The organism is Streptosporangium sp. NPDC048886 (assembly GCF_055586905.1).
The window spans coordinates 1-56,044 of sequence record NZ_JBVJHH010000016.1; the positions used below are offsets into that span (position 1 = coordinate 1).

Below are 56,044 nucleotides of genomic sequence, written 5' to 3' on the forward strand. Positions count from 1 at the left end.
GGGCGACGTCATCCGCCGCAAGGCCGGGCTGCCGCCGGCGACCTACTTCTCGGCCGGCAAGATCCAGTGGATCCTGGAGAACGTCGAAGGGGTGCGCCGGGCCGCCGAGGACGGCGAGGCGATCTTCGGCAACACCGACACCTGGCTGCTGTGGAACTTCACCGGGGGGACCGACGGCGGCGTGCACGTCACCGACCCGACCAACGCCAGCCGCACCATGCTGATGAACCTGGAGACCCTCGACTGGGACGAGGAACTGCTGTCCTTCTTCGGCATCCCGCGCCGGATGCTGCCCACCATCAGGCCCTCCTCCAACCCGGATCTGTACGGCGTCACCCGGCGCTACGGGCCGTTGAAGGGCGAGGTGCCCCTGTCGGGCGACCTCGGCGACCAGCAGGCGGCGACCGTGGGGCAGGTCTGCTTCGAGGTGGGCGAGGCCAAGAACACCTACGGCACCGGTAACTTCCTGCTGCTGAACACCGGTCACGAGCTGGTGCGGTCGAAGAACGGCCTGCTGACCACGGTCTGCTACCAGTTCGGCGCCGACCGGCCGGTGTACGCGCTGGAGGGGTCGATCGCGGTGACCGGCTCGGCGGTGCAGTGGCTCCGTGACCAGCTCGGCATCATCTCCGGCGCGGCCGAGAGCGAGGCGCTGGCCCGGCAGGTCGACGACAACGGCGGGGTGTATTTCGTGCCGGCCTTCTCGGGGCTGTTCGCTCCCTACTGGCGTTCGGACGCGCGGGGCGCGATCGTCGGGCTGTCGCGTTTCAACACCAACGCCCACATCGCGCGGGCCACCCTGGAGGCGATCTGCTACCAGACCCGCGACGTCGTCGAGGCTATGTACAGCGACTCGGGAGTCGTCCTCGACGTGCTCCGCGTGGACGGCGGCGTCACCGCCAACCGGCTGTGCATGCAGCTCCAGGCCGACGTCCTCGGGGTGCCGGTGTCCAAGCCGGTCGTGGCCGAGACGACCGCGCTCGGCGCCGCCTACGCGGCCGGCCTGGCGCTGGGCTTCTGGCGGTCGACCGACGCGCTCAAGCAGAACTGGAACGAGGCCGAGCGCTGGCAGCCCCAGTGGAGCGACGAAGAGCGTGAGCGGGGCTACGCCGGCTGGAAGAAGGCCGTGGAACGCACACTGAACTGGGTCGAGGTCGACTGACCGGCCGCCGCGGCCGGGCCCCGCCTCTCCGCGAGACCACGCTCGCCCCTGAAGGACGAGACCACGCTCGGCCCTGAAGGAGAGGAAGCCCTACCGTGAAATCTGCAGCATTGGGACCGCAATACCGGGCGACGGCGCTGCGGGAGATGAGCGAGAACCACTACGACGTGCTGGTCGTCGGCGGTGGAGTCGTCGGCGCGGGGGCCGCGCTCGACGCGGTGTCCCGCGGTCTGTCGGTCGCGCTGGTCGAGGCCCGTGACTGGGCGGCCGGCAGTTCGAGCCGGTCCAGCAAGCTGATCCACGGCGGCCTGCGCTACCTCGAGCAGCTCGACTTCCGGCTCGTCCGGGAGGCGCTCAAGGAGCGTCACCTGCTGCTGACCCGGCTGGCGCCCCATCTCGTCCACCCCGTCCCGTTCCTCTTCCCGCTCACCCACCGGATCTGGGAGCGCTTCTACATCGGCGCGGGCATGACCCTGTACGACCTTCTGGGCGGGCTGCGGCCGGTCGTCCCGCGGCACCGGAACCTGAGCCGCCGCCGCGCCCTTGAGGAGGCTCCCGGGCTGAGCCCCGACGCCCTCGTCGGCGCCCTCCGGTATCACGACGCGCAGACCGACGACGCGCGCATGACGCTGACGCTGGTGCGGACGGCCGCGAGCTACGGCGCCACCGTCGTGAGCAGGGCACGCGCGACCGGCCTGCTCCGCGAGGGCGCCCGGGTCGTGGGAGCGCGCGTGGCGGACCTCGAAAGCGGCCAGGAGGTCACCGTCCGCGCGCGTCAGGTGATCAGCGCCACCGGAGTCTGGACGGACGAGACCTTCGCGATGGCGGGCGTCCGGGGGAGCCACACCATGAGGCCGTCGAAGGGCGTGCACCTCGTCGTGCCGCGTGACCGGATCGGGCTCCGCAGCGCCATGATCCTGCGGACCGAGAAGAGTGTGCTCTTCGTGCTCCCGTGGGGACGGCACTGGATCATCGGGACCACCGACACGCAGTGGAACCTCGACAAGGACCGCCCGGTGGCCAGCCGCGCCGACATCGACTACCTGCTCGACCACGTCAACGCGGTGCTGCGCCGGCCGCTGACCCACGACGACGTCGAAGGCGTCTACGCCGGGCTCCGCCCGCTGCTCGCCGGCGACTCGGCGGACACCGCGAAGCTCTCGCGCGAGCACCTGGTCACGGCCCCCCTCCCGGGCCTGGTGGTCGTCGCCGGCGGCAAGTACACCACCTACCGCGTGATGGCCAAGGACGCCGTCGACATGGCCGCGCGAGAGCTCGGCACCGCCGTACCGGAGTCGGTCACCCACCGGGTCCCGCTCCTCGGGGCGGCCGGGTACGAGGCGCTGTGGAACGGGCGGCACGGCCTGGCCGGGCGCTCGCGGCTGAGCGTCGCCTCGGTGGAACGGCTCCTGCGCCGCTACGGGTCGGAGGTCGAGGAACTGCTGGACCTGGTCGCCGCCGACCCCGCACTGGGGCGGCCGCTCCACGGGGCGCCGGACTACCTGGGGGCCGAGGCCGTCTACGCGGCCTCGCACGAGCAGGCGCTGCACCTGGAGGACGTGCTGACCCGCCGTACCCACGTCTTCATGGAGGAGCGGGACCGCGGCCTCGCCGCCGCGGCAGAGGTGGCCGCCCTCATCGCCCCGGTCCTCGGCTGGGACGACGACACGGTGCGGCGTGAGACGGAGCGGTACCGGCTGTACGTCCAGGCGGAGCTCGCCGCGGAGCGGCGGCCGGACGACGCGGCGGCGGCGGAGGCCCTGCGCGCCGTCCCGGAACCGTCCGTCTGAGCCGACGGGACCCGGACGGCCGCTGTCATGATCGGTTCCTGCGGGCACCACCCCGGCCGGGCACCCGTAAGGTGGGGTCCCAATTGCCGGGCTCGGAATCGATGGCGGGAATCGTGGGTGATTGGGAACGGCCGCCGGCCATGCTCGCCGGCCGGTACCGGCTGGAGGAGCTGATCGGCCGGGGCGAGACGGGCGAGGTGTGGCGCGGTCATGATCTGCGGCCGGGCTGGCCGGTGGCGGTCAAGATCCTGTCGCCGCGGGTGGCCGACATCTCGATGCGCGAGCGGTTCGCCCGGGAGGCGCGGACCGCCGCCCGGGTCGTCCACCCCAACGTGGTGACGGTGTTCGACGTGGGCGAGCACGAGGGCCGGCCGTTCCTGGTGATGGAGCTGCTGACCGGCCGCGATCTCGCCACCGAGCTGGCCGAGAACGGGCCGCTGAGCGTCCCGGCGATGTGCCGCCTGGCGGGGCAGGCGGCGCTCGGGCTGGACGCCGCGCATCGGGCCGGAGTCGTGCACCGCGATGTCACGCCGGCCAACCTGCACCAGAGCGCGGACGGCGTGCTCAAGGTGGTCGACTTCGGGACGGCCCGGGTCGCGACCGAGGCCGCGGTACGGCTGACCTCCGGGAGGAGCGGCATCGGCACGGCCGCCTACCTGTCGCCCGAGCAGGTTCTCGGCGGGGCCGGGAACGCGGCCTCCGACCTCTACGCGCTCGGCTGCGTCTGTTACGAGCTGCTGTGCGGGCGTCCCCCGTTCACCGGGCCGGCGACGGAGCTGGCCGCCCAGCACGTCCACGACCGTCCGGACCCGCCCAGCCGGTACCGCCCGGACGTCCCGGCGGAGCTGGAGAGGCTGGTGCTGGCCCTGCTGGAGAAGGACCCGGCCGCCCGGCCCGCCAGCGGCGAGGTCGTCCGCCGGGTGCTGGCCGACGTCGCCCGCCACGCGGCGCACCGTGCCCATGACACCGCGGCGCACCGCGTCCATGAGGGCGCGGTGTCCCGGGGCTCCGGCGCCGAGGCGCCCCGGGCCCACGACACGGTGCGGTCCCGGGGCCATGAGGCCGCACCGCCCAGGGCTCCCGGCGCCGAGGCGCCCCGGGCCCACGAGACCGCGGTGTTCCCCGTACCGGACCTCGGCCCGGTGGCGGAGCCCGGTGCTCCGGGGGAGCCTCGGGTGGCGGAACCCGCGCCGGGCCGCCTGCGGAGGTGGCACGCGGGGGCCGCGCTGGGCGTGGTCGCCGTGCTCGTGGCCGGGGCCCTGTGGACGTCGGCCCCGTCGGCCCCGTCGGATCCGGTGAGCTCGGTCACCACCGCCGCGGCCCCGTCCGGAACGCCGTCCGTGCCGCGGTCACCGTCGCCGACCGCCTCGCCGAGCGCGTCCCCGGCCCCCAGCCGGACCCGGCCGTCGCCGCGATCGGCGGCGGAGGAGTGGCGGGCGCGGCTGCTGGCCTTCGGCCGTGCCGTCACCGACCAGGAACGGCGCGGAGGCATCGATCCCAAGCTGGCCCGCAAGGTCCGGGAGAAGATCGCCAAGATCGCCCGGAAGATCCAGGAGGGCAAGAGCGGGGACGTCCGCCACGAGCTGCGTGGGATCGGCCGTGACCTGGTCAAGGCGCGGCGGGAGGGCGGGCTCGCCTCCGAAGGGCCGCTCATCGCCTTCCTGCGCGAGTCCGGGGTCAACCTCACGTCGCGCGGCCGCGACTCCGACGATGACGACGACTGACCCGCCGCCCGCCGGGTCCCCGCCCCCGCCCCCGCCCCCGCCCTCGCCGGAGCGGGGGCGGGGGACCCGGCGGGCATCGGGGGACCCGCGTCAGGGGGCCGCATCGAGAGGCCCGCGTCAGGGGGCCTGCCCGGCATCCGGCAGGGTGGCGCTGAGCAGGCGCGCCCGGGCCAGCACCTCCTCCGCCTCCGCGTGGTTGCCGAGATCCTCCAGGAGCCGACCGAGGTCGGTCAGTGAGCCGGCGAGGGAGCGACGGTGCAGGGCCGGCTCCCGTGTGGCGAGCCCGCGGTCGATCTCGACGGCGCGGCGGCGGTGGTCGAGCGCCTCGTCGGCGCGGCCCGCCTGGCGCAGGTAGCCGGCCAGCTCGCCGAGCGCCCAGGAGAGCAGGGGCAGCTGCTCGGGCTCGTCCTCGACGACGGCGGTGAGGAGATCCACGGCCTTCTGCTGGACCGCGACGGCCTCGTCCGGGCGGAGCAGGTCGTCCAGGCAGGCGGCCATGAGGCAGAGCGCGCGGGCGTAGGGGGACGCCGAGGCGTCCGGCTGCCGCATCGACGTGATCTCCCACAGCGTGACCGCCCGGATCAGGTGCTCCAGGGCCGCCTCCGGCTGCCGGGCGCCGACCAGCTGCTCGCCGAGGGCGGTGAAGGCGTCGACCGGGTTGTCCGCCGCCGCGAGCAACCTGTCGGTCACCGTCTCGGTGTCGCGGCGCAGGCAGCTCAGGACGAGGAGCTGCCTGCGCAACGTCACCGCGAGCTTGGCGCCGTGGCCGAGATCTTCCCAGATGGAGGCCGCCCGTTCGAGCAGGGGCAGAGCCTTCTCGTGGTTCTCCCGGTCGCAGTGCCGTACGGCGAGGCTGTCAAGCTCGTCGGCCAGTTTGCCCAGGTATGAGCCCGGGTCGAGGGACGCGAGGTCCTCGTAGAGGTCCACAGCCCGGGCTGTCGCCCGGACGGCGCGCCCGTGGTGCCCGGCGTCCGCCGCCCGGGCGCCCAGGTGGGACAGGGCCTCCGCCATTCCCGCCCGCCGGCCGGCCGTTCCCATCGGATGCTCGGCCGCCTCCGTCCGGTGCTCCGCCGTTCCCGCCCGCCGGCCGGCCGTTCCCGCCGGGTGCCCGGCCGTCCTCGCCAGGTGGTCCGTCTCGGCGGGGGAGGCCCCGCCGTACAGGTCGGCCGCCAGCTGCGCCGCGTCCACCGCCTCCTCGGGGCGGCCGAGCAGGGCCAGGTAGACGCTCTGCGCGACCCACGCGTCGGCCAGGCCGGATCGGGAGCGGTCCGGGGCGCGCCAGGCCAGCTCCCCGTACAGCGTGAGCGCCCGCTCCAGGCAGGCCGCCGCCCGCTCCGGCCGCCCCAGCCGCTCGTGGTAGCGGCCCAGGTTGTGCAGTGCCTGGGCGAGGTCGTGGCCGTGGTCGCCGTTACCGTCGCCGTGCAGACGCTCCAGCAGGCTCACGGTGCGCTCGCCCGAGGTGGCCGCCTGCTCGAACTGCCCGCACTCCTCCCGCAGGAGGCTCAGACAGCCCAGGGCGGCGGCCAGCCCGGCCGCCCAGCCGGGGTCGTTGTCGTAGAGGCGCTGGAGGAGCTCCACCGACTCGCGCACCGCCTCCGCTGCCTCCGCGGCCCGGCCGGCGCCCCGGAGGCTGATGCCGAGGTTGTGCAGGGCGGTCGCCAGCCGCGCGGGGTCGCCGATCTCCCGCAGCAGCGCGGTGGCCGCGGCGGCGGCCTCGACCGCCTCCGCGCTCCGGCCCACCGCGGTCAGGACGACGCCCAGCCGTTCCTGGACGTCGGCTCGGGACTCCTCGCCGCCCGGGCACTCCCCGTAGAGCGCCGCGGACTCCTCCAGCGCGGAGACCGCGGCCCCGTGCTGCCCGCTCTCTTCGAGGTCCCAGCCGAGGCGGTCGAGGGCGCGGGCCAGCTCCGGGGTCCAGCCGGAGTCGCCGTCGCGGGCCTCCCGGCACAGCGCGACGGCCTGGCGCATCGCGCCGGCGGCGTCGCCGAGCCGGCCGAGCTCACGGTGGACGTGCCGCAGGTTGTGCAGCGAGCGCAGCAGCTCCGGGCGGTAGCCGGCCGGGTCGGCGCCCGCGAGCGCCCGGTACATCCCGGTGGAGGTCAGGACGGCCTCCAGCGCGCTCGCGGGCTCACCCAGCCGCAGGTCGATCCCGGCCATGCCGTCCAGGGCCAGGGCGTGCCGGAAACGCAGGTCCGGACCGTCCTGGCCGAGCCCGGCGTACGCCCGGACGGTCTCGACGGCCACCTGCCTCGCCTCGTCCCACAGCTCGCTCGCGGTCAGCTCCTCCCGGAGCTCCTGCAGGGCCGCGGCCACGGCGAGGCGGTGCCGGGGCGGCAGCCGGCGGGCCCGCTCCAGCGCCCGCCTCGCGGTGCCGAGGGCGGCCTCGCGGTCGCCCTCCTCCCGTTGCAGGCCGAGCAGGTGGTTGAGGTCGGCGAGCTGTTCGTAGTCCGTCTCCCAGCCGTCGTCGGCCCGCCCCGCGTGGACCCCGTCCTCGGCCGGGTTCATCGATGTCTCCCTCACCGCTCCACCTTCGCGGCTGCCGCTTGTCCTTCGCTTGAAAGCCGGTGAACGCCGGCCGCGGAGAGGGAGACGGTTCAGCGGGTCGAGCCGGCGCGGGAGGGGCTCCGCGCGGCGGCCGGCCTGACCGCCGCGCGCCGTCCGGGCCGCCGCCCTGCGATGTATGGCACCCCTTTCCCGGGTACCTCTGACGCATGACCTCACCCACGAAGGACCCGCTGGCGGGTCTCGACCCCTTTGACATCTTCGACACCGAGGCGGCCCGCCTGGACCGCCACTTCTCCCGGCTCGACGACGAGGGCTGGGAGCGCCCCTCGCGGTGCGCGGGCTGGTCGGTCCGCGACGTCCTGGGCCATCTGGCCGGCGAGGAGCTGTACAACCACGCCTGCCTGGACGGCGACGTCCAGGGCTTCACCGCGATGCTCGGACGCGAGGGCGTCACCGGTGGCTTCAACGGCTTCAACGACTGGTGCGTACGGCGCAGCCGCGGCATGCCGGTGGAGGAGGTGCTGGAGGAGTGGCGGCGGGCGAACGGCGAGACGCGCGGGCGCATGCGCGCGCTCGGCCGCGACGCGGAGCTGCAGACCCTGGCCGGCCCGTATCCGGTGGGCCTGCAGACCTTCCACTACGACTCCGAGTACGCCACCCACGCCGACGACGTGGGCGCTCCCGTGCCGGACGACGAGGCCGGCGAGCGGGCCCGGTGGCGGGCCGAGGTGGCCGCCGCCGTGCTGGCGGAGCAGGGATCGCAGGCGCAGGTCGAGCTGACCGCCGAGCGGATCTGGGTGCACGCCGCCGGTGCGAGCGCGCAGCTGTCCGTCCCCGAGTTCGTCGAGGCGACGGTGGGCCGGCTGCCGGACGGCCACCCGCTCGACCGCAGGCTCAGGGCGGCCCTGCGCTGCCTGGCCTGATCACTCACGGGTCCGGGCCGGTCCCGCCCCCGCCCTCCGTCCCCGCCGGACGTCCCCGGGGCCCCGCCCCGCCGGACGTCCCCGGCCGCCCCTCCGGCCCCACCGGACGTCCCCGGTGATCCCCGGACCCGCCGGACGCCCCGGGTGACCTTGCCGAAAGTCAATGCCGATCGGTGACGATCGGCGACTGCCCGCCTGACCTCCCGGTTCCTACAGTCGTTCGCGACCTGCAGGGACGACGTGGAGGAAATGTGAGCGATCAGATCGAGGACGTGCCCGACGTCAGCGCCGAGCTGTACCGCGAGATAACCGAGTTCGCGCAGAGCACCCCGCCCTGGTTCCAGACGCTGGCCGAGATCGGCACGGAGGCCGTGCTGCTGCTGTTCGCGGCGCTCTTCCTCGCCGCCTGGTGGCGGGCCCGCAGCCAGGACACCCGGACGATGACGCTGGCCCTGCTCGCCCCCGTCGCGATGGTGGCGGCCTACGTGATCAGCGAACTGTCCAAGGGCCTGATGGAGGAGGACCGGCCCTGCCGGGTCCTGCGCGGCGTCTCCGCCATCGCCGAGTGTCCTCCGTACGGGGACTGGTCCTTCCCCAGCAACCACGCGACGCTCGTGGCCGCCGCGGCGGCCGCCCTGACCGTCGCCTGGCGGCGGACCGCCCCCTACGTGCTGGTCCTCGCCGTGCTGGGAGCCTTCTCCCGGGTCTTCGTCGGCGTGCACTATCCGCACGACGTCATCGCGGGCTCCCTGCTCGGCGCGGTGGTGGCGCCGCCGCTGATGCTGGCCCTGACACCCCTGCTCACCCCGCTGGTGGCGCGCCTGCGCGAGGGAGGCCCGCTGCGCCCGGCGCTCACCGCGGCGGCGGCCGCCGACCGCGCCGGGCACGCCCGGAGGGGCTAGCCGCGCTCGACCAGATCGGCCTCGTGGGCGATGACGGCGGCCTGCACCCGGTTGCGCACGCCGAGCCGGCCCAGGATCGTGCTGACGTAGGTCTTCACGCTGCCCTCGACCAGGTGCAGGCGCCGGGCGATCTCCGCGTTGGACATGCCCGCGCCGACCAGGCCCAGGACCTCACGCTCACGCCTGGTGAGGACCTCGATCCGCTCGCGGGCGGCGTTCGCGCGCGCCATGCGCCCGCCGGCCAGCTCGCCGATCACCCGTGCGGCCACCTTGGGCGACAGGTAGGCGCCGCCCTCGGCCGCCGCCCGCACCCCCAGCAGGAACTCCCGGGGGTCTCCGGTCTTGAGCAGGAACCCCGCGGCGCCGTCGGCGAGCGCCCGCGCGATGTAGGAGTCCTTGCCGAAGGTGGTCATGATCAGGACCGCCGTCCCGGGCACCGCCCGGCGGATCTCGGCGGTCGCGGCCAGCCCGTCGAGCTCCGGCATGCGGATGTCGACCAGGGCGACGTCCGGCCGGTGCGCGCGGACCAGTTCGACCAGCGCCCGCCCGTCCCCGGCCTCGGCGACCACCTCGATCTCGGGGTCGGCCGACAGGATCATCCGCACCCCCGCGCGGATCAAGGTCTCGTCGTCGGCCAGCACCACTCGGATCAATGTCTTCCCTCCTGCCGGGTGGTCGCCCGCCGGGCCGGGGCGGCGGGCAGGAAGTCCTTGCCCGCCAGCCGGCCGTCCTTGAAGCACAGCCGGTAGAGCTCCCCCCGGTCCCCGCCGAACGGGTTGCGGTGCGCGCCGTAGTGGAGGCACTCGGCCCCGTCGGGCACCGGCGGTCCCGGCCGCCCCACGGCGTCGGCCCGGGTCCGGGCCGGCAGCACCGCCTCCACCTCGCTCCGATTCTGCCCCACCCACAGCCGGTCGAAGTCGGTGGGCGGCAGGGCGGAGGTGACGGTGTCGTAAGTCATGAACCCGCCCACGCCCACCGCCGCGCCCGCGCAGGTCGCCACGGCCGCGCCGATCGCCAGGGTGCGGGCGCGGCGCACCCGCCGCCGCGCCTGTTGCAGGCGGACGGCGGACGGCGACGGGATCCGGCTCTCCCCGGCCGGGCCCGGCACGTGCGGCAGCCGTGCCGTCACCTCGAAACCGTCGCCGCACCGGCCCGCCCGGAGGGACCCGCCGCACAGGCGGACCCGCTCGGCCAGGCCGATCAGCCCGTGGCCCCCTCCCGCGATCAGGCCCTCCCGGCCCTGGTCGCCCCTGCGGCCGGACACCGGGCCCGCGGGCGGCGCGCCGTTGGTCACGGTCACCACGGTCTCGTCCGCCAGCTGGTCGAGCCTGACCGTCACCGGTGCCCCCGCGGCGTGCTTGACCGCGTTCGTCAGCGCCTCCTGCACCACGCGGTAGACGGCGCGCTCCACCATCGGGGTGGGCCACCCGCCCTCCCGCGCGCCGTGCGCCTCGACCGGGACGCCGGAGGCGGCGGCCCGCCGCACCAGCTCCGCGACGCTCTCCCCGGGCAGGTCCGGCGCGGCCGGGGCGGTGTCGTCGCGGAGCACCTCGATGATCTCCTGGAGGCGCTCGGAGGCGGCGGTGACCGCCCTGCGGGCCTCGCCGGCCGCGTCGCGATGGCGGGCGTCGAGGTCCGGCGCGACTTCGAGCCCGCCGATCCGCAGCGCGATCAGGCTCAGCTCGTGCCCGAGCAGGTCGTGCATGTCCCCGGCGATGCGCGTGCGCTCGCGCAGCCGGGCCTGTTCGGCCACGATCCGCTGGGCGCGTTCCAGCTGCTCGGCGCGTTCCCAGCCCGAGCGGGCCAGCTCCAGATGATGGTGCCTGCCCCGCCCGGTCAGCCAGGGGACGGCCCCGAACAGGGCGACCCCCACGACCGCGACGAACCCGACCGCGGAGCCGCCGGTCAGGACGGATGCGAGGACCGCCGTCACGGCGGCCGTCCCGGCCAGCCCGAGCAGCCCGGGCCGCGTCCGTGCCGTCCGTACGCCCGCCAGATAGCTCATGACGACCATCGCCGGGAAGAAGGGGACGACGCCCACCGCCGTTTCGCCGCGGGACAGCAGTGAGATCTCCCACAGCGCCGCGGTGAGGAGCATCGACGCCGGTGGGAAGGGCCGGCCGAGCGCCACCGCCGCGCCCGTGAGGACCAGCCCCGCCGTCACCTCCCACCACGCGTAGGCGTCCTCGGCGGAGGTGAATCCCGCCCACAGCACGGGCAGGCACACAGCCGCCCACAGCAGGGTCTCCGTGAGCACGTGATACCGGCTGATCCGGTCAGCCGCCGACTTCCTCATCCGGTTGACGCTACCCAGTCGCCAGGGGGGCTCCACCGCCGGAAGTCAGACAGGGCGCCGGCGGCCGGTCCCTCCCCCAGCGGTCCGTGGGGTCGGTCCTCACCGGTCTGTAGGGTCGGTCCCACCGGCGCGGGGAACCCGCATCCGGCCCCGTTCGTCACTTCTCATGCGGTCTCCCGCGGCTCCTCGACGATGAAAGGCCTCACCCCGTGCGTAGCTCGTTCTTCGGAAACCTGGACCAGGGCCAGGTCCCCGGCCACTTCGCCCTGCAGAACTCCAAGATGCTGCGGGTGCAGCTCAACGGGGAGGTGCTGGCGCGGCAGGGGTCGATGGTCGCCTTCCAGGGGCAGATGGACTTCGACTACGAGGGGTCCGGCGGGGTCGGGCGGTTCCTGAAGAAGATGGTCACCGGTGAGGGCGCGCCGCTGATGCGGGTCCGCGGGCAGGGCACGCTCTTCGTGGCCAACAACGCCGACGACGTGCACCTGTTCTATCTGGAGAACGAGGCCATCACCGTCAACGGGACCAACCTGCTGGCCTTCGACCCGCAGCTCGCCTGGGACATCCAGCGGCTGCAGGGCGCCGGCATCGCCACCGGCGGCCTGTTCAACACCACGGTCCAGGGCACCGGCTGGGTGGCGGTCACCGCGCACGGCGCGCCGGTGCTGCTCGACACCTCCTACGCGCCGACCTTCGCCGACAGCCAGTCCGCGGTCTGCTGGAGCGCCGGGCTGCGGGTGGGCGTCAACCGCACCCTCAAGGCGGGGGCGCTCATCGGGCGGGGGAGCGGCGAGGCCGCGCAGCTCGCCTTCCAGGGGCAGGGCTTCGTCCTGGTCCAGGCCAGCGAGGGCCCGATCGTCCCGCAGTCCAACGGCTGACCGGCGCGGCGGGGCGCCTCCTCCCTTTTGGAGAGCTTTGCCGGCACGAGCTATAAGGCGCCCCGCGGCGGATAGGGACTCCCTGTGTGTCGATGATCGCGTCTCCCCGGTCGCCGGACGGTCCGCACCGCCCCGGCCGAGGGGCCTTTTCGAGGACGGGGCAACCCCATGACTGAGAGCGACCCGGAGAGCACCTCCCCCGAACCCCCGGCCCAGGTGCCGGACGACCGGGAGGACGCCGCCGGCATCGGAGCCCCCACCGGCATAGATCCCGGCGGTCCCACGCCGCAGATCCCCGACGACCGCAAGGGCGCCGCCGGATCCGAGGCGTGGCGTCCCGAGGGCCAGGGCGACGACGGAGGGTGACCGCCGCTCCGGCGGGCCCGGCCGGTCACGCGGACGGCCCGCCGTATCCGGGGAGTCCGGGTACGGCGGGTCCGTCCGCGCGCGGTGCCGGCCCACCGGCGGGGCGGTGCCGGGCCGCGGCCGGTCCGGGTCAGCCCTCGACGTCGGTCTCCCGGTGCGGGGCGCCGACGGGCTTGGACTCGGGCGATCCGCGCTGGCGCAGGTAGATGGAGAAGACGACCATCGACAGCACGGCCAGCAGCTCCGACTGCCAGTTCTGCAGGGTGCGGTCCCAGAAGTCGCCCGAGGTGACGTAGCCGCCCCAGCTCAGGGGGTCCTGCAACTGGGCGAGCTGCTGCTGGTTGTAGCTCGCCCGGCCGGCCACCGACTGGCCCAGCCACGACAGCACGAAGATCACGCCCATCAGCACGCCGAGAGAGTTGCCGTACAGCGTCTGCCGGAGCCCGGTCGCCCTGGCCCACCGCGGGCTGCCGGGCTCGGCGTGCCGTCCGGTCTTCTGCTCGGCGTCGCTCCCCCCGCCCTCCTCCCCGGGCTTCTTCGACTCCGGAGAGCCCCGCTGCACCAGCCAGACCGTGGCGAGGATGAACAGCAGGAACTGCAGATACTCCGACTGCCAGTTCTCCGCGACGTCGACGGCGAAGTCGGAGGAGGTGACGTAGTGCAGCCAGGAGATCGGCTCGGCCCCCTCGCTGAGCCGCTGGTCGTTGGTGGCGGCGTTCCCCGCGAAGGACTGGCCGAGCAGCGCCAGCAGGAAGGTGACCAGGAAGAACAGGCTGAGGCTGTTCTCCTTGACGAATCGTTTCATCAGCGTCCCCCTAGCGCTGCAGCAGGCCGATGGCGAAGACGTAGATCAGGCCGACCACGACGAGGGTGAGGGTCGTGACGAACATGACGCGCATGTCAGGCCTCCACTTCGCAGCTGTAGGGCAGGTCGCCGCGGGGCCGGCAGCCCGCGCCGCGCACCAGCCAGCCACGGGGGAAGCGGTGCAGGAAGACGGTGTCCCGCGTGAGCCGCACCTGGGCCTCGTCGCCCCAGACGTCGATCCCGCGCGGCCGCCCACCGGGCAGATCGAGGTCGAGGACGGCCTTGGCGCACGTCTGGCCCCCTGTCTGCAGGCTCTCGGCCGCCTTCGGCGCCAGCAGCGCGCAGGCCTGCTCACCCTGGCGGCTGTGCAGGGCGGCGTAGAACCGCGTCACCGCCTGCTCGGCGGGCCCTTTCTCCGCGGACGCGCAACCGGCCAGCCCCGTCACCACCGCGGCCAGCGCCACCAGCGTGATTGGAGTCTTCATCCGCCGCTCCTTCCCCCCTCGACGCAAAAGTCACCCGGTCCGGGGAACCTGGCCGTCCGGGGCGGGGCCGCGGCGCCTCAGCGTCCGGCGGCCCCGGCGAGGACGCGGTCCCAGTCGGCCAGGAAGCGTCCGAGGCCGTAGCGCGCGAGCGCGGCGGCGCGGGCGGCCTTCCCGCACTGCCGGGCTCTGGCGGGGTCGGTGACGAAGGTCTCCAGCGCGGCGGTGAGGGTGGCGACGCGGGTCGAGATCACCCCCGCCTCCGGCGGCACCGCCTCCACGGCCTCGGTGGCGGCCAGCGCCACGACGGGCATGCCGAGCAGCATGGCCTCGATCAGGGAGAGACCGAGCGAGGTCCACCGGTAGGGGTGCAGGTAGACGCGCCGCCGGGCGAGCTCGGCGTGCATCGCCTCCTGGGGCAGGTCCTCGAAGGTCCCGAAGGGGAAGCGGAGCCGGTGCGGCAGGCCGGTGACCTTCATGCCGAAGACGTCGATCGGGGCCGCGGAGGCGAGCCTGGGCAGCAGGTCGGTCCCGGCGACCCGCTCGCGCCGGATGGGCTCGTTGACCACGGCGCCGGCCCGCGGCAGCTCGCCCGTGTAGCGGTGGCCGGGGTCGACGACGCCGTGCTCGACGACCTGGGTGGGTGCCCTGCCGGAGTCCCAGAACAGGTCGTTGAAGTGGGTGACGTGGATCAGCGGGATGTCGTCGCGGCCGGCCAGCGGGTGGCGGGTGCCGGGGACGTCGCCGGCCGGGGCGTTGTGCTCGACGTAGACGGCGGGCAGGTCCCGGCCCGGGCGGCGGCCCAGCCAGCGCCGGACGAGCTCCAGCTCGTGGGGGCGCTGCAGCACGACCAGGTCGACCTCCTCGCCGTGGAGCCGGTCCCACGGCACCTCGCGCACGGTGGCGGGCCAGGGGTAGGTCCGGGCCCGGCCGCGCCCGTCGGGGCCGCGGTCGGGGACGAGCGGCACGAGATAGTCGTGGGCGCCCTGCACGAACGCCGTCGTCCAGGACCCGTGCACGTGCCAGAGCAGGACCCTCACCGCAGGGCTCCGGCGTCCGAACGGCCCCCGCCCCGGGCCTGAGGCGGACCGCCCGCGGTGCCGGTCCCGGGCGGTGGACCGCCCGCGGTGCCGGCCCGTGGCGTCTCGCCCACGGTGTCGGTCCCGGGCGGTGGACCGCCCGCCGTGCCGGTCCGGGCCGCACTGTCCGCGGTGGCGGCTCCGAGCACCAGGTCCACGGCGGTGGCGAGATCGCCGGCCACCTCCGTGGCGGCTGTGATCTCGCCGGGCAGCGTCCGCGGGGTGGGGACGAGGACGCCCCGGGCCCCGGCCGCCTGGGCGGCCTCCACGTCCCGGCCGATGTCCCCGATGACCACGCAGTCGCGGGCGTCCACGCCGAGCGCCGCCGCCGCCCGCAGCACCAGCCCGGGAGCCGGCTTGCGGCATCCGCACCCGTCGTTCTCGCCGTGCGGGCACACCACCCAGACGTCGAACGGGCCCAGCAGCTCCTCCACCCGCGCGTTGACGGCGCGCAGCTCCTCGGCGCCGACGAGCCCCCGGGCCACCCCGGACTGGTTGGTGACCACGCCGACCGGCACGCCCGCCCGGCGGACCCGGTCGACCGCGGAGCGGGCTCCGGGCACGGGCTCCACCCGGCCGGGGTCGCGGTTGTAGGGGACGTCCACGATCAGGGTGCCGTCACGGTCGAACAGGACGGCGGCTGGATGTCGGCGGCTCGGCACGGGCGTCTCCAGTGTGTCTCTCGTCAACGGGCTCGCCGCCCTGCGGGCCGCTGAACAAGCCCTCCAAAGTGTTACAGAGCGTGACATATGACGATATGCAGATCTCTTACCAGGACTTTTCCCCGTTCTTTCGTTTTGAGAACCGCTCCTCTCGGTAGTTAACCAGTTACATACGAGAGGCGAATCCATGAGATTTCTCGGGATAAACGCGATCTTCCATGACCCCGCGGCGGTGCTGGTGGTCGACGGAGAAGTCGTCGCGGCCGCGGAGGAGGAGCGGTTCAGCCGCCGCAAGCACGGCAAGCGTCCGGTCCCCTTCTCCGCCTGGGAGCTGCCCGAGCGCGCCGCCGCCTGGTGCCTGGAGCAGGCCGGTCTGCGCCCGGAGGATCTCGACGCCGTCGCCTACTCCTATGACCCTGACCTGGTGCGGCCCGGACTGCAGGGCCTCGACGAGGGCTGGGAGGACCTGCGCACCACCTACGCCCGCCGGGCCCCGGCCTTCCTGGCCACCGCTCTTCCGGGGCTGGACTCCGCCCAGGTCCGCTACGTGCCCCACCACGTCGCGCACGCGGCCTCGGCGGGCCTGGCCGCGCCGTACCGGGACTCGGCGGTGCTGGTCTGCGACGGGCGGGGAGAGGCGGTCTCGCACCTGGCCGGGCACTACCAGGACGGAGAGCTGACCGTGCTGGCCGCCCAGGAGCTGCCGCACTCGCTCGGGCTGATGTACGAGGAGGTCACCGAGCACCTGGGATTCCTGCGCTCCAGCGACGAGTACAAGGTCATGGCCCTGGCCTCCTACGGAGAGCCGCGCCACCTGGGGGAGCTGCGCGAGCTGGTCTACCCCACCGGCGACGGCGGCTTCCGGGTCGAGCCGGTCGACTGGAGCGCCTACGCCAAGGCGCTGGGCAGGGGCGATCCCTGGACCGAGGAGCACGCCGACCTCGCGGCGAGTGTCCAGGCGCGGCTGGAGGAGGTGCTGCTCGACCTCGCCGCCGACCGCATCGTGGCCTGGTTCCAGGGCCGCAGCGAGTACGGCCCGCGCGCGCTCGGCCGCCGCTCGCTGCTGGCCCACCCCGGGCGGGCCGCCAACACCGAACGGCTGAACGCCGTCAAGGGCCGCGAGCAGTTCCGCCCGATCGCCCCGATGGTGCTCGCCGAACGGGCTGAGGAGATCTTCGCAAGGGGCCCGATCCCCAGCCCCTACATGCTCTTCGTGCACGACGTACGGCCCTCCGCGCCGACCTGGCCGGCCTGCCCGAGGAGGTGGCCGGCAGCCAGGGGCGCATCGAGGTGCCGCCGCCGACCGGCCGCAGGCCCACCGACGCGGAGCGGAACACCGCGGGACTGGCGGAGGCCCGCTGGATCACCGCCGACATGGCCTACCGGCGCACCGCGCTGGAGCGGACGGGCGGTTTCGACGAGCGCTTCCCCCGCGCCTACCGGGAGGACGCCGACCTCGCACTGCGGATGTTCGCAGCCGGATACCGGCTGGTCAGAGGCGAGCGGGTCACCCGGCACCCGGTCCGCGACGACGGCCCGTGGGCCAGCGTCCGCCTGCAGCGCGGCAACGCCGACGACGCGCTCATGCGCCGCGTGCACGGCCCCGGCTGGCGGGCCGCCATCGGCGGCGCGCCCGGCCGGCTGCGCAGGCACGCCCTGGTCACCGGGCTCGGCGCGCTCGCGGCCGTGCTGTGGACGGTGCGGCCGGGCCGGACGGCCGCCGCGGCCGGAGCGGCGTGGGCGCTGCTCACGGCCGAGTTCGCCTGGGCCCGCATCGCACCGGGACCGCGTACGAGAGAGGAGATCCGGAGGATGATGGTCACGAGCGTGGTCATCCCGCCGGTGGCCTGCGTGCGCCGCCTCGCGGGAGAAGTGCGGGTCCGGAGATGACCGCCGGCACCGTCCTCGTCGTGCGCCCGGACAACGCGGGCGACGTCCTGCTGGCCGGGCCCGCCGTCCGCGCGGTCGCAGAGGGGGCCAGGCAGGTCGTGCTGCTGGCCGGGCCGCGCGGCCGCGCGGCCGCCGAGCTGCTGCCCGGCGTGTCCAGGGTGGTGGAGTGGCGGACGCCGTGGATCGACCCCAGCCCTCCGCCCATGACCGGCCCGCACGCCCTGCGGCTGATGCGGGCCGTCCAGGAGACGGCCCCCGAGCTCGCGCTGGTCCTCACCTCCTTCCACCAGTCGCCGCTGCCGATGGCCCTGCTGCTGCGGCTGGCGGGGACGCCGCGGATCGCCGCGATCTGCGCCGACTACCCCGGCTCGCTGCTCGACGTGCGGCACGTCGTCGACGAGGACGTGGACGTGCCGGAGGCGGAGCGCATGCTCGGGCTGGCCAGAGCCGCGGGGTTCGAGCTGCCACCCGGCGACGCCGGAGCGCTCGCCGTGCGGCGCCCGCTGCCCGAGGTCGGGCACCTGACGGGGCCGCCCGGCTACGTGGTCGTGCACCCGGGAGTCTCCGCCCAGGCCAGGGCATGGCCGGCGGAGAACTGGACGAGGACGGTCCACGACCTCGTCCGCGCGGGCTGGCGGGTCATGGTGACCGGCGGCCCGGGCGAGCGCGCGCTCACCGCGCGGGTGGCCGGCGGCCGGCCCGCTCCGGAGGTCGCCGGCGACGGCCACGTCTGGGAGTCCGTGGCCGACCTGGGCGGGCGGACCACCTTCGCCGAGCTCGCCGCGGTGCTCGCCGGGGCGAGCGTGGTGGTCGTGGCCAACACCGGCCCGGCGCACCTCGCCGCGGCCGTCGGCACTCCCGTGGTCAGCCTCTTCGCCCCCGTGGTCCCGGCCGCCCGCTGGGCGCCGTACGGCGTGCCCGCCGTGCTGCTCGGCGACCAGGACGCCCCGTGCCGGGGCAGCCGGGCCCGGGTGTGCCCGGTCCCCGGCCATCCCTGCCTGTCGTCCGTGCCAAGCGCCCGCGTCGTCGAGGCCGTCAACCACCTGGCTTCCGTGAAGGAGGTCGTCCATTGAGGATCGCCTTGACATCGGAGCACGCGAGTCCCCTGGCAGCGGTCGGCGGCGTCGACGCGGGCGGGCAGAACGTCCACGTCGCGGCCCTGGCGGCCGCACTGGCCGAGCGGGGGCACGAGGTCACCGTCCACACCCGCCGCACGGACGCCGGCCAGCCCGACAGGGTCCCCGCCGGCCCCGGCCTGACCGTCGAGCACGTTCCCGCCGGCCCTCCCATCGCGCTCCCCAAGGACGAGCTCCTGCCGTACATGACGGCCTTCGGCGCGCATCTCGCCAGGCAGTGGGCGGACCGGCCGCCCGACGTGGTCCACGCCCATTTCTGGATGAGCGGCCTGGCCACGCTGACGGCCGCGCGGGGGCTCGGCGTACCGGTCGTGCAGACCTTCCACGCCCTGGGCACGGTCAAGCGGCGCTGGCAGGGCGCGGCCGACACCAGCCCGCCCGGGCGGATCGCCGCCGAGGCCGGCATCGGGCGCCGGGCCGGCGCCGTCGTGGCCACCTGCCGTGACGAGGTCGGCGAGCTCCTGCGGATGGGGATCGCCGCCGAGCGGATCGCCGTCGTGCCGTGCGGGGTCGATCTCGGCCTCTTCCGGCCGGACGGGCCGGTCGCCCCCCCGCGGGCCGGGGCCGCGCGTCCTCAGCATCGGCCGCCTGGTCCCCCGCAAGGGCGTGGACACCGTCGTGCGGGCCCTGCGCCACCTGCCGGAGGTCGAGCTGCTGATCGCCGGAGGGGCGCCGGCGGACGAGGAGACCGTACGGCTGGCCCGCCTGGCCGACGGTTACGGCCTGTCGGACCGGGTCCGCCTGCTCGGCAGCGTCGGCCGTGCCGAGGCCCCGGCGTTGATGCGCTCGGCCGACGTCCTGGTGACGGTCCCCTGGTACGAACCGTTCGGCATGGTCCCGGTGGAGGCGATGGCCTGCGGGGTGCCCGTGATCGCCTCCGCGGTCGGCGGCCACCTCGACACGGTCGCGGGGTGCGGGGTGCTGGTGCCGCCGCGCCGCCCGCACGCCCTGACCCGGGCCCTGCGGGAGCTGCTGAGCCGTCCGGACCTGCGGGCGTCGCTCACGGCGGCCGGTGCGCGGCGCGTGCGGACGAGGTACGGCTGGCCGGAGGTGGCCGCCCGCACCGAGGCCGTCTACCTGGACGTGCTCGCCGCGCGCCGGGCCCGGATCGCGGTGGCGGGAGGCTGACCGTGCACCCACATCTGTCGCGACTGAGCGCCGCGCTGTCGGCGGTGAGCGCCGACACGGCGACGATCTCCGTGTGGGGCCGCGAGCTCGCGGCCGTGCTGGCGGGCGGCGGCCGGCTGCTGGCCTGCGGGAACGGCGGCTCCGCCGCCGAGGCCCAGCACCTGACCGCCGAGCTGGTCGGGCGCTTCCGCGTCGACCGGCCCCCCTACGCGGCGATCCCGCTGCACGCCGACACCTCCAGCATCACCGCGATCTCCAACGACTTCGGGCCGGAGGAGGTGTTCGCCCGCCAGGTGCGGGCGCACGGCAGACCCGGCGACGTCCTGATGTGCCTGTCCACCAGCGGGGCGAGCGAGAACGTCCTGGCCGCCGCGCGCACCGCCCGGCGGGCCGGCATCGTGGCCTGGGCGCTGACCGGCCCGGCGCCCAACCCGCTCGCCGCGCTCTGCGACGACGCCCTGGCCGTGCCCGCCGAGGACGCCGCGACCGTGCAGGAGGTGCACCTCGCCGTGATCCACATGCTCTGCGACGCGATCGAGGGAGCCCCGGGATGAGCGCCGGGCCGGTCGTGGTCATCGGCGACACGCTGCTCGACGTGGACGTCGAGGGGGACGCCGATCGCCTCTGTCCGGACGCCCCCGTCCCCGTCGTGACCGGCGGCCGCGAGCACCGCCGCCCCGGCGGAGCCGGTCTCGCGGCGGTCCTGGCGGCCGAGAACGGGGCCGAGGTGGTCCTGGTCACCGCCGTCGGCGACGACCTGCCAGGCAGGTGTCTGCTGGGCCTGCTCTCCGGCCGGGTGGAGGTGGTCCGGCTGCCGCTGCTGGGGACCACGATCACCAAGACCCGCGTCCGGGTCCGGGGCCAGACGCTGCTGCGGATCGACACCGGTGACGGCCGCGCCGAGGCGGACCTGGACGGGGCCCGCGCCCGCCGGATCGCCGCCCTCCTGCGGGGCGCCGGCGCCGTCCTGGTGTCCGACTACGGCCTCGGGGTCGCCGAGGCCGCCAGGGGCGCGCTGTCGACCCTGCCGGCGCCGCTGGTCTGGGATCCGCATCCGCGGGGCCTGGCGCCGGTGCCCGGATGCACGCTGCTCACGCCGAGCGAGTCCGAGGCCCGGCTGCTGAGCGCGCAGCCCGGCGTCTCCGCCGACCAGGCCGCCCGCCATCTCGTCCGCGTCCTGCGCGCGAAGGCGGTGGCCGTCACGGTGGGCGCCCGAGGGGCCGTGCTGGCCCGGCGGGACGGCCGGTCCGTCCGGGTGCCGCCGCCGGTCTGCGCGGCCGGCCTGGACGCCTGCGGGGCCGGCGACCGCTTCGCCGGGGCCGCCGCGCTCGCGCTGGGCGAGGGCGCGTCCGTCGAGGACGCCGTCGTGATGGGGGTGGGGGAGGCGGCCCGCTTCGTGGAGGGCGGGGGAGCGGCGGCGGTCCGGCTGCCCGCGCCCGTGCCCGGGGACCGGCCGCGCACCGCGCTGGAGGTGGCCGACGCCGTCCGCGCCACCGGAGGCCGGCTCATCGCCACCGGGGGCTGCTTCGACCTGCTGCACGCCGGCCACGTCAGCCTGCTCCGCCGGGCCAGGGCGATGGGCGACGCGCTGATCGTCTGCGTCAACTCCGACGGCTCCGTCCGGCGCCTCAAGGGTCCCGGCCGCCCCGTGGTCGGTGAGCTGGACCGGGTCGAGGTGCTGCGCGCGCTGGAGTGCGTGGACGCCGTGGCCGTCTTCGACGAGGACACCCCCGTCGCGATGATCGAGCGGCTGCGGCCCGACGTGTGGGTCAAGGGCGGCGACTACGAGGCCCTCGACCTGCCCGAGACCGAGACCGTACGCCGGGCGGGCGGGGAGAGCGTGATCCTGCCCCGCGTGTCCGGCCGGTCCACGACCGGCCTGATCGCCGCCGCGAGGGCGGCCAGGTGACCGAGGAGGAACGTCCATGCTGGGAAACATCCTGATCACCGGCGGCGCGTCGGGGCTGGGCCGGGCCGTGGCCGTGGCCGTGGCCAAGGCGGGGGGCCGTCCGCTGGTCGTCGACGTCGACCCGCCCGAGGACGGCGGCGACCACGTCATCGCCGACCTCGCCGACCGCGCGCGGGCCGAGCGGGCGGTGACCGAGCTGGCCGGCCTGGCCGGCGGGCTCGACGGCGTCGTGACCGCCGCCGGCATCGACGCCTGCGGGCGGCTCTCCGACGTCCCCGCCGCCGCCTGGGACCGGGTCGTGCAGGTCAACCTGCTCGGCACCGTCTCGGTGGTCCGCGCGGCCCTGCCGTACCTGCTCGCCTCCCGGGGCAGGATGGTCACCTGCGCCTCCACCCTGGGGCTGCGGGCGCTGAGCGACGCGACGGCCTACTGCGCCTCCAAGTTCGCGGTGGTCGGGTTCACCCGGGCCCTGGCCGCCGAACTGGCGGGGGAGGTGGGGGTGACGCTGCTGGTCCCCGGGGGCATGAACACGCACTTCTTCGACGATCGCGACGAGCGTTACCGGCCGGGCCCCGACGCCCGGCTCAACCAGCCGGAGGACGTGGCCGCGACCGTCGTCTTCGCCCTCGGCCAGCCCGCGGGCTGCGAGGTCAGGGAACTGGTCGTCTGCCCGTCCACGGAGACGTCATGGCCGTGACGGGCCGGGGACCGGCATGACCGCGGGCGGACGGGCGGCGGACGGGGGAGCGCCGGCCGTGATCGTGCTGCGCGGTCTCGGCCTCGGTGACCTGCTCACCGCGGTCCCCGCCCTGCGCGCCCTGCGGCGGGCCTGTCCCGGCCACCGGATCGTGCTGGCCGCGCCCGCCTCGCTGGCGCCCCTGGTGCCGCTGATCGGCGCGGTGGACGGGCTGCTCGACGTGTCGGGGCCGGGGCCGCTCCCGCCCGGCGTGTCCGCCGACATCGCGGTCAACCTGCACGGCAGAGGGCCGCAGAGCATCGCCGCGCTGCGCCGTGCCGGCCCGGGACGGCTGCTCACCCACGCGCATCCGGACTTCCCGGACACGAGGGGGCCGTCCTGGCGGGGCGACGCGCACGAGGTCCGGCGCTGGTGCGACCTGCTCGGCTGGTACGGCGTCGCGGCCGATCCGGCCGACCTGAGGCTGGAACTCCCCCTGTCCTGGGGGAGCGCGTCGGTGACCACCCGCCTGGGAGCGGTCGACCCGGCGCGGGAGGCCGTACCGTCGTGGGAGCCCGAGCCGGTCGTGGCCGGCCCGGCGGAGGCGGGGCCGGGGGAATCCGCGTCCGGACGGCCGGGGAGGTCCGAGTCCGGACGGATGGGAAGGCTGGGCAGGTCCGCGTCCGGACGGCCGGGGCCGGTCGTCGTCCATCCGGGAGCGGCCGACCCGGCCAGGCGCTGGCCGCCGGAGCGGTTCGCCCTGGTGGCCGTCGCGCTGCGGCAGGCCGGCCACGGAGTGGTGATCACCGGGAACGCCGGCGAGCGGGTGCTCGCCGAGCGGGTGGCCTCCCTCGCCCGGCTGCCGGAGGCGTGCGTGCTCGCCGGCCGCACCGGTCTGCGCGAGCTGGCCGCGCTGGTGGCCGGGGCCCGGCTGGTCGTCTGCGGCGACACCGGCGTGGCCCACCTCGCGAGCGCGTTCGCCACCCCCTCCGTGGTGCTGTTCGGGCCCGTCTCGCCCGCCCTGTGGGGGCCGCCCCACGGGCCGCATGTGGCCCTGTGGGCGGGGCGCTCCGGCGACCCCCACGGGGAGCTGCCCGATGAGGGCCTGCTGGAGATCGGCGTCCTGGAGGTCCTCGACGCCGCCGTCAATCTGCTGGAGGTAAGCGTCCGATGAACACGCGACGGGTGGTGGTGACCGGCGGAGCCGGTTTCCTCGGGTCCTACCTGTGCGAGCGCCTGCTCGCCGAGGGGGCGGGGGTGGTCTGCATGGACAACTTCCTGACCGGCTCGCCCCGCAACGTCGAGCACCTGATCGGCCGGGCCGCCTTCCGGCTGGTCGAATGCGACCTCACGGGGTTCGTCCACGTCCCCGGCGACGTGGACCTGGTGCTCCACTTCGCCTCGGCGGCCTCTCCCGCCGACTACCTGCGCCATCCGATAGAGACGCTCAAGGTGGGCAGTATCGGCACGCTGCACGCCCTCGGGCTGGCCAGGGAGAAGGACGCCCGCTTCGTGCTGGCCTCCACCAGCGAGGTGTACGGCGACCCGCTGGAGCACCCGCAGCGGGAGACCTACTGGGGCAACGTCAACCCGGTGGGGCCGCGGAGCGTGTACGACGAGGCCAAGCGCTTCGCCGAGTCGCTGACCACGGCCTACCGCAACTCCCACCGGGCCGACACCGCGATCGTACGGATCTTCAACACCTACGGCCCGAGGATGCGGCCCCACGACGGCCGGGCCATCCCCACCTTCATCCGCCAGGCCCTGCGCGGTGAGCCGATCACCGTGACCGGCGACGGCACGCAGACCCGGTCCATCTGCTATGTGGACGACACGGTCGAGGGCATCCTCGCCCTGGCCGACAGCGACTTCGAGGGCCCGGTCAACATCGGCAACCCGGCGGAGCTGTCCGTGCTCTCCCTCGCCGAGACGGTCCGCCGGCTGGCCGGCTCGGACTCGCCGATCCACTTCGTCGACCGCCCCGCCGACGACCCGGAGATCCGGCGCCCCGACACCTCGCTGGCCGCCTCCCGGCTGGGCTGGGCGCCGAAGGTGGACATCGTCGACGGGCTGAGCCGCACCATCTCCTGGTTCATGGACGAGCTGCGCGAACCGGAGAAGCTGGTCCGCCGCTAGGCGGGCCGGGTCCCGCTCCGGGCCGCGTGGCCCGTGGCCGCCCTACTCCGACCGCCAGACGACCTCGCCGTCCACCCGTGCGTCGGTCGGGACCAGACCGATGCGGCGGGCCACGGCGGAGGATGCGGCGTGGTCGGGATGGATGGTCGCGACGACGGTCCGCACGCCGTGCTCCCTGAGCCAGGCGAGGAGGGCGAGTGCGGCCTCGCCGGCGACGCCCCTGCCCTGCCAGGGGGTGCCGACGACCCAGGCCACGTAAGCCCGGCCGGCGGTCAGGGTGGCCTGGACGTAGCCGACCGGGCCCTCCTCGCCGTCGAGGCGGATCACCCAGTTGAGCCAGGCGTCGTCACCGCCGGGCGGCGGGCCGGCCACCATGCGGGCGTAGCGGTCGCGCAGCTCCTCAGCGGTCGCGGGGGAGCCTCCGATGAAGGTGTGCAGGGCCGGGTCGGCGAGCGCCTCGGCCATCTGGGCGGCGTGCTCCACCGCCAGCGGCTCCAGCGTCAGCCGGGGGGTCCTGATCGGTCCGGTCTCCGTCACCGGGTCAGTGTGTCACGGTCAGGCGCGGGTGACGGACTGGTCGACGGTGCCGGGGGCCAGGACGTGCTCGATGACCATGACGGCCGCGCCGATCACGCCCGCGCGGTCGCCGAGCTCGCTGGCGGTGATCGTCAGGTGCTGGGTGGCCAGGGGCAGGGAGCGGCTGTAGATGACCTCGCGGAGGCCGGCGAGGACCTGCTCGCCGGCCTCGGCGATGTCGCCGCCGACCACGATCACCGAGGGGTTGAAGAAGTTCACGATCGAGGCGAGGACGTCGCCGACCTCGCGGCCGGCCTGGCGGATGAGCTGGACGGCCTGGGTGTTGCCGCTGCGCACCAGGCGGACCACGTCGCGGCTGCCGGCGGCCTTCACGCCGCCGGCCGACAGGCGGGCGGACATGGCGGCGCCGCTGGCGACGGCCTCCAGGCAGCCGAGGTTGCCGCAGCGGCAGACGGTGTCGGAGGCCGAGGCCACCTGGATGTGGCCGATGTCGCCGGCCGCGCCCTGGGCGCCCCGGTGCAGGTGGCGGTCGCTGATGATGCCGCAGCCGATGCCGGTGCCGATCTTGACGAAGATGAGGTGGTCGGCGCCGGGGCGGGCGGCCCAGTGCTCGCCCAGGGCCATGATGTTCACGTCGTTGTCGACGAGCACGGGGGCGCCGAAACGCTCGCCGAGCCACTCGGGGACGGGGAAGCCGTCCCAACCCGGCATTATCGGCGGATTGACCGGCCGGCCCGAGCTGTGCTCGACCGGGCCGGGCAGGCCGACGCCGATGCCGCAGACCTGCTCCGGGGTGTGGCCGGTCTCGGCGAGCATCTCCTCGAAGGTGCGCTGGAGCCAGGTGAGCGTCTCGACCGGGCCGCGGTCTATCGGCACCTCGTCCGCGCGCTCGGCGAGGACCTCGGTGCCCAGGTCGGTGATCGCCACCCGGGCGTGGGTGGCCCCGAGGTCGGCGGCGAGGGCGACGCGGGCGCCGCGGTTGAAGGTGAAGGCGACGGCGGGACGGCCTCCCGAGGAGATGGCCTCCTCGGTCGGGATGATCCACTGCTGGCTCAGCAGCGCGTCGAGCCGCTGCCCGAGGGTGGACCGTGCCAGCCCGGTCAGCTGCACCAACTCCGCCCGGGTCCGTGCCTGACCGTCACGCAGGATCTTTAGAAGCGCCCCCGCGCCGGCGATTGAACCGTTCGCTTCACTCAGCATGCGCACAGTCAACACTCCTCGTTTGCACCACGTCAAAGCGACTTACGTTCCTTCATGACTCCATTATGCCCAAACGCCTCTAACTTTTGCTTGACCATCGCCATAAGCTCCCTTTAACATCCCGCAATATGGAGGAAATCGGACGGTTACCAGCGGATCAGATCCGGGTGGGCGTCGTCGGAACCGGTTTCATGGGCACGGTCCACGCGCGTTCGGCGAGGCTCGCCGGGGCCCGGATCGTCGGCGCCGTGGGATCGGGCCGGGAGAAGGCCGCCCAGGCCGGGGCCCGTCTGGGTGCCGAGCGGGCATTCGGCTCGGCCGAGGAGCTGATCGCCTCGGCCGACGTCGACGTCGTCCACATCTGCACCCCCAACCACCTGCACGCGTCCCTGGCGTTGAAGGCCCTGGACGCCGGCAAGCACGTCGTCTGCGAGAAGCCGCTGGCCACCGACGGCGGGACGGCCGCGATGATGGCCGCGCGGGCGGTGGAGGCGGGACGGGTGACGGCCGTCCCCTTCGTCTACCGCTTCCATCCGATGGTCCGCGAGGCCCGCCACCGGGTGGCCTCGGGCGCGGTGGGCCGGATCAGCCTGATCCACGGCAGCTACCTGCAGGACTGGCTGCTGGCCCCGGAGGACGACAACTGGCGGGTGGACCCGGAGCGCGGCGGTCCCTCGCGGGTCTTCGCCGACATCGGCTCCCACTGGTGCGACCTGGCCGAGTTCGTCTCCGGTGACCGCATCGCCGCGGTCTCGGCGCAGACGGCCGTGGTGGTGCCCGAGCGCGCGGTGAGCCGCCCGGTGCTGACCGAGGACGTGGCCACGGTCCAGTTCCGCACGGTCTCCGGGGCGCTGGGGACCGTGACGGCCAGCCAGGTTGCGCCCGGCAGGAAGAACCGGCTCCTGCTGGAGATCTCGGGGTCGGAGGCCAGCCTGGCCTTCGACCAGGAGCAGCCCGAACTCCTGTGGTCCGGGCGGCGCGACGGCTCGCGGCTGCTGATGCGCGACCCGGCCGCGCTGTCGGCCGGGGCCGCGCGGTACGCCACCCTGCCGGCCGGCCACGCCCAGGGGTACCACGACTGCTTCGAGGCGTTCGTCGGCGACACCTACGCGGCGGTCCGGGGCGAGCACCGCGAGGGCCTGCCCACCTTCGCCGACGGCGCCCGCGCCGCCCACGTCTGCGACGCCGTACTGACCTCCGCCGGGTCCGGCCGGTGGGTGGAGGTGGACGAGACGTGATCCTCAGGATGCGCGGCATCGCCAAGAGCTTCCTCGGCGTGCGGGTGCTGAGCGGGGTGGACCTGGAGGCCGCCGCCGGAGAGGTGCACGCGGTCGTCGGGGAGAACGGCGCCGGCAAGTCCACGCTGATGAAGATCCTCGCCGGGGTCCACGCGCCGGACGAGGGCGGTGTCGAGATCGACGGCGTCCCGGTCTCCTTCGCCCACCCCGTCGACGCGCAGCGCGCCGGGGTGGCGATCATCTACCAGGAGTTCAACCTGCTGCCCGAGCGCGGCGTCGCCGAGAACGTCTTCCTCGGCCGCGAGCCCGTCCGGCGGGGGCTGGTCGACCGGGCCGCGATGGAGGCCGCCACCGCGCGGCTGCTGGAGGAACTCGGCGAGTCCTCCTTCGGCCCCCGTGACCTGGTCCGCCACCTGTCCGTCGCCCAGCAGCAGGTCGTGGAGATCGTCAAGGCGCTCTCCCAGGACGCCCGGATCATCGTGATGGACGAGCCGACCGCGGCGCTGGCCGACCACGAGGTGGAGCTGCTCTACCGGCTCGTCGCGCGGCTGCGGGAGCGGGGGATCGCCGTCCTCTACATCTCCCACCGGCTGCGCGAGGTGTTCGACCTGGCCGCGCGGGTGACCGTGCTGAAGGACGGCGCCCTGGTCAAGACCGTGCGGACCGCCGAGGTCACCTCCGACGAGCTGGTCCGGCTGATGGTCGGCCGCGACCTCGGCGCCCACTTCCCGCCCCGCGACGGCCGGGCCGGCGAGGTGCGGCTCAGCGTGCGCGGCGGCGGCAACGCCGTGCTCGACGGGATCGACCTCGACCTGCGCGCCGGGCAGATCCTGGGGGTGGCCGGGCTGCAGGGGTCGGGCCGGACGGAGCTGGCCAAGGCGCTGTTCGGGGCCGAGCCGTTCACGCGCGGCGAGATGAGCCCGCTGCGGCCCGCGTCGGTGCGCCAGGCCGTGGCGGCCGGGATCGGGCTGGTGACCGAGGACCGCAAGGCCGAGGGGCTCGCGCTGCGCCAGTCGGTGCGCGACAACGCCCTGCTGGTCTCCCGCTCGGTACGGCGCGGCGGCCGCGACGACGTCAGACAGCTCCTGGAGGCCGTGCGGCTGCGGCCGCCCCGCCCCGAACAGGAGGTCCGCTACCTTTCGGGGGGCAACCAGCAGAAGGTCGTGCTGGCCAAGTGGATGACCGTGGCGCCGCAGGTCCTGGTCTTCGACGAGCCCACGCGCGGGGTCGACGTGGGGGCCAAGGCCGCGATCTACGACCTGATGCGCGGCCTGGCCCGGGACGGCATGGCCATCATGATGATCTCTTCCGAACTCCCCGAGCTGATCGGCATGAGCGACCGCGTCGTCGTGATGCGCGACGGGCGCATCGCCGGAGAGCTCCCATCCGGCTCCTCAGAGGAGACAGTCATGCGCCTGGCCGCCGGTGAGGTGTCGCCGTGACCGGACAGAACGGGCTCCGGCCCGCCCGGCCCCCGGCGGCGCCGGAGAGCGCCGCCCCCGCCGCCCGCGCCGGCGGCCCGCGCGGGCGGGCCGCCCTGGCCGGCCGCATCGGCTCGACACAGGTCATCTACCTGGCTCTGGCCGGGGTCATGCTCGCCGGCTGGCTGCTGGTGGCGGTCGACGGGGGCGACTTCCTCACGCTGGAGACCGTCGTCGGGATCCAGCAGCGCTCGGCCGCGCTGGGCATCGTCGCGGTGGGGCAGACCCTGGCGATCCTGGTGGGGTCGCTGGACCTGTCGGTGGCGTATCTGATCAGCCTCACCTCGCTCGTCGCGGCGGAGGTCATGGCGGGCCAGGACAGCGGGATCGTCCCGGGGGTCGCGGCGGTGCTCGCGGTGAGCGCGCTGGCCGGCCTGGCCAACGGGCTGATCATCACCTGGCTCCACGTGCACGCCTTCATCGCGACGCTCGGCACCGCACTGATCATCAGAGGGGTCGTGGACCACCTCTACGACGGGCCGGCGGGCAGCGTGCCGGAGTCCTTCCAGCGGCTCGGCTACGACCGGCTCGGGCCGGTCCCGGTCTCGGCGCTGCTCTGGGCGGGCGTCGCGGCCGCGGCGTGGTTCCTGCTCCGCCGTACGCGGCTCGGATACCGGATCTACGCGGTGGGCGGGGACGAGGAGGTGGCCCGGCTGTCCGGGGTGCGGACCGGCAGGGTCATCGTCGCCACCCATGTCCTCTGCTCGGTGTGCGCGGGGATCGCCGGGCTGCTGCTGGCCGGCCGGCTCGGCGCGGGGGCGCCGACGGTCGGCACCGACGGCGGCTACGACCTGGAGTCGATCGCCGCGGTGGTCCTCGGCGGCACGGCCCTGGCCGGAGGCCGGGGCGGGATCCCCGGGACGGTCGGCGGGGTGCTGCTGCTGGCCGTGCTCGACAGCGTCTTCAACCAGCTCGAGGTCAACGCGTTCGTCAAGGACGTGGTGCGCGGCGTGGTGATCGTCGCCGCGGTGGCCGTGTACGCCCGCCGTACCGCCAGGAGGCGATCCCGATGAGAGCCCTCAGGTCCATGGGGCCGATCCTCCTCGTGCTGGCCGTGCTGCTGGCGCTGATCGCGGTGGCCAACCCCTTCTTCCTGGAGCCCGCCGGGTTCCTCGCCTTCCTCAAACGGGCCGCGCCACTGGTCATCCTCGCGGCGGGGCAGTATTTCGTGATCGTCTCCGGGGAGTTCGACCTGTCGGTCGGGTCGCTGGTCACCGTGCAGGTGGTGGTGGCCGCCCGCCTGATCGACGGGAGCGAGCCGGCCACCTGGCCGGTGCTGGCCCTGCTGGTCGCGCTGGGGCTGCTGGTCGGCCTGGTCAACGGCGTGATCACCACCGGGCTCCGGGTGCCGTCGTTCATCACCACCCTGGGCATGATGCTCGTGCTGTCCGGCGCGGTGTTCCTGTGGACCGGCGGCGCCCCGCGCGGAGCGCTGTCGGAGACGTTCAGGATGTTCGGCCGCAAGGACCTCGGGCCGGTGCCCTGGTCGGTCCTCGTCCTCCTGGCGGCGGGCGCGGCGGCGATCCTGCTCATGCGCTCCGACTTCGGCAAGCGGCTCATCGCCACCGGCGACAACGAGCGCGCCGCGGGGCTGTCGGGGGTCCGGGTCGGGCGGACCCGCGTCCTCGCCTTCGTCGTCTCCGGGCTGGCGGCGGCCGTCGCCGGCATCCTGCTGGGCGGCTTCGCCGGGGTCTCCGCCCAGGTCGGACAGGGATTGGAGTTCCAGGCGATCACCGCCGTCGTGCTCGGCGGCGTGGCGCTCGGCGGCGGACGCGGGTCCGTGGTCGCGGCCATGGCCGGGGCGTTCACGCTTGAGGCGCTCTTCACCCTGCTCAACCTGCACGGCATCTCGGGGGCCCTGGAGTACGCGGTCCAGGGCGTGATCATCATCGCCGCCGTCGCGATGGGGACCGTACGGCTCCCGTCCCGGCGCGCGGCGCGCGTCTGAGGGCGCTCCCCCAAGCTCCCTCCAAGCCCCTTCCCAACAGAAGGCACCCCCCACAGGAAAAAGAAGGAGACCTGATTTGAATAGGTCTGTAGCGGCCCTCGCCGCGGGCGTCTCCGCGATGCTGCTGGCCGCCGGCTGCGCCAGCGACCGGCCGGTGGCGGGCACGGCCGCCCCCACGGCCTCGGCGGCCTCGACGACGGCTCCGGCCGCCTCCACCTCCTCCGGGACGGGCGAGCAGTCGAAGTTCTTCGTCCAGGCCGACTACGACGCCCAGCTCGGCATGCGTGCCCAGACCCCCGAGGGGCCGGAGGGCAGGCCGTGGGAGCAGGTCGTCGCCCCGGGCGAGAAGGCGGACACCGGCAAGTACAAGAAGGACGGCCCCTACCACCTCTGCTTCTCCAACGCCGCGGTCAACAACCCGTGGCGGCAGGTGGGCTGGAAGACCATGCAGGCCGAGGTCGCCCTGCACAAGGAGATCACCGAGTTCACCGCGCTCGACGCCGAGGGCAAGGATGACAAGCAGATCTCCGACATCGCGGAGCTGACCGGCAAGGGGTGTGACGCGCTGATCGTCTCGCCCAACACGACCGCGACGCTGACCCCCGCGGTGACGGCCGCCTGCCCGAAGCTCCCGGTGATCGTCTTCGACCGCGGTGTGGACACCGACTGCCCGGTGACGTTCATCAACCCGATCGGCGGCTACGCCTTCGGCGCCGACGGCGCGGAGTTCCTGGTGGAGAAGGTCCCCGCCGGAGGGAAGGTCCTGGCGCTGCGGATCCTGCCGGGCGTGGACGTCCTGGAGACGCGCTGGTCGGCGGCCAAGGTGGCCTTCGACAACAGCGAGCTCGACGTGGTCGGGGTGGAGTTCACCGACGGCGACGCGGCCAAGACCAAGAGCATCGTGAGCGACTACATCCAGCGCCACGGCAAGATCGACGGCGTCTGGATGGACGCGGGCGCGACCGCCGTGGCGGCGGTCGAGGCGTTCGAGGACGCCGGCCAGCAGGTGCCGCCGATCGTCGGAGAGGACCAGCAGGACTTCCTGCAGAAGTGGAAGGACAGTGGTCTCACCGCCGTCGCGCCCACCTACCCCACCTACCAGTGGCGCACCCCGGTGATCGCCGCCCTGAGGATCCTCCAGGGTGAGGAGGTGCCCAAGACGTGGAAGCTCCCCCAGCCCAAGATCACTTCCGAGAGTCTGGCCACTTACCTGCGGCCCGACATGCCGCCGCTGCACTACGCGCTGTGCGGCTGCGAGGACCTGCCCGGCTTCCCCGCCAAGTGGGGCGGCAAGTAGGGCCGGTCCGCCGGGACGAGGACGGCGGCGCCCGCCGGACACAGGGGCCGGGCGCCGCCGCCCTACGGCGTTCACGAGGAGCGTTCGCGAGGAGCGTTCACGACGGTGTTCGCGAGGAGCGTTCATGAGGAGAGGGAGGGGTTTCCGGTGTTCGCCATCGGTGTCAACACGTGGGTGTGGGTCTCGCCGCTGACGGATGAGGACCTCATGCGGCTGGCCCCGAAGGTGGCCGGCTGGGGCTTCGACGCGATCGAGCTGCCGATGGAGCAGATCGGCGACTGGGACCCCGAGCGGGCGGCCGACCTGCTGGGAGAGCTCGGGCTGAAGGCGTCGGTGGTGCTGGTCATGCCCCCGGGCAGGGAGCTCGTCGCGGCCGACGGCGAGACGTTCCGGACGACCCGGGACTACCTGCGGCGCTGCGTGGACGCCGCGGTGGCCGTGGGGAGCCCGGTGATCGCCGGGCCGGCGTACGCGTCGGTGGGGCGGACCTGGCGGATGTCGGAGGAGGAGCGGCCGGCCTGCTACGCCCAGCTGCGCGAGAACCTGGCCCCGGTCGGGGAGTACGCGGCCGAGCGGGGGGTGACGGTCGCCGTCGAGCCGCTCAACCGCTACGAGAGCAGCCTGATCAACACGGTCGGGCAGGCCGTCGAGGCGGTGGGCGGGATCCCGGGCGTCGGTCTCGCGCTGGACGTCTACCACATGAACATCGAGGAGCGCGATCCCGCGGCGGCCGTCCGGCAGGCGGGGGAGCTGATCGCACACGTGCAGGTCTGCGCCAACGACCGGGGCGCCCCCGGAGCCGACCACCTGGACTGGCCGGGCCTGGCCGGGGCGCTGCGCGAGGCGGGCTACCGGGGCCCGCTCTGCATCGAGTCCTTCACCGCGCACAACCGGTCGATCGCGACCGCCGCCTCGGTCTGGCGGCCGCTCGCCGCGACCCAGGACGACCTCGCGACCCAGGGCCTGGCCTTCCTGCGCACCCTCTGAACGCCTGCGCACCCTCTGAACGGCCGGCGCCGGGCCGTACGGGCCCGTCCCACCGGAGCCCGCGGAGGGGTCGCCGGGGGATCCGGCCTCCCGGCGGCTCCGCAAGACCCTTTCCCGGTGCGGCGTTCCCCGCCGCAGGCCGATCAGGCGGCGACGATCTACCGGGGAATTCCGCGGGGAGGCGGGGAGGGAACCGCGGGAGACAAAGGCGGCTGGCGGAGAGCCGTCACCGAACGTGACGGAAACCCGTTCCCCGGTTCTTCTCCGCAGCCGGAGAGTAATCCGAGAGGGCTGAGGCCTTTGTCCTCTCTGGAAAGACCATCGAAGTTCTCTGCGGCTAACGTGGGATCCATGTCACGCGCCGTGCCGGTGCTGTCCGTAGCCCCGACGCGGCGTTCCGTCAGCCCTGGTGTCGCCCGGGGCGCGACCGACTCGACATGGGGTGATCTCATGATCAAGTTCAAGCACGCTCTCGCCGCCGGTGCGGTGGCGGCCTCGGCTCTCGTCGTCCCCGCGGCGCTGTCGGCCCAGCCCGCCGGTGCCGACACCATGTCCGCCCTCGGCTCCGCCGCCAAGCCCTGCTGGCAGTACGACGACCCGCAGGAGAGGCAGTACTGCTACGACCGCCAGGGTGGCGGATACTGACCCCGGGCTCCATGCCGGGCTGACCGTCCGCGGGCCGGTCGGCCCGCGGGACCCGTCTCCGGTGGGCGACCGCCGGGCCGGAGCCCGGCGGTCCCCGTGCGGCCGTGACCGTCCAGGTCACGGCCGCTCCGACGTCTTCACCCCGCGGCCGCGCCGCGGGACTCTGCGTGCGTTCTCCGGCGGATCGGCCCATGGCCACGCACTGAGATCCGACCATTGTTCCGAAAAACCGGCTATGACTTGTCCCGCGCGGCCCAGTTCGGTTGAATGATCGGATCAATCGCCCCGGGAGAGCCATGATCGACGCGCATCACCATGTGTGGGACCTGTCCGTGCGGGACCAGGGCTGGATCACCGGCCCGGAGATGGCCCCGCTGCGCAGGAGCTTCGGCGTCGAGGACCTGCCGGCGGCCGCCGCCGGGGTCACGGCCACGGTGCTCGTGCAGACGGTCGCCGTGCCGGAGGAGACGCCGGAGTTCCTGGCCCTGGCCGAGGCGCACGACCTGATCGCGGCGGTGGTCGGCTGGACCGACCTGACCGCCCCCTCGGCGGCCGACGACCTCGCCGCGCTGCGGGCCGCGCCCGGCGGCGGATACCTGCGCGGCGTCCGGCACCAGGTGCAGGGCGAGACCGACCCGCGCTGGCTCTGCCGGGACGACGTACGGCGCGGCCTGGCGGCCGTCGGGCGGGCGGGGCTGGTCTACGAGCTGCTCACCCTCCCGCACCAGCTGCCCGCCGCGATCGAGACCGTGACCGCGCTGCCCGGCCTGGAGTTCGTGCTCGACCACTGCTCCAAGCCGCCGGTCGCCACGGGGGCGCTGGAGCCGTGGGCCGTGCTGGTCCGGGAGCTGGCCGCCCGCCCGAACGTCACCTGCAAGCTGTCGGGCCTGGTCACCGAGGCCGACTGGGCCGGCTGGACGGCCGCCGACCTGCGGCCCTACGCCGACGTGGTGCTGGAGGCGTTCGGGCCCGGCCGGGTCATGTTCGGCTCCGACTGGCCGGTATGCCTGCTCGCCGCGCCGTACGAGACCGTGCTGGAGACCACCCGCGGGCTCACCGCGCACCTGTCGGCGTCCGAGCGCGAGGAGGTGTTCGGCGGGGTGGCCGCCCGCGTCTACGGCATCGCCTGAACCCGCCGTCCGGGGCGTCCGGCTAGCCGGGCGCCGTGCCGGGGGCCCGCCCGGCCCGGCGGAAGAAGGCGGCCACCGCGTAGGGGTCGACCGGGTCGGTGAGCAGGGCGAGCATCTCGTCCTTGCGGGCCGGGTCCACCTTGAACGGGTGGCCGAACACGTGGGGGCCCTCCCCGTCGCCCAGCAGCCTGGTCAGCATCAGGTCACCGGGCAGGGCCTGCCGGGGGAGCAGCTCGTCGGCCAGCGTCACCGGGCCCCCACCCCCGCCGCCCGCCTCGCGCAGGGTGATCTCCTCTCCGGAGACGTCGAGGACCTCCCACAGCCGCAGCGGCGTCCTGCGCCAGGACTCCAGCAGCTCCACCTCGTCATCGCGCAGCCACTCGCCCCGCGAGTCCAGGAACTCCCCGACGACGTCGTTCTCGAACAGCGCCAGGTCGGCCAGGGCGGGCTCGGCCACCCGGACGCTCAGCGCGACCAGGTCGTCGATCAGGCGGCGGCGGGCCGGGCGGTAGCCGTAGGCGAGCAGCTGCCGGAACAGGTGCGCGGCCCGTGCCGGAAGCGGGTCGTCCGGGGCCGTACGGCAGGCGGCGTACTCGGCCGCGTCCCGCTCGGCCGGCGCCAGGCCCGGGGAGAGGGAGAGCACCTCGTGGACGAGCCCGGCCGCCTCGAACGACCGGCCTTCGCCCTCGGCCGACCTGGCGATCAGCAGCAGCGCCGCCGGCTCGGTGCGCGGGAGCGCCTCGATCAGGGCGGGGGCGAGCGGCTCGCGCTCCACCTCGTCGGCGACCCTGGCGAGCACCGCCTCCGAACGGGACAGGTAGGTGATCGCCTTGGACAGGTCGGCGCCCTCGGCGTAGGTCCGCAGCGCGCTGCGGACCAGGGCCAGCCTGATGACGTCCAGCGGGGCCAGGTCGGCGACCGAAGCGGTGTCCCACGGCGCGCCCACGATGCCGACCCGGCCTCCCCGCAGCTCCAGCGAGGCCTCACGCAGCAGCGGGGCCAGCGGCGGGAGCGGGTCGGCGAAGGTCTCCGGGGCTTTCATCAGCAGCTCGAGGACCACGACGTCGATGGAGACGCCGGGAGCGGGCTCCAGCCCCTCGGCGAAGGCGCGCAGCGCGTCGAGCGCCTGCTCACCGAACTCCTGGACGACCCGGATCGCCCGCTCGGCGGGGAAGTCGGTCAGCTCCGTGGTCGACAGCTCCAGCGCGCCGTCGCGCAGGCGCAGCGCGACCAGGTCCTCCGGCGCCACCCCCGACAGCCAGCCCTCGGGCCCCGTCAGGGACGGCTCGCCCGCCTCGACCACGGTGCGCACCCGGCCGCCCCCGGCCAGCGGCACCCCGCCGCCGTCGGCCAGCCGTGCCCACAGCCGCAGGTCGTCGACGGCCGTCAGCGCACCGGCCGCCAGCTCGGCCCGGGTGACCAGGTGCGTCAGCACCGCGCCCTCGCTCAGCCTCAGAAGCTCGCTCATCTGTCCATTCTTCTGGACATCCGGACACGACGGCGCCGCCGCCCCTCTGGAAGGGGCGGCGGCGCGTGGCGCGCGGGCGGCTACGGCCTGGTCACGCCCAGGGTGTAGGAGCCCGAACCGCTGTAGGCGTGGACCCGCACGCGGTAGGTGCCCGCGGTGCCGTTGTAGGTGAAGGCCTCGTCGGGGTTGGGGGTGGTCCCACTGGCCACGTCGGTCCAGGTGGAGCCGTTCAGCTTCTGCAGGTAGGCGTCGTAGTCGGTGCCGTTGGGGCCGTCCAGGCAGATGCGCTGCACGCCGGCGCCGGCGGTGTAGCCGCCGCTGCCGGGCTGGTAGACGCTCTGGTTGGAGGTCAGCGAGCCGTTGTAGGTGTTCTGGTAGCCGCCGCAACCGGTCGGCGGGTTGCCGTCCCCGGTGACCAGGGTGAGCCCGTAGACCTGCAGGATCTCGTTGATCGGCTGGAAGTAGGTCGTGCCGCCGGAGGAGCAGTTGCCCGAGCCGCCGGAGGTGACGCCCTGGGCCTGGCTGCCGGAGATGTAGGAGCCGCCGGAGTCGCCGGGCTCGGCGCACACGCTGGTGCGGCCCAGGCCGGTGATGGTGCCCTCGGGGTAGGTGACGCTGGCGTTGCGGGCCTGGATGGTGCCGCAGTGCCAGCCGGTGGTCGAGCCGGCCCGGCAGACCGACGAGCCCACGGCCGCGTCGGCCGACCCGCCGACCTGGACGATGCCGTTGCTGTAGCCGTTCACCACGCCGACCGGCGTCCAGTTGGAGTTGACCGCGACCCAGGCGTAGTCGTTGCCGGGGAAGGACGAGCCCTGGAAGGTGCCCTGCGCGACCTGGTTGGAGCCCTTGGTGCTGGCCCCGGCGGTGCCGCAGTGGCCCGCGGTGGCGAAGCCGCCCTGGGTGCCGCGGGTGACCGAGAAGCCGACCGAGCAGCGGGAGCCGCTGCCGATGTAGTAGGCGTCGCCGCCGCGGACGTCGTAGAGCGGCCGGGGCCGCTCGGCGGAGGTCTCCACGCGGACCAGCGCCCTGTCGAGGCCGGCGGCGTTCACGAACGCCTCCGCGGCGGCGGCGTCGCCCGCCTGCACCACGACGCTGTTGCTCCGCAGGTCGACGTACCAGGAGGGCACGGCCCCGTACGGCGCGCCGGCGACGGCGTCGAGCCGCTCCCTGGCCGCCTCCAGCGTGGCCAGCGAGTGCTTGACGAGCTTGGCCTCCGCGCCGGCGCGGAGAATGGTGGTGATCTTCGTCGAGTCGGTGGTAGCGACCACGAACTCGGAGGTGGGGCCGCTCACCCAGGCGCCGGCGAAGTCCTTGCCGAGCTGCCCGCGGACGGCGGGCTCGACCTTGGCCGCGGCCGCCTCGTTGACGAGCCGGGCCGTGGCCTGCTCACCGGTGATCCCGAGGTCGCGCCTGAGGGCGTCGATCATGGCGGGGGCGGGCCTGGCGGCTGCCGCCGCCTGTGCCCGGGCCGTGGCGAACGCGGACGGGGCGGGGTCGCCGCCGGGACCGGCCTGGGCGGTGGCGGGGGTGGCCACCAGGGTGAACGCGAGCGCGAAGCCCGCGGACACGGCACTTCTGCGGAGCATGTGTCGTCTCCTCGTGTGGGGGGTGCCGCCAACGTAGCGGTGCTCACACGGGGTGTGGTTCTACCAAATGCTCCCTACCGTCGCGTTATGGGGAGGTGCCGAACCGGGGGTTGCCGGCCAGCCAGGCGGCATATCGCGCGCTGCGCCGCACCGCGTCGGCGTGGGCGGCCTTGGCGTGCTCGGCGATCGACGCCGCGACCCGCGCGGCGGCGCCCTCCGGATGCCAGCCGAGCAGCTGCCGCCAGCGCAGCGGCGCGTCGGCGAGCGGGACCGTCGCCACGCCCGGGGTCGGCTGGAAGGTCGCCTGGCACAGTACGGCGGCGCGTCCGACCTTGGCCAGGTGTGTGCACGTGGCCACGTCGGTCTCGTAGATCGTCTGGGGGGTGAAGCCCGCGCGGGCGCAGGCCGTGGCGAAGCAGTCGCCGAAACAGCTGTCTCCGGGGGTGACCGCCCACCGCTCTCCGGCCAGCTCGGCCAGCGCCACCTCCTCCCGGCCGACCAGCGGGTGGTTCTCCTCCAGCATCACGAAGACCGGGTCGACCCCCACGGTCAGCCACACCACCGGCCCTTCCACCGGCGGGGGGCTCTCCCCGCAGGCGCCGATGAGCGCGAAGTCGAGCCGGCCGAGCATGACCATCGTGGTGAGCTCCTTGGCCGACCAGGAGGTGTAGGTGCTCACCGGCGTCGACGGCCACGCCGTGGCGAGCCGGTCGACCAGCCCGCCCAGGATCGGCCCGTTGGTGGCGCCCAGCCGGTAGCTGGGGACCTCACCGCTGGCGTTGGCGAACCGGACCGCCTCCTCCTGCAGCTCCCGGGCGGCGGGCAGCAGCACCATCGCCCTGGACAGCACCAGCTCCCCGAGGGGTGTGGGCCGCGCGCCGTTGTGGTCGCGTTCGAAAAGAGTCCCTCCGAGCACCCGCTCGATCCGTTTGAGCTGCGCGGTCAGCGCGGGCTGGGCCAGCCCGAGGAGGGTGGCCGCCTTGGTGACGCTGCCGGCCTCGGCGACCGCCCGCACGATCTTGAGGTGTCGGAGCTCAAGGTCCATACCGGGAAGGTAAGGCCGTGGCGTTATGGCTGCAATGCAAACGAGTCATGAAATCTGACTCAATTTCGTGAAATCCTGTCACCAGGAGGGACCCCCGAGGAAGTGAGGGAGGGCGGTGACAGGGTAGGCGAGTCCTATGACAATGGGAATCGACCCGATGGACCTGACCGAGGACGACCTGCTCCGTGAGCTGCGGCACCTGCACGCCACCCGGACCGACACCCTCCTGCACGGCTCCGCGGACGCGCTCGCCAACCACACCACGCGGACCGAGGAGCTGGAGCAGGAGTATCTGCGCCGCCACCCCGAGCGGGACGTCGACCCCGAGCGACTGCGCGAGGGCGCCCGGCGCCGCCAGGGAGCGCCCTCGTGAATGAGGGCCGTCCCGACGTCCAGGCCCTGTCGGGCGTGGACACCGACGTCTACGAGGCGGTGTCCGGGCTCGCCGTGGAGGGCAGGTCGGCGACGGTCGCCGAGGTGGCCCGGGCGACCGCCCTGCCGGAGGAGACGGTACGGCGGAGCCTCGACGGGCTGACCGAGGCCGGCTGGCTGAAGGCCGCCGGGTCCTCCTACGTCCTCGGCCCGCACGGCTGGGGGCTGGAGTACTGACCTGCGGGGGCGGCGCGCCCGCCTTCCGTGACGCGGTCGCCTCGAGTGTGCCGCGTCCCCGGTGGAGGCGCTGTCCGACGAGAACCTCGGCGTCCGCGAGGCCGCGGTGATCGCCCTGGCCCTCTGGGCGTCCAGGCCCGAGGTGGCCCGGGCCCTTCGCGCGTCCGGAGCCGACCCGGACGCCGACGTCCCCGCGTGCACGCCCGCCGGGCGTCTCGCGGGCCGAGACCGCGATCGTCGGCCGGGCCGTCAAGCGCGGGCGTGGTGAGGGCGGCCGCCCGCCGTACCCCGGCCTGGTCCCGGGCGGCGGGGTGCTCTCGCGCACCGGCCACGCTCACGGCGGGCGGCCGTTCACGGCGGCCGTGAGCGCGGCCACCTGCGGTCCCAGGGGCGGCGCGCCCAGCCGGTTGTCGATCTCGGCGTACGGCACGGCGGGCGGATGGTCCACCTGGATCGCCCGCAGGTAGTCGTCGAAGCGGGCCAGCTTCCCCGCGTCCCTGCCGAGCCCCCTCCGCTCCAGCCTGGCACGCAGGGTGGGGCCGTCGGAGCGGATCCAGACCAGGTGGACCGGCGGGCCGCCCAGCTCCGCCACCCAGCGCTCCCACCGCGCCGCGTCGTGCACCTGGCCGGTGAAGGGGCCGTCGAGCATCACCGGGCAGCCGTGGGAGCGGATCTGCCGGGCGAGCGCGGTCAGCCCGGCGTATTCGTGCCGCTTGACGTGCTCGTCGTACCACGGTCCTTCGCGCTCTCCCTGGTCCCGGCCGTGGGTCCGGAGGGTGGCCGCCACGAACCCGCCGTAGGCGGTGTCCTTGTCGAGCAGCGCGGGCACCGGGTCCAGCCCCGCCAGCAGTGCCGCCGCCACGGTCGACTTGCCCGCGCCCGGCGGCCCGCTCACCACCCACAGCGTCCCCGGTCCTGTCATGCGGCCATTCTCACCCGATCACCCCTTGAGCCCCGAACGGGAGATCCCCTCGATCACCCAGCGCTGGGCGACGAGGTAGAGCGCGATCACCGGCAGGCTGGCGATCACCGCGCCGGCCATCAGGAGGTCGTAGCGGATGTTGTTGGCCCCCTGGAAGTTGCCCAGGCCCGCCGGGAGGGTCAGGGACTCGGGACTGAGCAGGACGTAGATCGGCCAGAGGAAGTCGTTCCAGTTGGTGAGGAAGGACAGCAGGAACAACGTCACCAGGGCGGGGCGGGCCAGCGGGAGCGCGATGGTGGTGAAGATCTGCCACCGGTTGCAGCCGTCCAGCTCGGCCGCCTCCTCCAGTTCGCCCGGCAGCGTGACGAAGAACTGCCGCAGGAAGAACACCCCGAACGCGCCCGCGGCGGCGGGGACGATCACGGCGGGCAGGCTGTCCACCCATGAGAGCTCGTTGACGATCAGGAAGTTCGGGATCAACAGCACCACCGGCGGCACGAACAGCGTCGCCACGACCGTCGCGAAGATCACGCCCCGGCCGCGGAAGCGGAGCCGGGCCAGCGCGTAGGCGGCGGGCGCCGCGGTGACCAGGACCAGGACGGCATGGCCGGTGGCGGCGGTGAGGCTGTTGACGAACCACCTGACGATCGGGCTGTCCGCGCTGCCGAGGATCTCCCGGTAGGCGTCCAGGGTGGCCGGGCTTGGGATCCATTGGGGATCGGTCGAGCCGGCCCCCTCGCGGGTCTTGAACGAGGTGGACAGCATGTAGACCAGCGGGCTCAGGTAGAGCGCCGCGATCACGGCGAGGATCAGGTGGAGCAGGGCCCGCCGCAGGCTGCGGAGGTCGCGGGTCATCGCCCGCCCCTGTCTCTGAAGGCGCCGAACACCAGCGCGCTGGCCACCATCAGGAAGCCGGCCAGGATGAAGCTCATGGCCGAGGCGGTGCCCATGTCGAACTGGCGCAGACCGGTCTCGGCGATGAGGTAGATCGCGGTCTTGGTCTGGTCGGCGGGGGCGCCGCCCGTGATCAGGTAGGACTGGCCGAACATGTTGGCCGAGGCCAGGATGGTGGAGTTGACCACGAAGACCGTCACGGGCCGCAGGCCGGGCAGCGTCACCGAGCGGAACCGGTGCCAGGCGGAGGCGCCGTCGACCATCGCCGCCTCGTGCAGCTCGCGCGGGATGTCCTGCAGGCCGGCGAGGAAGATGACGGAGTTCAGGCCCAGCGTCCACCACACCGTCACCCCGACGAGGGCGATCCAGGCGGGCGGCACGTCGGTGGTCCACTGCACGTCGAGGCCCAGATAGTGGTTGACCAGGCCGATGTTGCCGTCCAGCAGGAAGCGCCAGACGAAGCCGACGACGGCCACGCCCAGCACGTACGGCGCGAAGTAGACGGCGCGGTAGACGTTGCGTCCCTTGAAGCGGCCGTTCATCAGCAGCGCCACCAGCAGGGGCAGCACGATCAGCAGCGGGACCGAGGCGACGGTGAAGATCCCGGTGGCCCGCATCGCCGTCCAGAAGCGCGAGCCGTCCACGCCGGCGGGGTCGAACAGCTCGGCGTAGTTCTCCAGTCCGACGAACGGCTTGTCCGGGAGGTTGATGTCCCACTCGTGCAGGCTGGTCCAGAACCCGAAGCCGATCGGCAGCAGCATGAAGACGGCGAACAGGATCAGGTAGGGGGCGAGGAACGCGTACGGCGTCCAGGGCCGCATCCTGCGGGCGGTCCCGGGGGACCGGCCGGGCGCGGCCGCCACAGTGAGGTCCCGCGGTCCGGTCTGCACGCTCACGGCCGCTCCTCGGCCGGGGGGTGGGCCCGCGCGGTGCGCCTGTCCGGCGCGGCACCGATGGCGCGGGCCGCCGTGGTGCGCACGCTCATCGCCCGTACTTCCGCTTGTTGTCGGCCAGCAGCTTGTCGGCCGTCGCCACGCCCTCCTTCAGCGCGTCCGCCGGGGACGCCTCCTTCAGCACGGCCTTGGCCACCGCCAGCTCCAGCGCCTTGGACTGCACGTCGCCGACCCCGGGGAGCGCGGGCAGGAAGTGGAAGGCGTTCAGGTCGGCGGCCAGCTTGATCTGGGGCAGCTCGGCGATCGAGGGGTCCTCGCGGACGGAGTTGCGGGCCGGGATCATCCCCGCCTTGGCCCACTCGGCCGACAGGCGGCCCATGTGGTCGATGAAGAACTTGGCCGCCTGGACCTTGTTCGAGTCCTTGCCCGCCTGGGAGGTCATCACGAAGTTGTGTGAGGAGCTCCACACCGCGGCGGTGCCGCCGATGTTGGGGATCGGGGACAGGCCCCACTTGAGCGACTTGGCGTTGGACTTCAGGTCGTTGATCTGCCAGATCCCGTCCCAGGTGAAGCTGTTCCTGTCGTTCTTGAAGGCGGCGTACTGGGTGTCCTGGGCCACCTTGGCGGGGCTGAAGCCCTTGTCGATCTGCTCCACCATCCAGCTCAGCGCCTGCGCGCCCTGCTCGGAGCCCCACAGCGCCCGCGTGCCGTCCTCGCTGTAGAGCTGCCCGCCGTGCTGCCACAGCAGGCTCATGAACATCAGGTGGCCGGGCCACTTGCTCGGCATCCAGAACGGGTTGGCGATCCCGGCGTCCCTGAGCCCGCCGAGCGCCTCCTCGTAGGAGGCCTTGTCGGAGGGGGCGTCGCTCAGGCCGGCCTTCTCCAGGTGGGCCTGGTTCCAGTAGTCGCCCAGGCAGTGCACGTCGAGCGGCACGCTGTAGCGCTTGCCCTCGTAGACCCCGGCGTTCCACACCGCGGGGATGAAGTCCGCCTCGGTCAGCTTGAGCGCGCCCACCACGTCGTCCAGCGGGATCAGCGTCTGCCGGGCGGCGAAGGTGCCGATCCAGTCGTTGTGGATGACCGCGACGTCGGGGCCCTTGCCCGCGGCGATGGCCGTCGGCATCGCGGGATAGAGGTCCTCCCAGCGGCGGGTGACGTTGCGGACCTCGATCCGGCCGGAGAACTCCTTGTTGAACGCCTCCAGCATGGCCCGCATGTGGGGGCCGTCGCCGCCGGTGAAGCCGTTCCAGTAGTCCAGGGTCACCTTGGGCCCGGTGTACTCGCCGCCGGAGAACGTCGGCGCGGCCGAGGCGGGGGTGGTGGAGCCGGAACCGATCTTGGTGCCGTTCCCGCAGGCCGACAGCGCGGCGGTGAGTCCCACGGCGCCGGACAGGCCGAGGAAGGAACGGCGGGAAAGAGGGCTGGTCATGGATTACTCCTGGGGGGAATTGGGAGCAAAGCGGACAATATTCCACGAAACCGGCGGGAGGGTCAGGGAGGCCCGGCGGCCCTCCTGGCTCAGGCCGGTGCCGGGCCTGGGGGCCACGCGGTCCGGCGCGTCGGCCGAGTTGACGGCCGACAGGTCGTCGTCGGTGAGCTCGACGTGCTCCACCGGCCGCAGGCCCTCGGGGAGCGTGATCTCCAGCGCGCAGGGGCCGCGCCGGTCGCGGTTGACCACGAACAGCGCCATCTCGCCGGTCGCCGCGTCGTGGGTGGCGCTCGCCCAGATCGCGGGCGCCTCGCCGTACTTGGCGGTCGGGATCGTGGCGCACTCGGGCTCCACCCGGAGCACCTCGCCGCGGGCGTGCCGGGCGGTCAGCGCGAACGGGTGGAAGATGCTCTGCCGCCAGGCGGGCCCGCCCGGCTCGGTCCTGATCGGCGCGATCACGTTGGCCAGCTGCGCCTGGCAGGCGACCCCGACGCGGTCGGCGTTGCGCAGCAGGGTGATGAGCAGGCTGCCGACCACCACCGCGTCGGTGACGTCGTAGGCGTCCTCGATCAGCCGGGGGTGCCGGGTCCAGTCCAGCGAGGACTCCCCCTGGAAGCGGCTCTGGTACCAGACGTTCCACTCGTCGAAGGAGAGCTTGATCTTCTTGTCGCTGCGCAGTTTCGCGCCCACGTGGTCGGCGGTGGCGGCGATGGAGCGGATCATGTGCTCCATGTCGGCGCCGCTGGCCAGGAAGGAGTCGACGTCGCCGTCGGACGGGTCGTAGTAGGCGTGCAGCGAGACGTAGTCGACCATCTCGTAGGTCGACTCCAGCACCTCGGCCTCCCACGCGCCGAACGTGGGCATGGCGCTGTTGGAGCTGCCGCAGGCCACCAGGGACAGCCCCGGGTCGAAGCGCTTGAGCGCCCGCGCCGTCTCGGCGGCGAGCCGGCCGTACTCGCCGGCGGTCTTGTGGCCCATCTGCCAGGGACCGTCCAGCTCGTTGCCCAGGCACCACAGCCGCACGTCGTGCGGGCTGTCCACGCCGTGCGCGCGGCGCAGGTCGGACAGCCGGGTGCCGCCGGGGTGGTTGGCGTACTCCACCAGCTCCAGCGCCTCGGCCACGCCGCGGGTGCCCAGGTTGAGCGCCATCATCGGCTCCACCCCGGCCCTGGCCGCCCAGGACATGAACTCGTTGAGCCCGAAGCGGTTGTCCTCCAGGCTCCGCCAGGCGTAGTCCAGCCGGGCCGGCCGCTCCTCCGCCGGGCCGACGCCGTCCTCCCAGCGGTAGTTGGAGACGAAGTTGCCCCCGGGGTAGCGGACCAGCGTCACCCCGAGCTCGCGGGTCAGCTCCAGCACGTCGGTGCGGAAGCCGTCGGCGTCGGCCAGCGGGTGACCCGGTTCGAAGACGCCGGTGTAGACGCAGCGGCCCATGTGCTCGACGAACGAGCCGAACAGCCGGCGCTCCACCGGGCCGATCCGGAAGGCGGGGTCCAAGGTGAGACGGGCGGTCGTCGTCAAGACACGACCTCTCTGTTGTCGCGGTGTTCCGTGGTAGGTGAGTTTGTACAACGTTGTTCCAACGTTGTAAACAGGTACTGCCGGGGTCGATACCTGGGCGTTACGATCGACGGCGTCAGATCTTGTACGGCCCGCGTGGGCCGTACGACCTGGGAGGCGGGGGCAGTGGGAGTAAGTCTGCGCGACATCGCGCGTCTGGCGGGGGTGTCGGTGAAGACCGTCTCCAACGTCGTCAACGGATACGCCCATGTCTCGCCGGCGACCCGGGCGAAGGTGGAGCAGGCGCTCTCCCAGCTCGACTACCGGCCCAACCTGTCGGCGAGGAACCTGCGGCAGGGGCGCACCGGCGTGATCGCCCTGGCCCTGCCCGAGCTGGAGGCGCCCTACTTCGCGGAGCTGTCCCGGTTCGTCATCGACGCCGCGGCCGAGCTGAGGTTGCTGGTGGTCATCGAGCAGACCGACGGGAGCCTGGAGCGGGAGCGGCAGATCCTCGACGGGGTCCGCGACCACCGGGTGGACGGGCTCATCCTCAGCCCCATCGCGATCGGCGCCGAGGAGCTCGCGGCCCGCACCGACGACACCGCGCTCGTCCTGCTGGGCGAGCGGATCCACGACGGCCCGGCCGACCACGTGGCGATCGACAACGTGCGGGCGGCCCGTGACGTCACCGAGCACCTGGTCGGGCTGGGCCGCACCCGCATCGCCGCGCTGGGCGCCCAGGACAACTCCGCCAGCGGCACGGCCCCGCTCCGTCTGGCCGGATACCGGCAGGCGTTGGCCGCGCACGGCCTGCCCGAGACGGTGGGCAAGGTCGAGCGCTACCGCCGGGCCGAGGGCGCGGCGGCGATGGCCGCGCTGCTGGAGCACCGGCCCGACGCGGTTTTCTGCTTCAACGACCTGCTGGCCCTGGGCGCGCTGCGGACGATCCTCGCCGCGGGCCTGCGGGTGCCGGAGGACATCGCGCTGGCCGGGCTGGACGACATCGAGGACGGCCGCTTCAGCACGCCGACCCTGACCACGGTGGCCCCCGACAAGGCGGAGCTGGCCCGGATCGCCGTCGATCTGCTCCGCCAGCGGATCGACGGCCAGGCCGACCGGCCCCCGCAGGAGGTCCGGGCCGGCTACCGGCTCATGGCGAGGGAGAGCACCCTCGGGCGGTGAGGGCGCCGGCCGCCGGGCGGACGTGGGCGGGGGACGGCGGCCGGGGGCCGGGGGACGGGGCGGCCGGGGTCAGACGTCGCGGCCGCTCATGCCCTCCTGGCCGGGGGCGACGCCCCAGGAGATGATCCGTTTCGGGTGGATGCGGATGACCTCCCGGCTCAGGTACGGCGAGGGCGGCTCCTGGTCCTCCAGTGCCTCGGCCACGCCGCGGATCTCCACGCCCCTGACCCTCCAGGGGGTGAAGGAGCTGACGTCGTCCACGACGAAGGCCACCTGGCCGCCCGCCCGGACGTTGCGGAACTTCTTGGTCGCGCCCATCGCGCGGCCGTGGATGTCGATGGTGCCGGTCTCGGGGTTGTAGGAGAAAGCGGTGGGGCTGTTCTGCAGCACGCCGCCGGGGTCGATGGTGGCCAGGCGGCCCAGTCGCTGGCTCGCGAGATAGTCGAGTTCTTCCTGTGTGAACGCCATGATTGCAGCCTGCAACCTTAACTTTGCTTGAGGTCAAGCTAAAGTGGGGCGTGCCCAAGAACCTGGAGATGACCGTCGGCCAGCTCGCCTCCCGCAGCGGGGTCGCCGTCTCGGCCCTGCACTTCTACGAGTCGAAGGGGCTGATCCGCAGCCGCCGTACGGCGGGCAACCAGCGTCGCTTCACGCGTGACACGCTACGCAGGATCGCCTTCATCCGGGTCTCGCAACGGGTGGGGATCCCACTCAGGACGATCCAGGACGCGCTGTCCGCGCTGCCCGACGAGCGCACCCCCACCCGTGAGGACTGGGAGAGGCTCTCCTCGGTGTGGCGGAGCGAGCTGGACGACCGGATCCGGCAGCTCCAGCGGCTCCGCGACGGCCTGACGGAGTGCATCGGCTGCGGCTGCCTCTCCCTGGACCGCTGCGCGCTGGCCAACCCCGACGACGTGGCGGCGGCCAGGGGCCCCGGCTCGCGCCTGCTGGTCCTCCCGCGCCGCGACTGCCCCCCGCCGTGCGAGGGCCCGGAGGCCGTGGGCGCCTGACGGCCCGGGTCCGCCCCGCGCTCGCGGGCCGCCGATCCCGGCGACCCCGGGGCCCGGGGCCGTGGCCGGCGGCGGTGCTCCGGTCCGGAGCCGTGGCCGGTGGCGGCGGGGAGTTCGGCAGCCGTGGGCGGTGGTGGTGACGGAGCTCAGCAGCCGTGGGCGCGCAGCCAGGCGCGGTTGGCGCGCTGGTCGTCCAGGGCCCGGCCGAGATCCTGGCCGGAGCCCGGCACGTCCTGCTCGACGACCAGCCAGCCCGCGTAGCCGCCGAGCCCGTCCAGGACGCCGGGCAGATCGACCTCCCCCGCGCCGAGCGGCGGGAAGGCGCCCTCCGCGACGGCCGCCGTCAGGTCGCCGCCGGCGGCCCGCACCCGGTCGTGCGCCCGCCGGCTGGCGTCCTTGAGGTGGAGCTGCCTGATCCGGCCGCCCCACTCCCGCAGCGCCGCCACCGGATCGCCGCCCGCCAGCCACAGATGCCCGGTGTCCAGGCAGAGCGACACGTCGGTGAGCTCCAGCAGCCGCTCCACCTCCTCCGGGGTCTCCACCAACGTCCCCAGGTGGTGGTGGAAGACGGGTTCCAGACCGCGGTCGCGGCAGCGGTCGGCCGCCCGCTGGACCCGGGAGGCGAACCCCGCCCACGCCTCATCCGGCAGCCCGGGGGCGGCGCCCCGGGCGGACCGCTCCGGGTGGTCCGGGCAGGCGAGGGTGGGCCGGGGCGCGAACCGCCCGTCGACGGCCGGCGCGCTCGTGAAGGCCGCCAGCGCCGCGTCCAGCCCGGCCAGGTCGGCCGCGAACCCGCCGGCGTCCTCGTAGCGCAGGTCGACCCAGCCGCCCGCCAGTCCCATCCCGGTCCGGGCCAGCCGCTCCCGCAGCTCGGCGCCGGTGCCGAGATAGCCGATCGGGCCGGAGTCGATCCCGTCGTAGCCCGCCTCGGCGAGCGCGCCGAGCAGCGCGTCGGGGTCCAGCGGGGCGCCGTCCGCCCGGTAGATCCCGAAGTTGACGGGGGCGTTCGCGACCTTGACCGCCATGGGTCACTCCCTACAGGTCAGCCAGCGGAGAGGATTGTCGTGGGTGATCAGCCGGATGGTCTCCTCGCTGATCCCGGCCTCGCGCAGCCGGGGCAGGAAGGTGCGGAACAGGTGGCTGTAGCCGGCCCCGCCGTACCGCTCGATCTCGGAGACCTTGGACAGGCCGCTGCTGAGCAGCAGCCGGTGCGCGTATCCGGCCTCGATGAGGTCCAGCGCCTGCCGGAGCCGGTCGGCACCCAGTGAGGTGAGGCAGACGTAGCCGCCCGTACCGACGATCTTACGGGGGACCGCCGGGTCGGTCCCCGCGTCGGCGACGCTGATCCGGTGGGCGGGCAGGCCCTGGCCGAGGAGGATCTCCAGCAGGGACAGGGCGCCGCGGTGGTGGACGGCGACGGGCAGGCCCGAGGCCAGGGAGGCCCTGGCGGCCGCGGCTGCGCAGCGCTCCTCGGCGGGGGTCGGCTCCTGGCCCCACACACCGATCTCGCCGATCACACCGGGGCGGACGCTGGTGCCGTCCAGACCGTCCTCGATCTCGGTCAGCAGGTGTCCGGTCAGGGCGTCCACGTCGGCGTCGAGCGCCCAGGCGGGGGTGAACGGCCCGGCGAAGAAGCCGGTCCCGGCCACCACGGCCACCCGGCTGCCGGCCGTGACGCGGGCCAGCGACGCGGCGTCCCGGCCCGTGCCGATGCAGCTCAGCTCGACGACCAGGCTGAGCATGTCGGACTGGCGCAGCCCGCACAGCTCCCGGGTGACCTCCTGCTCCTCGTCGAGCCAGCGGTGCGGGTCGGAGGGGGCGCCGGCCGCCCAGCGCATGTCGCTGCGCAGGTGCTCGCGGGGGAGGATCGCTCCGGCGACGGCGGACGGGGCGCAGGAACCGCTGACGGTCCTGACGACAGGGGCCTCGTGTGTGACGAGGGGAGCCTCAGGCATGAACGGACATTAGCCCATATTTGGTGTAGAAACCGCGGAAGTCCGCAGGGTTTTACCTTGCGGTTGTCAGTTGTGTCTTCAAACTATTGATGGTCCGCAGTCCGGCATGTGAACCTCTGGGCGTTCATGCACGCGCATGATGGGCGGTCGAAGGTCAGGGTCCCGCCACTGATCGTGCACGGCGGTTTGTCCGTTGCTCTGCGGAGGGAAGCCGTACATGCGAAGGCTGGACCCCGCTGCTCGACTGGGTGGGCTGGGACAAGTGGGGCTACAACGGCGTGGTCAGCCTCGCCGCCTCCGCCCCATTCCTCCGCCGGTCCGCCCCGCAGCCGATCGCGGGTCATCCTCCGGAACAGGGGTGACTCATCCGCCAGAATGATTAGAGATGAGGGGGGCTGGCCTATTCTGGAGTGAAACGACCGTCCGGGGGAACGCGTGGCTATCTCAGACGGGGTGCCGAGCACCCAGGGCAGCGCCGAAAGGCGGTCCGAGACCGGTGACGCCGACGTGTTGAAGGACGAGGCGGCGCGGCGGTCCGGCATTCACGGCTGGCTCGACGGCGTCCGGTCCACCCGCACCGGACGCCTCACCCTCAAAATCGTCATCGGCGTCATCGGCGCCGTGCTGGTCGTCGCCGGCCTCATCATGGTCCCCTTCCCCGGCCCCGGCTGGCTGGTGGTCTTCGCCGGCCTCGCCGTCCTGGCCACCGAGTTCCACTGGGCCCACCGGCTGCTGGAGTTCGGCAAGCGGACCCTGTCGGCCTGGACGGCCTGGCTCGGCCGCCAGGGCTGGCCCGTCAAGATCCTGGTCGTCCTCGTCGCCGCCGTGGCCGCCGCGGCCATCGTCTACTACGGCCTCAAGCTGAGCTTCGGCCTGGACCTGGCCGTCGAGGCCCACAAGCTCATCAACCGCTGACGCCGCTCCACCGCCCCGGGCGGCCATCGCTCCGGAGGCTCGCGCCCCGGGCTTGCGAGCCTCCCGGGAGGCTTTACCCGGACCTGCCGGGCGCGTGATCGTCTCGATGTGCCGCTCTCCGTAGTCTCTCCGTCTGATCACCACAGACGTCCCGAGACACAAGGAGAGTGGCAGCCGATGCGCGCCCTGTCTTCGACGCTCGCCCTGGCGGCGGCCGCAATCGTCGCCGTGCCGGGCCCCGCCGCCCACGCCGACGCCGTCAACCTGGGCGCGACGGTCCAGGCCGGGGGCGAGGTGTTCCTCACCGAGGGGCTGGTCCCCACCGCCCCCTACAAGGGCAAGGTGCTGGTCAAGCTGGAGAACAACACCGTGCCGGTGGAGATCAAGGTCGGCAACTGCCGGGGCAGGTATCTCGGCGCGGTGACGATCGCCGCCGACGACCACGCCCCCTACGTCGCCGCCGATCTCGACACGGTCCCTTCCTGCATCCGTTTCCGGCTGAAGAACCTCGGCACCTCCCCGGCCACCGTCACGGGCGCCGGTTACTTCTGACCGGGCCGCCCGCGGCCCCGCCGTCGTCAGGGTCCCGGCCGGACCCGGTACGGCGAGCGGCCGGGAACGGCCCCGGCCGTCGCCCGCCGTCCCGCACCGTCCCGTTGTCACCGGTGTGAGCGAGGTCACACTGGAAAATGTGCGTTCCCGACAGAAGAAGCGACGAGGAGATCGGAGTACCGTCCCGGGGCAGGAGGAGCCCACGTGAGCATTGCCCGTGCCGCCGAACAGCCGCTGGCCGACATCCCCCGGGAGTTCGCCGACGCCCTCCGCCCCTACCTGCGCGACCTGACCGAGGAGATGGCCGGCGAGATCCAGGCGAGCGTGCCCGAATACTCCCGGCAGAGCGGCGCCTACGCCCGCAACGTCAGGCACGCCGTGGAGGAGGCCCTCGCGGGCTTCGTGAACCGGGTCGGCGACAGGGGGGCCAGCCGGTCCCGGCTGCTGGAGGTCTACCGAGCGGTGGGCGGCGGTGAGGCCGCCGAGGGGCGGCCCCTGGACTCGCTCCAGTCCGCGCTGCGGATCTGCGCGAGGGTGGCGTGGCGCAGGCTGGCCGAGGAGTCCGAGCGGCTCGACCTGTCCCGGCAGCGCATGTGCGACATCGGGGAGGCGATCCTGGTCTATCTCGACGAGATCGCCGCCGCGGCGGCCGACGGCTACGCCGAGGCGCAGGTGAGGGCGGCCGGTGAGCTCGAACTGCGCCGCCGGCGGCTGCTCGACCTGCTCGTCGCCGACCCGCCGGCCGATCCCCGGGCCGTGGCCGACCTCGCCAGGTCGGTGTGCTGGACCACGCCGCGCACCGTGGCCTGCGTCGCGCTCGCCGCACGTGTCCAGGGCGAGCTGCCCAGGCCGGGCCTGCCGCCCGACGTCCTGGCCGACCTCGACCGGTCAGACCCCTGCCTGGTCGTCCCCGACCCCGACGGCCCGGGGCGGCACGGCCTGCTCGACGCGCTGAGCGCCGACTGGACCGTGGTGATCGGCCCCGCGGTCGGCCTGGGCGAGGCGGCCCTGTCGCTCAGGCTCGCCCGGGACGCCCTGGCCCTGGCCCGGCGCGGCGTGCTGGACGGCGGCCGGAGCATCAGGGCGGCGCAGCACCTGGCCACCCTGATGATCTTCCAGGACGAGGCGCTGATCCGCATCATGGGACGGGCGCGGCTGGCGCCCCTGCGCGACCTGCGGCCCGCCCAGCGCGACCGGCTGGCCGAGACGCTCCTGGCCTGGCTGCAGAGCGGCAACGCCACCGAGGTGGCGGCCCGGCTGCACATCCACCCGCAGACCGTCCGCTACCGGCTGCGCCAGGCCACCGAGCTCTTCGCCGACCAGCTCAGCACCCCCGGTGACCGCTTCGAGCTGGAGGTCGTCCTGCGGGCCCGGGCCGCCGGGCTGCCGGCCGTACCGGACTGACCTCCTGCCGGGCCGGTGCCTGCCGCGGCGGCGCCTTATCGGTCCTGCTCCGGAGAGGCCGAAAAGGATGACTTAAATATCCGGCAGCGCCATTCACCGAAGAAATCGCATCACGTATGAATATGCCGCTCAAACCAATCCGGTATAGGTCGCGATCATGAGCTGTTTTCTGCCTAAAATGCCGCCGTGTCTGTGACTCCTGGGATTTACCGACTGCTCGGATGCGCCGTCATCGTGATCTCGGTGGCCGCGCCGACCTCGCCCACCGCGCACGCCGCCGGGCTCGCACCCGCCGCGGCGGCCGCGCCCGCCGCCGGGTCCGCGGACCTCGTGCTGCCCGGCACCCGGGTGACCGTGCGGGAAGAACCCGCCGACCCGCTCAAGATCACCTCCTACAGCCTCGGCAACGTGGCATACCTGCGCAGGAGCGCCGGGTTCGCCAAGCAGACCGGCTATCAGGAGATCACGGTCGGGCCCAGGGGGGCCAAGGCGCTCGCGGTCCCCGCCGCCTACAACGCCGGACACGACTGGGTGCTCCTGGCCGACCTGGCGGCCAACAACGGCGCCAAGGTCCAGACCGTCGACAAGCCGCTGGTCGCCAAGTTCGCCCACTGGTCCCGCAACGGCACCAAGGCGGTCCTGACCGTCCAGCGCAAGAACGGCACGGCCTGGGACACCACCGGCTTCGTGATCGTCGACGCGACGGCGAAGACCGCCCGGGCGGTGGCCGTGACGGGAGTGGACCGGACCGCGAGATTCCGCTGGAGCCCCGACGGCGTCGACGTGGTGGCCGGACACCAGGGCGGCACCCGTTTCTACGGCCAGGACGGCCGGATCCGGCGCACCCTGGTCAAGACGGGGATCCCCGCCGGCGGCGAGGACGTCTTCTCGCCCTCCGGGCGGGCCCTCATGACCTGGTGCCCGGCGACCTACACCGAGCACGTCTGCTTCTGGGACCGCACCTCGGGCCGGCTCGCGGCCAAGGCGAACATCCAGCCGAAGGCCCTGCTGGGCTGGTGGGACGACAAGCACTTCATCGCCGTGGTCCCCAGCGCGGGTGCCTACCGGGCCGTCCTGGCCGACCTCAGGGGCAGGGCCGTGCGGGTGCTGGCCGACATCTCCGCCGAAGACTGGGCCAACAAGGTCTATCTCAGCTACACCCGCCGGTGACGGCCCCGGTCCGGATCCGGCGGCGCCCGCCGCACCCGGACCGGACCGCCGCCCCGCCGGCCTGGGCGGGGCGGGGCGGTGCCGGTCACGGCGCGCGGGGTCCGCTCCGCCGTCAGCGGAGCAGGGCCCTCACAGACGAGCCGGGCAGGGCCCTCACAGGTAGAGGCCGGTGCCGTTGTCGGTCTGCGGGGTGGCGATGGCGTGCAGGTCGCGTTCGCGCATGACGAGGTAGATCTGGCCGTGGACCTCCACCTCGTACTGGTCCTCGGGGTTGAACAGGACCTTGTCGCCCACCTTCACCGTCCGGGCGTTCGCGCCTGCACCGCAGACCTCACCCCAGACGAGCCGGTTGGCCATCTTCACCGTCGCCGGGATGACGATGCCCGCCGTGCTGCGCCGCTCCTCTGACTCCTGCTCGACCTTGACCATGACGCGGTCGTGGAGCATCTGAATCTCGAACTTCGGGTCACCCACAGCAGAAAGCTTATGGGACCGCAGGGGCCGCGCCGGCTGATCCCGGCAGCCCGGCTGTCCGGGACGGCCCGCCTACCGCGCGGTCCCGGGCAGCGCCAGCTCGGCGAAGACGGCCCTGTGATCGGTGCCGGGGACGCGGTGGGCGCCGAAGGACCGGACCGCGATCCGGGAGTCGGCGAACACGTGGTCGAGGGTCACCCCGGGGACCGGCTCCCAGCCCTGCTGGGGCCAGGTCGGCGTGAGCCCCTGCCCGGTGGCGTCGGCCGCGTCGCGGTAGCCGGTGGCGAGCAGCTCCCGCATGATCGCGTGGTCGAGGGTGGCGTTGAAGTCCCCCGCCAGGATCCGGTACGGCCCGGCCCCGGCCTTGGGCAGCGCCCGCAGCCCCCGGGCCCAGCAGGCGGCCTTGTAGTCGAACCGGGGCGCGCAGGGGTGGACCGAGGCGATCTCCAGGTTCAGCTCCGGCACGACCGCCAGGGACTGGCGGAAGTTGCCGTAGTTGAGCGCGGCCTGATCGGCGCGGAGCGGGGAGCGGGCGTAGATCCCGGAGCCCCATACGCCCGGGGTGGGCTCGCCGACCATGTGCGGGAGGGCCTTGCGGATGCCGGCCGTCTCCAGGCGCTCGGCCGCCTCGGGGGTGAGCTCCTGGAGGGCCAGGATGTCGGGCTTGAGCCGTACGACGAGGTTCATGATCGCCTTGGTGTCGGCCTCGCCGCGCGCGAGGTTGGCGGCCAGCACGCGCAGCGGGGTCCCGCCCGGGGGAGCGGGGGCGTCGGCGAAGGCCCGGGGGAGCACCGCCCCGGCGAACACCCCCACGACGACCAGGCCCGCCACTCCCGCCGCCCAGCGGCGCAGGGCCAGGGCGAGCAGCGCGACGGCGACCGAGGCCCCCGCCACGTAGGGGGTGAACGCCACGAGCTGGATCCACCGGAATCCGGCGTCCCATCCGGCCGTCCGTAGGGCCGCCCAGGCCGCGGGCGGCGTCACCAGGATCCAGATCAGCGTGGTGATCCAGCGCCGCCGGCGCGGGCGCCCGGTCGCCGAGGCCGTACCGGAGATCGTTTCGGTGGTCATCCCGCTGGACGCTACCGCCTGGCGAGCCGCCGGAGAAGACCCGTCACGGCGCCCTGGGCGGCCCGCGGTCACCACGGCGGGCGGGATCCCGGATGACGGGGGCGCGGAGTAGGCTCACCGGTCATGACGGACCTCTCCCCCGATCCGGTCGGCGACTACCTCGACTGGCACCTCTCCGCCAATCCCGTCCAGGCCGCCCTGGCGGGTGCCGAGGGCTACGACAGGACCCTCGGCGACTTCACCGAGGCGGGCTTCCTCGCCCGGGAGCGGGAGTCGCGGCGCTGGCTGGAGCGCCTCCAGGAGGCCGGCGACCCCGGCGGCTTCGAGGACATGATCGACCGCGAGCTGATCATGTCCAGGCTGCGCGGCGCGCTCGCCCAGGAGACCTGGCCGGAGTGGCGGCGCGACCCGTCCGTCTACCTGAATACGATCTTCGCCTCGATGTTCAGCCCGTTCCTGCACCGGCTGTCGCCCGAGGGCGAGCTGGTCGAGGCGGCCGTCGCGCGGCTGGCCGAGGTGCCGGACGTCATCGCGGCCTGCCGCGCCAACCTGGATCCGGCGCTGGCGGCCCCGCTGCTGATCGAGCGGGGACTGGGCCAGGCGCGGACGGCCCGGCGTTTCCTCACCGAGACGGTCCCCGGCCAGGTGGCGGACGAGACCCTGCGCGCCCGGCTGGCCGAGGCGGCCGAGCCCGCGGCGGCGGCCTTCGACGGGCTCGTGGACTTCCTCACCGGTTTCCGGGCCGCCGGCACCTGGCGGATGGGGGAGGAGCTCTACTCCACGCTGCTGCGCGAGCGGGAGATGCTCGGCTACGGGGCCGACGAGCTGCTCAAGCGTGGCCAGGCCGCCTACGACGAGCTCGACGCCCGGATGCGCGAGGTGGCCGGGCTGCTGCCCGGCGGCTCCGAGGGCTGGCACGCGGCCGTCACCGCCCTCCAGGACGACCACGCGCCGACCCTGGAGGACATGCGGGCCGAATACGAATTCGAGACCGAGCGGGCCCGGAGGTTCGTGCGCGAGCACGGCCTGGTGACGTTCGCCGACGGCGAGGAGTGC

Annotated in this window: 52 protein-coding genes and 2 pseudogenes (1 of these 54 cut by a window edge); 32 read left to right on the plus strand and 22 right to left on the minus strand. The window is 73.9% G+C overall.

Annotated elements, in window-relative coordinates; translation table 11 throughout:
- From glpK to ACZ6R6_RS20790, 3 genes are all read left to right on the plus strand, one after another.
- Window positions 1–1,162: glycerol kinase GlpK (gene glpK / locus ACZ6R6_RS20780; RefSeq protein ID WP_470095551.1), on the plus strand; the 1,162-nt coding region annotated here is incomplete at its 5' end.
- Window positions 1,163–1,257: 95 nt separating this feature from the next.
- Window positions 1,258–2,952: a glycerol-3-phosphate dehydrogenase/oxidase gene (locus ACZ6R6_RS20785; protein ID WP_470095553.1), complete on the plus strand. Its 1,695-nt coding sequence runs from the start codon at window positions 1,258–1,260 to the stop codon at window positions 2,950–2,952.
- Between the two features lie 113 nt (window positions 2,953–3,065).
- The gene (locus tag ACZ6R6_RS20790) at window positions 3,066–4,676 is read left to right on the plus strand and encodes a serine/threonine-protein kinase (protein ID WP_470095555.1); all 1,611 of its coding nucleotides are present in this window, start codon (window positions 3,066–3,068) and stop codon (window positions 4,674–4,676) included.
- Window positions 4,677–4,793: 117 nt separating this feature from the next.
- Here the strand turns inward: ACZ6R6_RS20790 and ACZ6R6_RS20795 are convergent, their stop codons facing one another.
- Window positions 4,794–7,196, minus strand: a complete 2,403-nt coding sequence (locus ACZ6R6_RS20795; protein WP_470095557.1) for a tetratricopeptide repeat protein — start codon at window positions 7,194–7,196, stop codon at window positions 4,794–4,796.
- A gap of 191 nt (window positions 7,197–7,387) precedes the next feature.
- On the opposite strand from ACZ6R6_RS20795, the gene ACZ6R6_RS20800 reads away from it, so the two are divergent.
- Window positions 7,388–8,104, plus strand: a complete 717-nt coding sequence (locus ACZ6R6_RS20800; protein ID WP_470095559.1) for a maleylpyruvate isomerase family mycothiol-dependent enzyme — start codon at window positions 7,388–7,390, stop codon at window positions 8,102–8,104.
- Window positions 8,105–8,355: 251 nt separating this feature from the next.
- The gene (locus ACZ6R6_RS20805; protein ID WP_470095561.1) at window positions 8,356–9,006 is read left to right on the plus strand and encodes a phosphatase PAP2 family protein; all 651 of its coding nucleotides are present in this window, start codon (window positions 8,356–8,358) and stop codon (window positions 9,004–9,006) included.
- Here the strand turns inward: ACZ6R6_RS20805 and ACZ6R6_RS20810 are convergent.
- On the minus strand, window positions 9,003–9,659 hold the full coding sequence (locus ACZ6R6_RS20810; protein ID WP_470095563.1) for a response regulator: 657 nt from the start codon (window positions 9,657–9,659) through the stop codon (window positions 9,003–9,005). The two genes, ACZ6R6_RS20805 and ACZ6R6_RS20810, sit on opposite strands and share 4 nt — an antisense overlap.
- On the minus strand, window positions 9,656–11,302 hold the full coding sequence (locus ACZ6R6_RS20815; protein WP_470095565.1) for a sensor histidine kinase: 1,647 nt from the start codon (window positions 11,300–11,302) through the stop codon (window positions 9,656–9,658). Before ACZ6R6_RS20815 ends, ACZ6R6_RS20810 begins: the two co-directional genes overlap by 4 nt.
- Before the next feature lie 209 nt (window positions 11,303–11,511).
- Here ACZ6R6_RS20815 and ACZ6R6_RS20820 point away from each other — a divergent pair, with 209 nt between their 5' ends.
- Together ACZ6R6_RS20820 and ACZ6R6_RS20825 are read left to right on the plus strand one after the other, a co-directional pair.
- Window positions 11,512–12,180 carry an AIM24 family protein gene (locus ACZ6R6_RS20820; protein WP_470095567.1) on the plus strand — a complete coding sequence of 223 codons (669 nt, stop codon included), beginning with the start codon at window positions 11,512–11,514 and terminating at the stop codon, window positions 12,178–12,180.
- Window positions 12,181–12,348: 168 nt separating this feature from the next.
- Entirely contained in the window at window positions 12,349–12,546 is a 198-nt protein-coding gene (locus tag ACZ6R6_RS20825; protein WP_470095569.1) for a hypothetical protein, read from the plus strand.
- Between the two features lie 130 nt (window positions 12,547–12,676).
- On the opposite strand, the gene ACZ6R6_RS20830 is transcribed toward ACZ6R6_RS20825, so the two are convergent.
- The 4 genes from ACZ6R6_RS20830 to ACZ6R6_RS20845 form a co-directional block, all read right to left on the minus strand.
- On the minus strand, window positions 12,677–13,351 hold the full coding sequence (locus tag ACZ6R6_RS20830; protein WP_470095571.1) for a DUF6766 family protein: 675 nt from the start codon (window positions 13,349–13,351) through the stop codon (window positions 12,677–12,679).
- 95 nt (window positions 13,352–13,446) lie between these two features.
- Entirely contained in the window at window positions 13,447–13,836 is a 390-nt protein-coding gene (locus ACZ6R6_RS20835) for a hypothetical protein (RefSeq protein ID WP_470095573.1), read from the minus strand.
- Between the two features lie 77 nt (window positions 13,837–13,913).
- On the minus strand, window positions 13,914–14,873 hold the full coding sequence (locus ACZ6R6_RS20840) for a glycosyltransferase (protein ID WP_470095575.1): 960 nt from the start codon (window positions 14,871–14,873) through the stop codon (window positions 13,914–13,916).
- Complete coding sequence (locus ACZ6R6_RS20845; RefSeq protein ID WP_470095577.1) at window positions 14,870–15,574, minus strand: D-glycero-alpha-D-manno-heptose-1,7-bisphosphate 7-phosphatase; 705 nt, start codon at window positions 15,572–15,574, stop codon at window positions 14,870–14,872. The genes ACZ6R6_RS20840 and ACZ6R6_RS20845 overlap by 4 nt, the downstream gene beginning before the upstream one ends.
- 187 nt (window positions 15,575–15,761) lie before the next feature.
- Between ACZ6R6_RS20845 and ACZ6R6_RS20850 the strand changes: the two are divergent.
- The 8 genes and pseudogenes from ACZ6R6_RS20850 to ACZ6R6_RS20885 form a co-directional block, all read left to right on the plus strand.
- Window positions 15,762–16,805 (plus strand): annotated as a pseudogene (locus ACZ6R6_RS20850) (carbamoyltransferase N-terminal domain-containing protein); the annotation flags it as partial.
- 655 nt (window positions 16,806–17,460) lie between these two features.
- Window positions 17,461–18,537 (plus strand): glycosyltransferase family 9 protein, encoded by a 1,077-nt coding sequence (locus tag ACZ6R6_RS20855; protein WP_470095579.1) that lies wholly within the window; start codon window positions 17,461–17,463, stop codon window positions 18,535–18,537.
- A pseudogene (locus ACZ6R6_RS20860) lies at window positions 18,534–19,728 on the plus strand (glycosyltransferase). Before ACZ6R6_RS20855 ends, ACZ6R6_RS20860 begins: the two are co-directional and overlap by 4 nt.
- Window positions 19,729–19,730: 2 nt before the next feature.
- Window positions 19,731–20,282 carry a D-sedoheptulose-7-phosphate isomerase gene (locus ACZ6R6_RS20865; protein ID WP_470095581.1) on the plus strand — a complete coding sequence of 184 codons (552 nt, stop codon included), beginning with the start codon at window positions 19,731–19,733 and terminating at the stop codon, window positions 20,280–20,282.
- Window positions 20,279–21,637: a PfkB family carbohydrate kinase gene (locus ACZ6R6_RS20870; protein ID WP_470095583.1), complete on the plus strand. Its 1,359-nt coding sequence runs from the start codon at window positions 20,279–20,281 to the stop codon at window positions 21,635–21,637. Before ACZ6R6_RS20865 ends, ACZ6R6_RS20870 begins: the two co-directional genes overlap by 4 nt.
- Window positions 21,638–21,653: 16 nt before the next feature.
- A complete protein-coding gene (locus ACZ6R6_RS20875; protein ID WP_470095585.1) occupies window positions 21,654–22,334 on the plus strand; it encodes an SDR family oxidoreductase in 681 nt (226 codons plus the stop codon).
- A gap of 16 nt (window positions 22,335–22,350) precedes the next feature.
- On the plus strand, window positions 22,351–23,487 hold the full coding sequence (locus ACZ6R6_RS20880; RefSeq protein WP_470095587.1) for a glycosyltransferase family 9 protein: 1,137 nt from the start codon (window positions 22,351–22,353) through the stop codon (window positions 23,485–23,487).
- Window positions 23,484–24,449, plus strand: coding sequence for a UDP-glucuronic acid decarboxylase family protein (locus ACZ6R6_RS20885; RefSeq protein ID WP_470095589.1), 966 nt, complete (start codon window positions 23,484–23,486; stop codon window positions 24,447–24,449). Before ACZ6R6_RS20880 ends, ACZ6R6_RS20885 begins: the two co-directional genes overlap by 4 nt.
- A gap of 42 nt (window positions 24,450–24,491) precedes the next feature.
- Here ACZ6R6_RS20885 and ACZ6R6_RS20890 read toward each other — a convergent pair whose 3' ends face one another.
- Window positions 24,492–24,986, minus strand: coding sequence for a GNAT family N-acetyltransferase (locus tag ACZ6R6_RS20890; protein WP_470095591.1), 495 nt, complete (start codon window positions 24,984–24,986; stop codon window positions 24,492–24,494).
- 18 nt (window positions 24,987–25,004) lie between these two features.
- Window positions 25,005–26,186, minus strand: coding sequence for an ROK family protein (locus tag ACZ6R6_RS20895; protein WP_470095593.1), 1,182 nt, complete (start codon window positions 26,184–26,186; stop codon window positions 25,005–25,007).
- A gap of 128 nt (window positions 26,187–26,314) precedes the next feature.
- Here ACZ6R6_RS20895 and ACZ6R6_RS20900 point away from each other — a divergent pair, with 128 nt between their 5' ends.
- From ACZ6R6_RS20900 to ACZ6R6_RS20935, 8 genes are all read left to right on the plus strand, one after another.
- Window positions 26,315–27,424: a Gfo/Idh/MocA family protein gene (locus ACZ6R6_RS20900; RefSeq protein ID WP_470095595.1), complete on the plus strand. Its 1,110-nt coding sequence runs from the start codon at window positions 26,315–26,317 to the stop codon at window positions 27,422–27,424.
- Window positions 27,421–28,866: a sugar ABC transporter ATP-binding protein gene (locus tag ACZ6R6_RS20905; RefSeq protein ID WP_470095597.1), complete on the plus strand. Its 1,446-nt coding sequence runs from the start codon at window positions 27,421–27,423 to the stop codon at window positions 28,864–28,866. Before ACZ6R6_RS20900 ends, ACZ6R6_RS20905 begins: the two co-directional genes overlap by 4 nt.
- Entirely contained in the window at window positions 28,863–29,918 is a 1,056-nt protein-coding gene (locus tag ACZ6R6_RS20910; RefSeq protein ID WP_470095599.1) for an ABC transporter permease, read from the plus strand. Before ACZ6R6_RS20905 ends, ACZ6R6_RS20910 begins: the two co-directional genes overlap by 4 nt.
- The gene (locus ACZ6R6_RS20915; RefSeq protein ID WP_470095601.1) at window positions 29,915–30,853 is read left to right on the plus strand and encodes an ABC transporter permease; all 939 of its coding nucleotides are present in this window, start codon (window positions 29,915–29,917) and stop codon (window positions 30,851–30,853) included. The genes ACZ6R6_RS20910 and ACZ6R6_RS20915 overlap by 4 nt, the downstream gene beginning before the upstream one ends.
- Window positions 30,854–30,929: 76 nt before the next feature.
- Window positions 30,930–32,150: a substrate-binding domain-containing protein gene (locus tag ACZ6R6_RS20920; RefSeq protein WP_470095603.1), complete on the plus strand. Its 1,221-nt coding sequence runs from the start codon at window positions 30,930–30,932 to the stop codon at window positions 32,148–32,150.
- A 147-nt stretch (window positions 32,151–32,297) separates the two neighbouring features.
- Window positions 32,298–33,137, plus strand: coding sequence for a sugar phosphate isomerase/epimerase family protein (locus ACZ6R6_RS20925; RefSeq protein WP_470095605.1), 840 nt, complete (start codon window positions 32,298–32,300; stop codon window positions 33,135–33,137).
- Between the two features lie 450 nt (window positions 33,138–33,587).
- Window positions 33,588–33,782, plus strand: a complete 195-nt coding sequence (locus ACZ6R6_RS20930) for a hypothetical protein (RefSeq protein WP_470095607.1) — start codon at window positions 33,588–33,590, stop codon at window positions 33,780–33,782.
- Between the two features lie 296 nt (window positions 33,783–34,078).
- Complete coding sequence (locus ACZ6R6_RS20935; RefSeq protein WP_470095609.1) at window positions 34,079–34,912, plus strand: amidohydrolase family protein; 834 nt, start codon at window positions 34,079–34,081, stop codon at window positions 34,910–34,912.
- 22 nt (window positions 34,913–34,934) lie between these two features.
- Here the strand turns inward: ACZ6R6_RS20935 and ACZ6R6_RS20940 are convergent, their stop codons facing one another.
- The 3 genes from ACZ6R6_RS20940 to ACZ6R6_RS20950 form a co-directional block, all read right to left on the minus strand.
- On the minus strand, window positions 34,935–36,380 hold the full coding sequence (locus ACZ6R6_RS20940; RefSeq protein ID WP_470095611.1) for a hypothetical protein: 1,446 nt from the start codon (window positions 36,378–36,380) through the stop codon (window positions 34,935–34,937).
- A gap of 80 nt (window positions 36,381–36,460) precedes the next feature.
- The gene (locus ACZ6R6_RS20945) at window positions 36,461–37,966 is read right to left on the minus strand and encodes a S1 family peptidase (protein WP_470095613.1); all 1,506 of its coding nucleotides are present in this window, start codon (window positions 37,964–37,966) and stop codon (window positions 36,461–36,463) included.
- 85 nt (window positions 37,967–38,051) lie between these two features.
- Window positions 38,052–39,011 carry a LysR family transcriptional regulator gene (locus tag ACZ6R6_RS20950; protein WP_470095615.1) on the minus strand — a complete coding sequence of 320 codons (960 nt, stop codon included), beginning with the start codon at window positions 39,009–39,011 and terminating at the stop codon, window positions 38,052–38,054.
- Window positions 39,012–39,147: 136 nt separating this feature from the next.
- On the opposite strand from ACZ6R6_RS20950, the gene ACZ6R6_RS20955 reads away from it, so the two are divergent.
- Window positions 39,148–39,384: a DUF6158 family protein gene (locus tag ACZ6R6_RS20955; protein WP_306857352.1), complete on the plus strand. Its 237-nt coding sequence runs from the start codon at window positions 39,148–39,150 to the stop codon at window positions 39,382–39,384.
- On the plus strand, window positions 39,381–39,620 hold the full coding sequence (locus ACZ6R6_RS20960) for a helix-turn-helix domain-containing protein (protein ID WP_470095617.1): 240 nt from the start codon (window positions 39,381–39,383) through the stop codon (window positions 39,618–39,620). Before ACZ6R6_RS20955 ends, ACZ6R6_RS20960 begins: the two co-directional genes overlap by 4 nt.
- Window positions 39,621–39,954: 334 nt before the next feature.
- Here ACZ6R6_RS20960 and ACZ6R6_RS20965 read toward each other — a convergent pair whose 3' ends face one another.
- The 5 genes from ACZ6R6_RS20965 to arfA form a co-directional block, all read right to left on the minus strand.
- On the minus strand, window positions 39,955–40,542 hold the full coding sequence (locus ACZ6R6_RS20965) for a P-loop nucleotide/nucleoside kinase family protein (RefSeq protein WP_470095619.1): 588 nt from the start codon (window positions 40,540–40,542) through the stop codon (window positions 39,955–39,957).
- 18 nt (window positions 40,543–40,560) lie between these two features.
- On the minus strand, window positions 40,561–41,397 hold the full coding sequence (locus ACZ6R6_RS20970; RefSeq protein WP_470095621.1) for a carbohydrate ABC transporter permease: 837 nt from the start codon (window positions 41,395–41,397) through the stop codon (window positions 40,561–40,563).
- A complete protein-coding gene (locus ACZ6R6_RS20975; protein ID WP_470095623.1) occupies window positions 41,394–42,332 on the minus strand; it encodes a carbohydrate ABC transporter permease in 939 nt (312 codons plus the stop codon). Before ACZ6R6_RS20975 ends, ACZ6R6_RS20970 begins: the two co-directional genes overlap by 4 nt.
- A gap of 85 nt (window positions 42,333–42,417) precedes the next feature.
- Window positions 42,418–43,758, minus strand: a complete 1,341-nt coding sequence (locus tag ACZ6R6_RS20980; protein WP_470095625.1) for an ABC transporter substrate-binding protein — start codon at window positions 43,756–43,758, stop codon at window positions 42,418–42,420.
- Between the two features lie 3 nt (window positions 43,759–43,761).
- Complete coding sequence (gene arfA, locus ACZ6R6_RS20985) at window positions 43,762–45,276, minus strand: arabinosylfuranosidase ArfA (protein WP_470095627.1); 1,515 nt, start codon at window positions 45,274–45,276, stop codon at window positions 43,762–43,764.
- A gap of 165 nt (window positions 45,277–45,441) precedes the next feature.
- Between arfA and ACZ6R6_RS20990 the strand changes: the two genes are divergently transcribed.
- Entirely contained in the window at window positions 45,442–46,437 is a 996-nt protein-coding gene (locus tag ACZ6R6_RS20990; protein ID WP_470095629.1) for a LacI family DNA-binding transcriptional regulator, read from the plus strand.
- 69 nt (window positions 46,438–46,506) lie between these two features.
- On the opposite strand, the gene ACZ6R6_RS20995 is transcribed toward ACZ6R6_RS20990, so the two are convergent.
- A complete protein-coding gene (locus ACZ6R6_RS20995) occupies window positions 46,507–46,905 on the minus strand; it encodes a PPOX class F420-dependent oxidoreductase (RefSeq protein WP_470095631.1) in 399 nt (132 codons plus the stop codon).
- A gap of 68 nt (window positions 46,906–46,973) precedes the next feature.
- Between ACZ6R6_RS20995 and soxR the strand changes: the two genes are divergently transcribed.
- Window positions 46,974–47,447 (plus strand): redox-sensitive transcriptional activator SoxR, encoded by a 474-nt coding sequence (soxR, locus tag ACZ6R6_RS21000; RefSeq protein WP_470095871.1) that lies wholly within the window; start codon window positions 46,974–46,976, stop codon window positions 47,445–47,447.
- 146 nt (window positions 47,448–47,593) lie between these two features.
- Here the strand turns inward: soxR and ACZ6R6_RS21005 are convergent, their stop codons facing one another.
- Together ACZ6R6_RS21005 and ACZ6R6_RS21010 are read right to left on the minus strand one after the other, a co-directional pair.
- Window positions 47,594–48,472: a sugar phosphate isomerase/epimerase family protein gene (locus ACZ6R6_RS21005; protein WP_470095633.1), complete on the minus strand. Its 879-nt coding sequence runs from the start codon at window positions 48,470–48,472 to the stop codon at window positions 47,594–47,596.
- Window positions 48,473–48,475: 3 nt separating this feature from the next.
- Window positions 48,476–49,402: a phosphotriesterase family protein gene (locus ACZ6R6_RS21010; RefSeq protein WP_470095635.1), complete on the minus strand. Its 927-nt coding sequence runs from the start codon at window positions 49,400–49,402 to the stop codon at window positions 48,476–48,478.
- 435 nt (window positions 49,403–49,837) lie between these two features.
- Here ACZ6R6_RS21010 and ACZ6R6_RS21015 point away from each other — a divergent pair, with 435 nt between their 5' ends.
- From ACZ6R6_RS21015 to ACZ6R6_RS21030, 4 genes are all read left to right on the plus strand, one after another.
- A complete protein-coding gene (locus ACZ6R6_RS21015; protein ID WP_470095637.1) occupies window positions 49,838–50,317 on the plus strand; it encodes a TIGR02611 family protein in 480 nt (159 codons plus the stop codon).
- Window positions 50,318–50,494: 177 nt separating this feature from the next.
- The gene (locus tag ACZ6R6_RS21020; protein ID WP_470095639.1) at window positions 50,495–50,869 is read left to right on the plus strand and encodes a hypothetical protein; all 375 of its coding nucleotides are present in this window, start codon (window positions 50,495–50,497) and stop codon (window positions 50,867–50,869) included.
- A 204-nt stretch (window positions 50,870–51,073) separates the two neighbouring features.
- Window positions 51,074–52,273, plus strand: a complete 1,200-nt coding sequence (locus ACZ6R6_RS21025) for a PucR family transcriptional regulator (protein ID WP_470095641.1) — start codon at window positions 51,074–51,076, stop codon at window positions 52,271–52,273.
- Window positions 52,274–52,459: 186 nt separating this feature from the next.
- Window positions 52,460–53,443: a hypothetical protein gene (locus tag ACZ6R6_RS21030; RefSeq protein WP_470095643.1), complete on the plus strand. Its 984-nt coding sequence runs from the start codon at window positions 52,460–52,462 to the stop codon at window positions 53,441–53,443.
- A gap of 153 nt (window positions 53,444–53,596) precedes the next feature.
- On the opposite strand, the gene ACZ6R6_RS21035 is transcribed toward ACZ6R6_RS21030, so the two are convergent.
- Window positions 53,597–53,917, minus strand: a complete 321-nt coding sequence (locus ACZ6R6_RS21035) for a GroES family chaperonin (protein WP_306857381.1) — start codon at window positions 53,915–53,917, stop codon at window positions 53,597–53,599.
- Window positions 53,918–53,989: 72 nt separating this feature from the next.
- The gene (locus tag ACZ6R6_RS21040; protein ID WP_470095645.1) at window positions 53,990–54,988 is read right to left on the minus strand and encodes an endonuclease/exonuclease/phosphatase family protein; all 999 of its coding nucleotides are present in this window, start codon (window positions 54,986–54,988) and stop codon (window positions 53,990–53,992) included.
- Window positions 54,989–55,111: 123 nt separating this feature from the next.
- Between ACZ6R6_RS21040 and ACZ6R6_RS21045 the strand changes: the two genes are divergently transcribed.
- Window positions 55,112–56,044, plus strand: the 5' portion of a protein-coding gene (locus tag ACZ6R6_RS21045) for a DUF885 domain-containing protein (RefSeq protein ID WP_470095647.1). 681 nt of this gene lie beyond the right edge of the window; the window shows 933 of its 1,614 coding nt (coding positions 1–933); its start codon is at window positions 55,112–55,114; the stop codon falls past the right edge of the window.

Bases quoted from the DNA above. Each gene is read 5' to 3' on its own strand.
- ACZ6R6_RS20950 (WP_470095615.1), bottom strand. From the start codon at position 39,011: ATGGACCTTGAGCTCCGACACCTCAAGATCGTGCGGGCGGTCGCCGAG.
- ACZ6R6_RS20885 (WP_470095589.1), top strand. From the start codon at position 23,484: ATGAACACGCGACGGGTGGTGGTGACCGGCGGAGCCGGTTTCCTCGGG.
- ACZ6R6_RS21010 (WP_470095635.1), bottom strand. From the start codon at position 49,402: ATGCCTGAGGCTCCCCTCGTCACACACGAGGCCCCTGTCGTCAGGACC.
- ACZ6R6_RS20915 (WP_470095601.1), top strand. From the start codon at position 29,915: ATGAGAGCCCTCAGGTCCATGGGGCCGATCCTCCTCGTGCTGGCCGTG.
- ACZ6R6_RS20815 (WP_470095565.1), bottom strand. From the start codon at position 11,302: ATGAGGAAGTCGGCGGCTGACCGGATCAGCCGGTATCACGTGCTCACG.
- ACZ6R6_RS20930 (WP_470095607.1), top strand. From the start codon at position 33,588: ATGATCAAGTTCAAGCACGCTCTCGCCGCCGGTGCGGTGGCGGCCTCG.
- ACZ6R6_RS20870 (WP_470095583.1), top strand. From the start codon at position 20,279: ATGAGCGCCGGGCCGGTCGTGGTCATCGGCGACACGCTGCTCGACGTG.
- soxR (WP_470095871.1), top strand. From the start codon at position 46,974: ATGACCGTCGGCCAGCTCGCCTCCCGCAGCGGGGTCGCCGTCTCGGCC.
- ACZ6R6_RS20955 (WP_306857352.1), top strand. From the start codon at position 39,148: ATGACAATGGGAATCGACCCGATGGACCTGACCGAGGACGACCTGCTC.
- ACZ6R6_RS21040 (WP_470095645.1), bottom strand. From the start codon at position 54,988: ATGACCACCGAAACGATCTCCGGTACGGCCTCGGCGACCGGGCGCCCG.
- ACZ6R6_RS20895 (WP_470095593.1), bottom strand. From the start codon at position 26,186: ATGCTGAGTGAAGCGAACGGTTCAATCGCCGGCGCGGGGGCGCTTCTA.
- ACZ6R6_RS21005 (WP_470095633.1), bottom strand. From the start codon at position 48,472: ATGGCGGTCAAGGTCGCGAACGCCCCCGTCAACTTCGGGATCTACCGG.
- ACZ6R6_RS20965 (WP_470095619.1), bottom strand. From the start codon at position 40,542: ATGACAGGACCGGGGACGCTGTGGGTGGTGAGCGGGCCGCCGGGCGCG.
- ACZ6R6_RS20900 (WP_470095595.1), top strand. From the start codon at position 26,315: ATGGAGGAAATCGGACGGTTACCAGCGGATCAGATCCGGGTGGGCGTC.
- ACZ6R6_RS21020 (WP_470095639.1), top strand. From the start codon at position 50,495: ATGCGCGCCCTGTCTTCGACGCTCGCCCTGGCGGCGGCCGCAATCGTC.
- ACZ6R6_RS20825 (WP_470095569.1), top strand. From the start codon at position 12,349: ATGACTGAGAGCGACCCGGAGAGCACCTCCCCCGAACCCCCGGCCCAG.
- ACZ6R6_RS20980 (WP_470095625.1), bottom strand. From the start codon at position 43,758: ATGACCAGCCCTCTTTCCCGCCGTTCCTTCCTCGGCCTGTCCGGCGCC.
- ACZ6R6_RS20855 (WP_470095579.1), top strand. From the start codon at position 17,461: ATGACCGCCGGCACCGTCCTCGTCGTGCGCCCGGACAACGCGGGCGAC.
- ACZ6R6_RS20970 (WP_470095621.1), bottom strand. From the start codon at position 41,397: ATGACCCGCGACCTCCGCAGCCTGCGGCGGGCCCTGCTCCACCTGATC.
- ACZ6R6_RS20995 (WP_470095631.1), bottom strand. From the start codon at position 46,905: ATGGCGTTCACACAGGAAGAACTCGACTATCTCGCGAGCCAGCGACTG.
- ACZ6R6_RS20935 (WP_470095609.1), top strand. From the start codon at position 34,079: ATGATCGACGCGCATCACCATGTGTGGGACCTGTCCGTGCGGGACCAG.
- ACZ6R6_RS20880 (WP_470095587.1), top strand. From the start codon at position 22,351: ATGACCGCGGGCGGACGGGCGGCGGACGGGGGAGCGCCGGCCGTGATC.
- ACZ6R6_RS20940 (WP_470095611.1), bottom strand. From the start codon at position 36,380: ATGAGCGAGCTTCTGAGGCTGAGCGAGGGCGCGGTGCTGACGCACCTG.
- ACZ6R6_RS20830 (WP_470095571.1), bottom strand. From the start codon at position 13,351: ATGAAACGATTCGTCAAGGAGAACAGCCTCAGCCTGTTCTTCCTGGTC.
- ACZ6R6_RS20835 (WP_470095573.1), bottom strand. From the start codon at position 13,836: ATGAAGACTCCAATCACGCTGGTGGCGCTGGCCGCGGTGGTGACGGGG.
- ACZ6R6_RS20800 (WP_470095559.1), top strand. From the start codon at position 7,388: ATGACCTCACCCACGAAGGACCCGCTGGCGGGTCTCGACCCCTTTGAC.
- ACZ6R6_RS20875 (WP_470095585.1), top strand. From the start codon at position 21,654: ATGCTGGGAAACATCCTGATCACCGGCGGCGCGTCGGGGCTGGGCCGG.
- ACZ6R6_RS20945 (WP_470095613.1), bottom strand. From the start codon at position 37,966: ATGCTCCGCAGAAGTGCCGTGTCCGCGGGCTTCGCGCTCGCGTTCACC.